The 57,671-nt window shown below is 71.7% G+C and carries 46 protein-coding genes, 1 pseudogene and 1 riboswitch; of the genes and pseudogenes, 25 read left to right on the forward strand and 22 right to left on the reverse strand.

The window, feature by feature from the left end:
* Positions 1 to 95: 95 nt before the first annotated feature.
* From aceE to ACGFRB_RS07205, 7 genes are all read right to left on the reverse strand, one after another.
* Entirely contained in the window at positions 96 to 2,816 is a 2,721-nt protein-coding gene (gene aceE, locus ACGFRB_RS07175; protein ID WP_363012328.1) for a pyruvate dehydrogenase (acetyl-transferring), homodimeric type, read from the reverse strand.
* 385 nt (positions 2,817 to 3,201) lie between these two features.
* On the reverse strand, positions 3,202 to 3,825 hold the full coding sequence (locus ACGFRB_RS07180) for a GntR family transcriptional regulator (protein WP_359875042.1): 624 nt from the start codon (positions 3,823 to 3,825) through the stop codon (positions 3,202 to 3,204).
* Between the two features lie 125 nt (positions 3,826 to 3,950).
* Entirely contained in the window at positions 3,951 to 5,732 is a 1,782-nt protein-coding gene (gene sucB / locus ACGFRB_RS07185) for a 2-oxoglutarate dehydrogenase, E2 component, dihydrolipoamide succinyltransferase (protein WP_393240112.1), read from the reverse strand.
* A 62-nt stretch (positions 5,733 to 5,794) separates the two neighbouring features.
* Positions 5,795 to 7,183, reverse strand: coding sequence for a dihydrolipoyl dehydrogenase (gene lpdA / locus ACGFRB_RS07190; protein WP_361238903.1), 1,389 nt, complete (start codon positions 7,181 to 7,183; stop codon positions 5,795 to 5,797).
* Between the two features lie 399 nt (positions 7,184 to 7,582).
* On the reverse strand, positions 7,583 to 9,100 hold the full coding sequence (locus ACGFRB_RS07195) for a leucyl aminopeptidase (RefSeq protein ID WP_393240116.1): 1,518 nt from the start codon (positions 9,098 to 9,100) through the stop codon (positions 7,583 to 7,585).
* 244 nt (positions 9,101 to 9,344) lie between these two features.
* Entirely contained in the window at positions 9,345 to 10,544 is a 1,200-nt protein-coding gene (locus tag ACGFRB_RS07200) for a hypothetical protein (RefSeq protein WP_393240118.1), read from the reverse strand.
* 101 nt (positions 10,545 to 10,645) lie between these two features.
* Positions 10,646 to 11,410 (reverse strand): adenosylcobinamide-GDP ribazoletransferase, encoded by a 765-nt coding sequence (locus ACGFRB_RS07205; protein ID WP_393240121.1) that lies wholly within the window; start codon positions 11,408 to 11,410, stop codon positions 10,646 to 10,648.
* Positions 11,411 to 11,499: 89 nt separating this feature from the next.
* Here ACGFRB_RS07205 and ACGFRB_RS07210 point away from each other — a divergent pair, with 89 nt between their 5' ends.
* On the forward strand, positions 11,500 to 12,264 hold the full coding sequence (locus tag ACGFRB_RS07210; protein WP_393240124.1) for a hypothetical protein: 765 nt from the start codon (positions 11,500 to 11,502) through the stop codon (positions 12,262 to 12,264).
* 155 nt (positions 12,265 to 12,419) lie between these two features.
* Here the strand turns inward: ACGFRB_RS07210 and ACGFRB_RS07215 are convergent.
* The 4 genes and pseudogenes from ACGFRB_RS07215 to ACGFRB_RS07230 form a co-directional block, all read right to left on the reverse strand.
* A pseudogene (locus ACGFRB_RS07215) lies at positions 12,420 to 13,085 on the reverse strand (hypothetical protein); the annotation flags it as partial.
* 11 nt (positions 13,086 to 13,096) lie between these two features.
* Positions 13,097 to 14,857 (reverse strand): phosphatidylglycerol lysyltransferase domain-containing protein, encoded by a 1,761-nt coding sequence (locus ACGFRB_RS07220; RefSeq protein ID WP_393240127.1) that lies wholly within the window; start codon positions 14,855 to 14,857, stop codon positions 13,097 to 13,099.
* A gap of 116 nt (positions 14,858 to 14,973) precedes the next feature.
* The gene (gene cobT / locus ACGFRB_RS07225; RefSeq protein ID WP_393240130.1) at positions 14,974 to 16,065 is read right to left on the reverse strand and encodes a nicotinate-nucleotide--dimethylbenzimidazole phosphoribosyltransferase; all 1,092 of its coding nucleotides are present in this window, start codon (positions 16,063 to 16,065) and stop codon (positions 14,974 to 14,976) included.
* 505 nt (positions 16,066 to 16,570) lie between these two features.
* Entirely contained in the window at positions 16,571 to 17,770 is a 1,200-nt protein-coding gene (locus ACGFRB_RS07230; protein ID WP_393240133.1) for a bifunctional adenosylcobinamide kinase/adenosylcobinamide-phosphate guanylyltransferase, read from the reverse strand.
* Between the two features lie 100 nt (positions 17,771 to 17,870).
* Here ACGFRB_RS07230 and ACGFRB_RS07235 point away from each other — a divergent pair, with 100 nt between their 5' ends.
* Positions 17,871 to 18,080 carry a hypothetical protein gene (locus ACGFRB_RS07235; RefSeq protein WP_363012317.1) on the forward strand — a complete coding sequence of 70 codons (210 nt, stop codon included), beginning with the start codon at positions 17,871 to 17,873 and terminating at the stop codon, positions 18,078 to 18,080.
* A gap of 103 nt (positions 18,081 to 18,183) precedes the next feature.
* On the opposite strand, the gene ACGFRB_RS07240 is transcribed toward ACGFRB_RS07235, so the two are convergent.
* The 3 genes from ACGFRB_RS07240 to ACGFRB_RS07250 all read right to left on the reverse strand — a co-directional run bounded on the left by ACGFRB_RS07240 (position 18,184) and on the right by ACGFRB_RS07250 (position 20,982).
* Positions 18,184 to 19,272, reverse strand: coding sequence for a S1C family serine protease (locus tag ACGFRB_RS07240; protein ID WP_393240136.1), 1,089 nt, complete (start codon positions 19,270 to 19,272; stop codon positions 18,184 to 18,186).
* Positions 19,273 to 19,576: 304 nt separating this feature from the next.
* A complete protein-coding gene (locus tag ACGFRB_RS07245) occupies positions 19,577 to 20,353 on the reverse strand; it encodes a methyltransferase domain-containing protein (protein WP_363012315.1) in 777 nt (258 codons plus the stop codon).
* 26 nt (positions 20,354 to 20,379) lie between these two features.
* The gene (locus tag ACGFRB_RS07250; protein WP_393240139.1) at positions 20,380 to 20,982 is read right to left on the reverse strand and encodes a DUF3043 domain-containing protein; all 603 of its coding nucleotides are present in this window, start codon (positions 20,980 to 20,982) and stop codon (positions 20,380 to 20,382) included.
* A gap of 249 nt (positions 20,983 to 21,231) precedes the next feature.
* Between ACGFRB_RS07250 and ACGFRB_RS07255 the strand changes: the two genes are divergently transcribed.
* The 5 genes from ACGFRB_RS07255 to ACGFRB_RS07275 all read left to right on the forward strand — a co-directional run bounded on the left by ACGFRB_RS07255 (position 21,232) and on the right by ACGFRB_RS07275 (position 27,996).
* Complete coding sequence (locus ACGFRB_RS07255; protein ID WP_363012313.1) at positions 21,232 to 22,032, forward strand: PspA/IM30 family protein; 801 nt, start codon at positions 21,232 to 21,234, stop codon at positions 22,030 to 22,032.
* Between the two features lie 9 nt (positions 22,033 to 22,041).
* On the forward strand, positions 22,042 to 22,320 hold the full coding sequence (locus ACGFRB_RS07260) for a hypothetical protein (RefSeq protein WP_361238421.1): 279 nt from the start codon (positions 22,042 to 22,044) through the stop codon (positions 22,318 to 22,320).
* A 190-nt stretch (positions 22,321 to 22,510) separates the two neighbouring features.
* On the forward strand, positions 22,511 to 23,770 hold the full coding sequence (locus tag ACGFRB_RS07265) for a histidine kinase (RefSeq protein WP_393240142.1): 1,260 nt from the start codon (positions 22,511 to 22,513) through the stop codon (positions 23,768 to 23,770).
* A complete protein-coding gene (locus tag ACGFRB_RS07270) occupies positions 23,767 to 24,579 on the forward strand; it encodes a response regulator (protein ID WP_393240145.1) in 813 nt (270 codons plus the stop codon). The genes ACGFRB_RS07265 and ACGFRB_RS07270 overlap by 4 nt, the downstream gene beginning before the upstream one ends.
* Positions 24,580 to 24,861: 282 nt before the next feature.
* The gene (locus tag ACGFRB_RS07275) at positions 24,862 to 27,996 is read left to right on the forward strand and encodes an efflux RND transporter permease subunit (RefSeq protein ID WP_393240148.1); all 3,135 of its coding nucleotides are present in this window, start codon (positions 24,862 to 24,864) and stop codon (positions 27,994 to 27,996) included.
* A 113-nt stretch (positions 27,997 to 28,109) separates the two neighbouring features.
* On the opposite strand, the gene nadA is transcribed toward ACGFRB_RS07275, so the two are convergent.
* Positions 28,110 to 29,288 carry a quinolinate synthase NadA gene (gene nadA / locus ACGFRB_RS07280; RefSeq protein ID WP_393240151.1) on the reverse strand — a complete coding sequence of 393 codons (1,179 nt, stop codon included), beginning with the start codon at positions 29,286 to 29,288 and terminating at the stop codon, positions 28,110 to 28,112.
* Positions 29,289 to 29,545: 257 nt separating this feature from the next.
* Here nadA and ACGFRB_RS07285 point away from each other — a divergent pair, with 257 nt between their 5' ends.
* A complete protein-coding gene (locus ACGFRB_RS07285; RefSeq protein ID WP_361238410.1) occupies positions 29,546 to 29,902 on the forward strand; it encodes an iron-sulfur cluster assembly accessory protein in 357 nt (118 codons plus the stop codon).
* A 129-nt stretch (positions 29,903 to 30,031) separates the two neighbouring features.
* Here ACGFRB_RS07285 and ACGFRB_RS07290 read toward each other — a convergent pair whose 3' ends face one another.
* Together ACGFRB_RS07290 and ACGFRB_RS07295 are read right to left on the reverse strand one after the other, a co-directional pair.
* Positions 30,032 to 31,456: a hypothetical protein gene (locus tag ACGFRB_RS07290; RefSeq protein WP_393240154.1), complete on the reverse strand. Its 1,425-nt coding sequence runs from the start codon at positions 31,454 to 31,456 to the stop codon at positions 30,032 to 30,034.
* A gap of 217 nt (positions 31,457 to 31,673) precedes the next feature.
* The gene (locus ACGFRB_RS07295; RefSeq protein WP_363011622.1) at positions 31,674 to 31,889 is read right to left on the reverse strand and encodes a hypothetical protein; all 216 of its coding nucleotides are present in this window, start codon (positions 31,887 to 31,889) and stop codon (positions 31,674 to 31,676) included.
* A gap of 131 nt (positions 31,890 to 32,020) precedes the next feature.
* Between ACGFRB_RS07295 and ACGFRB_RS07300 the strand changes: the two genes are divergently transcribed.
* Positions 32,021 to 32,995, forward strand: a complete 975-nt coding sequence (locus ACGFRB_RS07300; protein ID WP_363011620.1) for a carbohydrate kinase family protein — start codon at positions 32,021 to 32,023, stop codon at positions 32,993 to 32,995.
* Between the two features lie 98 nt (positions 32,996 to 33,093).
* On the opposite strand, the gene ACGFRB_RS07305 is transcribed toward ACGFRB_RS07300, so the two are convergent.
* The gene (locus ACGFRB_RS07305; RefSeq protein ID WP_393240158.1) at positions 33,094 to 34,482 is read right to left on the reverse strand and encodes a cysteine desulfurase/sulfurtransferase TusA family protein; all 1,389 of its coding nucleotides are present in this window, start codon (positions 34,480 to 34,482) and stop codon (positions 33,094 to 33,096) included.
* A gap of 569 nt (positions 34,483 to 35,051) precedes the next feature.
* Here ACGFRB_RS07305 and coxB point away from each other — a divergent pair.
* The 4 genes from coxB to ACGFRB_RS07325 all read left to right on the forward strand — a co-directional run bounded on the left by coxB (position 35,052) and on the right by ACGFRB_RS07325 (position 39,530).
* Positions 35,052 to 36,017, forward strand: coding sequence for a cytochrome c oxidase subunit II (gene coxB / locus ACGFRB_RS07310; protein WP_363011616.1), 966 nt, complete (start codon positions 35,052 to 35,054; stop codon positions 36,015 to 36,017).
* Positions 36,014 to 37,747 (forward strand): cytochrome c oxidase subunit I, encoded by a 1,734-nt coding sequence (gene ctaD, locus ACGFRB_RS07315; RefSeq protein ID WP_363011614.1) that lies wholly within the window; start codon positions 36,014 to 36,016, stop codon positions 37,745 to 37,747. The genes coxB and ctaD overlap by 4 nt, the downstream gene beginning before the upstream one ends.
* On the forward strand, positions 37,744 to 38,142 hold the full coding sequence (locus ACGFRB_RS07320) for a cytochrome c oxidase subunit 4 (protein WP_393240162.1): 399 nt from the start codon (positions 37,744 to 37,746) through the stop codon (positions 38,140 to 38,142). The genes ctaD and ACGFRB_RS07320 overlap by 4 nt, the downstream gene beginning before the upstream one ends.
* A 131-nt stretch (positions 38,143 to 38,273) precedes the next feature.
* On the forward strand, positions 38,274 to 39,530 hold the full coding sequence (locus ACGFRB_RS07325) for an Ig-like domain-containing protein (protein WP_393240165.1): 1,257 nt from the start codon (positions 38,274 to 38,276) through the stop codon (positions 39,528 to 39,530).
* Positions 39,531 to 40,262: 732 nt separating this feature from the next.
* Here ACGFRB_RS07325 and ACGFRB_RS07330 read toward each other — a convergent pair.
* Entirely contained in the window at positions 40,263 to 40,670 is a 408-nt protein-coding gene (locus ACGFRB_RS07330) for a hypothetical protein (protein WP_363011608.1), read from the reverse strand.
* 196 nt (positions 40,671 to 40,866) lie between these two features.
* Here ACGFRB_RS07330 and ACGFRB_RS07335 point away from each other — a divergent pair, with 196 nt between their 5' ends.
* From ACGFRB_RS07335 to ACGFRB_RS07360, 6 genes are all read left to right on the forward strand, one after another.
* Complete coding sequence (locus ACGFRB_RS07335; protein WP_363011606.1) at positions 40,867 to 41,478, forward strand: heme-copper oxidase subunit III; 612 nt, start codon at positions 40,867 to 40,869, stop codon at positions 41,476 to 41,478.
* Between the two features lie 74 nt (positions 41,479 to 41,552).
* Positions 41,553 to 42,362 carry a c-type cytochrome gene (locus ACGFRB_RS07340; protein ID WP_363011604.1) on the forward strand — a complete coding sequence of 270 codons (810 nt, stop codon included), beginning with the start codon at positions 41,553 to 41,555 and terminating at the stop codon, positions 42,360 to 42,362.
* Positions 42,359 to 43,411 carry a Rieske 2Fe-2S domain-containing protein gene (locus ACGFRB_RS07345; protein ID WP_361228173.1) on the forward strand — a complete coding sequence of 351 codons (1,053 nt, stop codon included), beginning with the start codon at positions 42,359 to 42,361 and terminating at the stop codon, positions 43,409 to 43,411. Before ACGFRB_RS07340 ends, ACGFRB_RS07345 begins: the two co-directional genes overlap by 4 nt.
* Entirely contained in the window at positions 43,408 to 45,036 is a 1,629-nt protein-coding gene (locus ACGFRB_RS07350; protein ID WP_361228176.1) for a cytochrome bc complex cytochrome b subunit, read from the forward strand. Before ACGFRB_RS07345 ends, ACGFRB_RS07350 begins: the two co-directional genes overlap by 4 nt.
* Before the next feature lie 166 nt (positions 45,037 to 45,202).
* Positions 45,203 to 46,267 (forward strand): anthranilate phosphoribosyltransferase, encoded by a 1,065-nt coding sequence (gene trpD / locus ACGFRB_RS07355; RefSeq protein ID WP_363011599.1) that lies wholly within the window; start codon positions 45,203 to 45,205, stop codon positions 46,265 to 46,267.
* 110 nt (positions 46,268 to 46,377) lie between these two features.
* Positions 46,378 to 46,494, forward strand: a riboswitch (SAM riboswitch).
* A gap of 244 nt (positions 46,495 to 46,738) precedes the next feature.
* The gene (locus ACGFRB_RS07360) at positions 46,739 to 48,130 is read left to right on the forward strand and encodes an aminotransferase class V-fold PLP-dependent enzyme (RefSeq protein WP_393240171.1); all 1,392 of its coding nucleotides are present in this window, start codon (positions 46,739 to 46,741) and stop codon (positions 48,128 to 48,130) included.
* 146 nt (positions 48,131 to 48,276) lie between these two features.
* On the opposite strand, the gene ACGFRB_RS07365 is transcribed toward ACGFRB_RS07360, so the two are convergent.
* Both ACGFRB_RS07365 and ACGFRB_RS07370 read right to left on the reverse strand, forming a co-directional pair.
* Complete coding sequence (locus tag ACGFRB_RS07365) at positions 48,277 to 48,558, reverse strand: Lrp/AsnC family transcriptional regulator (RefSeq protein ID WP_359875118.1); 282 nt, start codon at positions 48,556 to 48,558, stop codon at positions 48,277 to 48,279.
* Positions 48,555 to 49,358: a rhomboid family intramembrane serine protease gene (locus ACGFRB_RS07370; protein WP_393240174.1), complete on the reverse strand. Its 804-nt coding sequence runs from the start codon at positions 49,356 to 49,358 to the stop codon at positions 48,555 to 48,557. The genes ACGFRB_RS07365 and ACGFRB_RS07370 overlap by 4 nt, the downstream gene beginning before the upstream one ends.
* A gap of 151 nt (positions 49,359 to 49,509) precedes the next feature.
* On the opposite strand from ACGFRB_RS07370, the gene ACGFRB_RS07375 reads away from it, so the two are divergent.
* From ACGFRB_RS07375 to ACGFRB_RS07395, 5 genes are all read left to right on the forward strand, one after another.
* Positions 49,510 to 49,749, forward strand: a complete 240-nt coding sequence (locus tag ACGFRB_RS07375; RefSeq protein WP_361228191.1) for a hypothetical protein — start codon at positions 49,510 to 49,512, stop codon at positions 49,747 to 49,749.
* Between the two features lie 64 nt (positions 49,750 to 49,813).
* Positions 49,814 to 51,178 (forward strand): NYN domain-containing protein, encoded by a 1,365-nt coding sequence (locus ACGFRB_RS07380; RefSeq protein ID WP_393240177.1) that lies wholly within the window; start codon positions 49,814 to 49,816, stop codon positions 51,176 to 51,178.
* A gap of 257 nt (positions 51,179 to 51,435) precedes the next feature.
* Positions 51,436 to 52,470 carry an NlpC/P60 family protein gene (locus tag ACGFRB_RS07385; protein ID WP_363011591.1) on the forward strand — a complete coding sequence of 345 codons (1,035 nt, stop codon included), beginning with the start codon at positions 51,436 to 51,438 and terminating at the stop codon, positions 52,468 to 52,470.
* Between the two features lie 213 nt (positions 52,471 to 52,683).
* Positions 52,684 to 53,706 carry an NlpC/P60 family protein gene (locus ACGFRB_RS07390; protein ID WP_393240182.1) on the forward strand — a complete coding sequence of 341 codons (1,023 nt, stop codon included), beginning with the start codon at positions 52,684 to 52,686 and terminating at the stop codon, positions 53,704 to 53,706.
* Between the two features lie 25 nt (positions 53,707 to 53,731).
* Positions 53,732 to 54,955, forward strand: coding sequence for a hypothetical protein (locus ACGFRB_RS07395; RefSeq protein WP_393240591.1), 1,224 nt, complete (start codon positions 53,732 to 53,734; stop codon positions 54,953 to 54,955).
* Between the two features lie 84 nt (positions 54,956 to 55,039).
* On the opposite strand, the gene ACGFRB_RS07400 is transcribed toward ACGFRB_RS07395, so the two are convergent.
* Complete coding sequence (locus ACGFRB_RS07400; protein WP_393240185.1) at positions 55,040 to 56,401, reverse strand: glycosyltransferase 87 family protein; 1,362 nt, start codon at positions 56,399 to 56,401, stop codon at positions 55,040 to 55,042.
* Positions 56,402 to 56,507: 106 nt separating this feature from the next.
* On the opposite strand from ACGFRB_RS07400, the gene ACGFRB_RS07405 reads away from it, so the two are divergent.
* Positions 56,508 to 57,650 carry a glycosyltransferase family 4 protein gene (locus ACGFRB_RS07405; protein ID WP_393240188.1) on the forward strand — a complete coding sequence of 381 codons (1,143 nt, stop codon included), beginning with the start codon at positions 56,508 to 56,510 and terminating at the stop codon, positions 57,648 to 57,650.
* Positions 57,651 to 57,671: the final 21 nt, after the last annotated feature.

A 57,671-nucleotide genomic window follows, 5' to 3' on the forward strand; every position in this document is an offset into this window, starting at 1 on the left:
GCGGCCGCGCCCCCCCCCCCCCCGCCGCCGGCCCCCCCCCCCCCCCCCCCCCCCCCCCCCCCCCCCCCCCCCCCTCGGACCGGGAACGGCGGGCCTTACAGGCCGTAGCGCTCGCGCGCCTCCTTCACCGACGTGGCCTGGACCTCGCCGCGGCGGGCGAGCTGGGCCAGGGCGGCGACCACGATCGACTCGGCGTCGACGCCGAAGTGGCGACGGGCCGCGACACGGGTGTCCGAGATGCCGAAGCCGTCGGCGCCCAGCGAGGTGTAGTCCTGCTCGATCCACTGCGCGATCTGGTCCGGGACCTGGCGCATGTAGTCGGAGACGGCCAGCACCGGGGAGTCCACGCCCTCCAGGGCCTGGCGCAGGTACGGGACGCGCTCCTCGCCGCGCAGCAGGGCCGCGTCGGCCTCCAGCGCGTCGCGGCGCAGCTCGGTCCACGAGGTCGCGGACCACACGTCGGCGGCCACGCCCCACTCGGCGGCCAGCGTCTTCTGCGCCTCCAGGGCCCAGTGGATCGCCGTGCCGGAGGCGAGCAGCTGGACGCGGGCGGCGTTCGCGGGCAGCTCCAGGCCGGCCGACTCGGCCGTGTTGAAGCGGTACAGGCCCTTGACGATGCCCTCGTCGACACCGGCGTGACCCGGCTTGGCCGGCTGCGGCATCGGCTCGTTGTAGACGGTGAGGTAGTAGAAGACGTTCTGGTCCTCGCCCTCGGCCGCCTCGCCGTACATCCGGCGCAGACCCTCCTTGACGATGGCCGCGACCTCGTACGCGAACGCCGGGTCGTAGCTCAGCGCCGCCGGGTTCGTGGCCGCGATCACCGGGGAGTGGCCGTCGGCGTGCTGGAGGCCCTCACCGGTCAGCGTGGTGCGGCCGGCGGTCGCGCCGACGAGGAAGCCGCGGCCGAGCTGGTCGCCGAGCTGCCACATCTGGTCGGCCGTCCGCTGCCAGCCGAACATCGAGTAGAAGATGTAGAACGGGATCATCGCCTCGCCGTGCGTCGCGTACGACGTCGAAGCGGCGATGAAGTCGGCCATCGAGCCGGCCTCGGTGATGCCCTCGTTCAGGATCTGGCCGTTGACGGCCTCCTTGTAGTACATCAGCTGGTCGCGGTCGACCGGCTCGTACGTCTGCCCCTTCGGCGAGTAGATGCCGAGCGAGGGGAACAGCGACTCCATGCCGAAGGTACGGGCCTCGTCGGGCACGATCGGAACCCAGCGCTTGCCGGTCTCCTTGTCCCGGACCAGGTCCTTGACCAGGCGCACGAAGGCCATCGTGGTGGCGATGGACTGCGCGCCGGAGCCCTTGTCGAAGGCCGCGAACGCCTTGTCGGCCGGGGCCGGCAGCGGGGCGAGCGGGTGGACGCGGCGGGCCGGGGCGGGGCCGCCGAGGGCGGCGCGGCGCTCCTGGAGGTAGCGGACCTCGGCGGAGTCGGCGCCCGGGTGGCCGTAGGGCACCTGGCCGTCGGTGAACTGCGCGTCCGAGATCGGCAGGTCGAGCAGATCGCGCATCTGCTTGAACTCGTCCGACGACAGCTTCTTCATCTGGTGGTTCGCGTTCTTCGACGCGAAGCCCTCACCGAGGGTGAAGCCCTTGACGGTCTGCGCCAGGATGACGGTCGGCGCGCCCTTGAACTCCAGGGCGGCCTTGTACGCGGCGTACACCTTGCGCGGCTCGTGGCCACCGCGGGACAGGTGGAAGCACTCGAGGATCTTGTCGTCGCTCAGCAGCTGCGCCATCGCGACGAGCGCCGGGTCCTTGCCGAAGAAGTCCTGGCGGATGTAGGCGGCGTCGCGGGTCTGGTACGTCTGGACCTGGGCGTCCGGCACCTCGCGCAGTCGGCGGACCAGGGCGCCGGTGGTGTCGAGCGCGAACAGCTCGTCCCAGGCGTTGCCCCACAGGGTCTTGACGACGTTCCAGCCGGCGCCGCGGAACTGGGCCTCCAGCTCCTGCACGATCTTGAAGTTGGCGCGGACCGGGCCGTCGAGGCGCTGCAGGTTGCAGTTGATGACGAAGGTCAGGTTGTCCAGACCCTCGCGGGCCGCCAGCGCGAGCGCCGCCGTGGCCTCCGGCTCGTCCATCTCGCCGTCGCCGAGGAAGGCCCACACGTGGGAGGCGGAGACATCCTTGATGGAGCGGTTCGTCAGGTAGCGGTTGAAGCGCGCCTGGTAGATCGCGGAGAGCGGGCCAAGGCCCATGGAGACGGTCGGGAACTCCCACAGCCAGGGCAGCCGGCGCGGGTGCGGGTAGGACGGCAGACCGTTGCCGCCGGCCTCCTGGCGGAAGTTGTCCAGGTGGGACTCGTTCAGCCGGCCGTCGAGGAAGGCACGGGCGTAGATGCCGGGGGCGGCGTGGCCCTGGATGTAGAGCTGGTCGCCGGAGCCGGGAGCGTCCTTGGCTTCCTTGCCCTTGAAGAAGTGGTTGAAGCCGGTCTCGTAGAGCCAGGCCGCGGAGGCGAAGGTGGCGATGTGGCCGCCGACCCCGTGCTTGGCGCCGCGGGTGACCATCGCGGCCGCGTTCCAGCGGTTCCACGCGGTGATCCGGCGCTCCATCTCCTCGTCGCCGCCGGCCGCGCCGATGGACGGCTCGGCGGAGGTGGGGATGGTGTTGAGGTAGTCCGTCTCCAGCAGCTTGGGCAGGGCGAGGCCCGCACCCTCCGCGTGCTGGAGCGTGCGGCGCATCAGGTAGGCGGCCCGGTGAGGGCCGGCGGCCTTGGTGACGGCGTCGAGGGAGGCCGCCCACTCGGCGGTCTCCTCGGTGTCACGGTCCGGGAGCTGGTCGAGCTCGCTCGGAATCTTGCCTACGGGATCGGTCATGATCGCCGCCTTCCGGACAGGAGGGGGGTGGAGATAAAGGGGCCATGTCTGGCAGGACAGGGCGGCGGGCCGGGTGACGGCCCGCGGAAACTGTAATCCTCCGATCGATGATCGATCAAAGTGTTGAACCGAAAAACCTCTCGATTTCAAGAAAGTAGGCACAGGGTGCCAAGTAAACGGGCACCCGGTGCCTTGTTTTCGAAGGAATAGCGGGGGATCGGCGCCGTTGGAGCGGCCGGGTGAGAGGCCGTGCGCACGAATGAGCGGGCCCGTGGTACGCGACGGACCCGCTCGGAGACATGGGGGGCATGTGGCCGGATTCACGACCCGGAGGGCAAAAAAGGTCACGCTCCGGGGCGAAGGAGCACCCCCGGTGGCCGACGGGTCACGCCCGCGGCGCGCACCCCAGCACATGCGCCTTCACCAGCGCGCCGATGTCCGGGTCGCCCCGGCGGAACGCCTCCACCAGCTCCTGGTGCTCCTCCGCGTACGACTTCTGCACCGTGCCCAGCCAGCGGATCGACAGCGCCGTGAACACCTCGATGCCCAGACCCTCCCAGGTGTGCAGCAGCACGCTGTTCCCGGCCGCCTTCACCAGCTCCCGGTGGAACGCCACCGTGTGCCGCACCTGCGCCGTGCCGTCCCCGGCCGCGTCCGCCTCGTACAGGGCCGCCACATGCGGCTCCAGGGTCGAGCAGTCCGCCGCGAGCCGGCCGGCCGCCAGCTCCGCCGCGATCTGCTCCAGACCCGCCCGTACGGGATAGCTCTCCTCCAGGTCCGCGGCGGTGAGATTGCGCACCCGGACGCCCTTGTTCGGCGCCGACTCGATCAGCCGCAGCGACTCCAGCTCGCGCAGCGCCTCGCGCACGGGCGTCTGGGAGACCTCCAGCTCGGTGGCGATCCGCCGCTCCACGATCCTTTCGCCCGGCTTCCAGCGGCCGCTGACGATGCCCTCCACGATGTGCTCGCGGATCTGCTCGCGCAGCGAATGGACGACGGGCATGGTCATGAGAACTCGCTCCTCAGGAGACACGGTCTCCTAGACAATACGGCGGCGCCCCCACCCGGAAACACATCCGGGTGGGGGCGCCGCTGGTGAGGCTCGTTACGTTGCCCGGAGGCGACGCGGCTGCCTTACAGGCCCAGGTCGACCTCGAACTCGCCGGCCTCCAGGATCGCCTTGACGGCGTTCAGGTAGCGGGCGGCGTCGGCACCGTCGACCAGGCGGTGGTCGTACGACAGGGCCAGGACGACCATGTCACGGATGCCGATGACCGTGCCCTCGGGCGTCTCGACGACGGCCGGGCGCTTCACGGTGGCACCGATGCCCAGGATGGCGACCTGGCTCGGCGGCACGATGACGGTGTCCCACAGCGCACCGCGCGAGCCGGTGTTGCTGATGGTGAAGGTGCCACCGGACAGCTCGTCCGGCGTGATCTTGCTGCCCCGGACCTTGGCCGCGAGGTCGGCCGTGGCCTTGGAGATGCCGGCGATGTTCAGGTTGCCCGCACCCTTGATGACCGGGGTCATCAGGCCCTTCTCGGAGTCCACCGCGATCGCGATGTTCTCGGTGTCGAAGTAGGTGATCGTGCCCTCGTCCTCGTTGATACGAGCGTTGATCACCGGGTGCGCCTTGAGCGCCTGGGCCGCCGCCTTCACGAAGAACGGCATCGGGGACAGCTTGACGCCCTCACGGGCGGCGAAGGCGTCCTTGGCCTGGTTGCGCAGCTTCATCAGCTTCGTGATGTCGACCTCGACGGCCGTGGTCAGCTGCGCCTGGGTGTGCAGGGCCTTGAACATGTTGTCGCCGATGACCTTGCGCATGCGGGTCATCTTGACGGTCTGGCCACGCAGCGGGGAGACCTCCAGGGCCGGAGCCTTGGCGGCGGCCGGAGCGGCGGCGGCCGGGGCGGCGGCGACGGGGGCCGGAGCGGCCTTCTTGGCCTCGGCGGCCGCGAGGACGTCCTGCTTGCGGATGCGGCCGCCGACGCCCGAACCCTTGACGGTGCCCAGGTCGACACCGTTCTCGGTGGCGAGCTTGCGGACCAGCGGGGTCACGTACGCGCCGTCCTCGGCCGGCTCCGCGACAGCGGCCGGAGCCGGAGCGGCGGCGGGGGCCGGAGTGGCAGCCGGGGCCGGGGCGGCCGGAGCCGGGGCAGCGGCGACCGGGGCCGGGGCGGGGGCCGGAGCGGGCGCCGGGGCGGCCGGGGCCACCGGGGCGGGAGCCGGAGCCTCGGCCACGGGGGCCGGGGCGGCGGCCGGGGCCGGGGCGGCCGGAGCGGCACCCGCGACACCGATGACGGCCAGCTTGGCGCCGACCTCGGCGGTCTCGTCCTCGGCGACGGTGATCTCGAGCAGCACACCGGAGGCCGGGGCCGGGATCTCGGTGTCGACCTTGTCCGTGGAGACCTCGAGCAGCGGCTCGTCGGCCGTGACGGTGTCGCCGACCGACTTGAGCCAGCGGGTGACGGTGCCCTCGGTGACGGACTCGCCGAGCGCCGGGAGAACGACGTCGGTGCCCTCGGCGGCACCGGCCGGAGCGGCGGCCGGAGCCTCGGCCACGGGGGCCGGGGCGGCCGGGGCGGCGGGGGCCTCGGCGACCGGAGCCGGGGCAGCGGCCGGAGCCGGAGCCGGAGCGGCCTCGGCGGCGGGGGCCGGGGCGGCGGCCGGGGCGCCGGAGCCGTCGTCGATGATGGCCAGCTCGGCGCCGACCTCGACCGTCTCGTCCTCGGCGACCTTGATGGAGGCCAGGATGCCCGAGGCGGGGGCGGGGATCTCGGTGTCGACCTTGTCGGTCGAGACCTCGAGCAGCGGCTCGTCGGCCTCGACACGCTCGCCCTCGGCCTTGAGCCAGCGGGTGACGGTGCCCTCGGTGACGCTCTCGCCGAGCGCCGGCAGGGTTACGGAAACCGACATGGTTTCAGTTGCTCCTAACGAATTGCGGAAAGTGGTCGTCGCGCCCTTGGATGACGTGAGCGTCAGTCATGGGAGTGCAGAGGCTTGCCGGCCAGGGCCAGGTGGGCCTCGCCGAGCGCCTCGTTCTGCGTCGGGTGGGCGTGGATGAGCTGCGCGACCTCGGCCGGCAGCGCCTCCCAGTTGTAGATCAGCTGCGCCTCGCCGACCTGCTCGCCCATGCGGTCACCGACCATGTGGACGCCGACCACGGCACCGTCCTTGACCTGGACGAGCTTGATCTCGCCCGCGGTCTTCAGGATCTTGCTCTTGCCGTTGCCCGCGAGGTTGTACTTCAGGGCCACGACCTTGTCCGCGCCGTAGATCTCCTTGGCCTTGGCCTCGGTGATGCCGACGGAGGCGACCTCCGGGTGGCAGTAGGTCACCCGCGGCACGCCGTCGTAGTCGACCGGAACCGGCTTCAGACCGGCGAGCCGCTCCGCTACCAGGATGCCCTCGGCGAAGCCGACGTGCGCGAGCTGGAGGGTCGGGACGAGGTCGCCGACCGCGGAGATGGTGGGCACGTTGGTACGCATGTACTCGTCGACCAGGACGTAGCCGCGGTCCATCGCGACGCCCTGCTCCTCGTAGCCGAGACCGGCGGAGACCGGGCCGCGGCCGATGGCGACCAGCAGCACCTCGGCCTCGAAGGTCTTGCCGTCGGCCAGGGTGACCTTCACACCGTTCTCGGTGTACTCGGCCGACTGGAAGAAGGTGCCGAGGTTGAACTTGATGCCACGCTTGCGGAAGGCGCGCTCCAGCAGCTTGGAGCTGTTCTCGTCCTCGACCGGGACGAGGTGCTTCATGCCCTCGATGACCGTGACGTCGGTGCCGAAGGACTTCCACGCCGAGGCGAACTCGACGCCGATGACGCCGCCGCCGAGGATGATCGCGGACTCCGGCACCCGGTCCAGGGTGAGCGCGTGGTCCGAGGTGATGATCCGGTTGCCGTCGATCTCCAGACCGGGCAGCGACTTCGGCACGGAACCGGTGGCGAGCAGGACGTGACGGCCCTCGACGCGGCGGCCGTCGACGTCGACGGAGGTCGGGGACGACAGGTGGCCGGTGCCCTCGATGTACGTCACCTTGCGGGAGGCGACGAGACCCTGCAGACCCTTGTACAGGCCGGCGATCACGTCGTCCTTGTACTTGTGCACGGCCTTGATGTCGATGCCCTCGAAGGAGGTCTTGACACCGAACTGCTCCGCCTCGCGCGCCGTGTCGGCGACCTCGCCGGCGTGGAGCAGGGCCTTCGTCGGGATGCAGCCGTTGTGCAGGCAGGTGCCGCCGAGCTTGTTCTTCTCGATCAGTGCGACGTCCAGGCCCAGCTGCGCTCCGCGCAGCGCCGCGGCGTAGCCGCCGCTACCGCCGCCGAGGATCACTAGGTCGAAAACGGTGCTGGCGTCGTTCGCCACGTCACGTCCTCCATGCATATGCGCTCGTCGCCGGTCGTGCTGACCGGCGGCGGCTCAGTGTCCGGCCGCCGCTTTTCGTCGGCCCTGTGGTGGGGGCCCTGTCCTGCCGAGAACCCATCTTCGCACTTGTTGGCGGGTGGCGGGACGCGGGGCCGTGCTCCGGGACGGCGGATCGTCCGTACGGAGGGCTGCGTCACATGGGTGAACATGCGGATTTCGTCGCGGGCGAACACGCCGGGAACGCCGACCGGCCCCCGGGCGGGAAGCTCGGGGGCCGGTCGGGAACGGCTGAGGAAGGGCCCGGAAGGGACCCGACAGGGAGGGGAAGCCGGACCGGAGGGCGGGTCCGGATACCGGCCCCGCCCCCGAGTCCGTCAGCTTCCCGCTTTTCCCGTCGGCTCAGATCTCGCCGTCGGCGGTGCGCTCGGCGAGACGCACCAGGGTGCGCACCGAGGAGCCGGTGCCGCCCTTGTGGGTGTAGCCGTACGGAGCGCTCTCGTGGAAGGCCGGACCCGCGATGTCCAGGTGGGCCCAGGTGATGCCCTTGCCCACGAACTCCTGCAGGAACAGACCGGCCACCAGGCCGCCGCCCATCCGCTCGCCCATGTTGGCGATGTCGGCGGTCGGGGAGTTCATGCCCTTGCGCAGGTCGGCGGGGAGCGGCATCGGCCAGGACGGCTCGCCGACCTCGGTCGCGGTCTCGTGGATCGCGGTACGGAAGTCGTCGTCGTTGGCCATGACGCCGAAGGTGCGGTCGCCGAGCGCGAGGACCATGGCACCGGTCAGGGTGGCCACGTCGACGATCGCGTCCGGCTCCTCCTCGGAGGCGCGGGTCAGCGCGTCCGCGAGGACGAGACGGCCCTCGGCGTCGGTGTTGAGGACCTCGACGGTCTTGCCGCTGTACATGCGCAGCACGTCACCCGGGCGGGTGGCGGTGCCGGACGGCATGTTCTCGGCGAGCGCCAGCCAGCCCGTGACGTTGACGGCGAGGCCGAGGCGGGCGGCGGAGACGACGGCGGCGAAGACGGCGGCGGCGCCGGCCATGTCGCACTTCATCGTCTCGTTGTGACCGGCCGGCTTCAGGGAGATGCCGCCCGAGTCGTAGGTGATGCCCTTGCCGACCAGGGCGAGGGTCTTCTCCGCCTTCGGGTGCGTGTACGCGACCTTGACCAGGCGGGGCGGGTTCGCCGAACCGGCGCCGACGCCCAGGATGCCGCCGTAGCCGCCCTTGGCGAGCGCCTTCTCGTCGAGCACCTGGACCTTCAGGCCGTGCTCCTTGCCGGCGGCCTGCGCGACGGCGGCGAACGAGGCCGGGGTCAGGTCGTTCGGCGGCGCGTTGACCAGGTCGCGGGCGCGGTTGATCTCCTCGGCGACCGCCAGGGCGCGCTCGGCGGCGGCCTTGTAGGCCTTGTCGCGGGGCTTGGCGCCGAGCAGGGCGACCTCGGCCAGCGGCTTCTTGGCGCCCTCGGCGTCCTCCTTCCACGCGGTGTAGGAGTACGCGCCGAGCAGCGCGCCCTCACCGATCGCGGCGGCGTCCTCGGGGGAACCGATCGGCAGCGCGAACGCGGCCTTCTTCGCACCGGCGAGGATCCGGGCGGCGGTGCCGGCCGCGCGGCGCAGCGCCTCGGTGCTGAAGCCCGAGCCGTCCTTGTCGTCCTCGGCCAGGGTGCCGAGACCGATGGCGAGGACGAGCGGGGCCTTCAGACCGGCCGGGGCGGGCACCTTGGTCGCCTCACCCTCGGCGCCGGTGGCGCCCAGAGTCTCCAGGACGGCGGCGAGAGCGCCGTCGAAAGCCTGGTCGACGGCCTCGGCGCCCGGGGCCACGACCAGCGTCTTGCCGGACTTGGCGACGCCGACCACGACGGCGTCGGCGCGCAGCGTGGCCGCGCCGGCGGTGCTGAGAGTGAGAGCAGTCACGGTGGTGAAATCTCGCTTCCGTTGAGTTCGTTGGCGGTCGTGGGATGGGCCGACCGTGCCCGCCGTATCGTATTTCGGCCCGACGAGCGCCGGACAGGAGCCTACGCTCGCCTGCCGGGTTCGCCCACGGCGGCGTGGTTCTCCCGGCCTGGCGGCCCTGCGGTGCGGACCGGCGGGCGGGCCCGCGTGCCGCCGTACCGGGGTGGATTCCGAATGGAAGCTCCCTACCCCGGAGGTGAGTTGATCAGGCATTGTCCCGATCGTTCGTCAGGTAGCAGGTCACCCGCCCCTTTCCGGCGCCGCCTTGGGGTTCGGGCGTCCACCAGGCCCAGGTTTCGGCCTTCGCGGGCATCCAGGAGGGCCGGGAGGCGTCGAGCGCGAACGAGCAGGCGGTGTCCGCGCGGAACTGGGTGTCCTCGGCCGAACCGCCCGGTCCCAGCGGGAGCTGGTGGACGACACGGACGTCGTACGGCCCGGAGCAGGGCACGCCGACGACGAGGTGGGCCAGCCGCTGGCCGGTGTCGAAGTCGGCGCAGCCGTCCTCCCGTACGTCCCGCAGGGGCAGGACGTCCTTGGCCGCCGTGCGGACGGTGCCGGCGGGAGAGTCCTTCGGCGCGGACGTGCCGTAGCCGCCGAGCGTGAGATCCATCGTCACTTTGGTGAAGCCGGAGAGCGCGTCGCCGTGCTTCCTCAGGAGGGGGGTCAGATCGGCGTGGGCGTCGAGGATCCGGCCTTGCTCGTCCAGGGTGACGGTGACCGGCAGGACGTCGGTGTTGTCCCGGGTCGTGTGCCGTCGCAGGCCGGCCGGGAACAGGCCGTCGACCGTGTCGACCGGCATGCCGCCCCGATACACGCGGCGGCCGCCGGGGCCGTCGGTCCGCTGGGTCGCCTCAGCCCCGGAGAGGCCCTCCAGGAGAGTGCCGCCGACCGGCGCCTCGGTGCCGTGGAGGTGCTCCAGGACGTCGTTCTCCTGGGATGCCTGGGTGTCCGCGGAGGTGTAGCGGATCCAGTACGGGGCGCCGTCGGCCCGGTAGTCGATCCGGTCGCCGCCGACCAGATAGGTGCCGGTCAGCGCGCCGGACCGGCTGCCGGCCGTCGTGCCCGTCAGGACGTCCCGAGCCTCCTGGGGCAGTGACGTGGGGGCCTTCCAGACGACCTTGGCCCGCCCCCGTCCGCCGGTGAAGTCCATGCGCCCGCTCATCGTCTGGACCGCGTCGCCTTTGCCCGAGGCGAAGGTCAGGCGGTGGGTGAAGGACGCGGTGCCCGCCTGTTTCGTCCGGCGCACCGCCAGGAGCAGTTGCCGGTCGAGCTTCTGGTCGAAGACGGGGTGCCGGGTGGGCGTGGGCTTGGCGGCCGGGGCGGTGTCGCCGGCGCCGGAGCAGGCGGTCAGGAGCAGGGCGGCGGCGGCCAGTGCGGCAGCCGCGCGGACGGAAGGGGTGAGCATGATCATGGCGAAGTGACCCGCGGGGCGCCGCGAGGGTTGCGTCCGGATCAGGACAGTCGGAAAGGGGGGATACGGCCACCGGAGCGGTCCTCACCCGTGCCTCAGCCCAGGGTCAGCGCCACCAGCGTGACCGTGCCCGCGACCTCCGCCACCCCGCCGAAGACGTCGCCGGTCACCCCGCCGAAGCGGCGGACGCAGCGGCGCAGCAGCACCTCGGCCGCGCCGAGCGCGACGAGTGCGGCCAGGACGTGGCGCAGGGCGTCGTACGGGGAGAAGACCGCGCCGGCCGCCCCGACCAGCGCGAGGACCACCGCGGTGGCGAGGGCGGCGGAGCGGCGGGGGACGGTGGCGGCGACGATCGCGCCGAGCCCCTCGGGCCGGGCGGCCGGGACCCCGTGCCGGGAGGCGAGGGTGAGGGCGAGCCGGGCGACGGCCGAGGCGACGGCGACGGCGACCGTGCCGTCTGCCCAGCCCTCCCCGTACAGCTCGGCGAGCGCGGCGACCTGCGCGAACAGGACGAAGACGAGGGCGAGTACGCCGAACGGCCCGATGTCGGACCGCTTCATCACCCGCAGTGCCTCCTCGGCGGGCTTGGCGCTGCCGAGGCCGTCGGCGGTGTCGGCGAGACCGTCGAGGTGCAGCCCGCGCGTGAGCAGGGCCGGGACCACGGCGGTGAGGACGGCGGCGACCAGCGGGCTCGCGCCGAGCAGCAGCGACACCCCGCCGGCCGCGGCGGCGAACAGGCCGACGACGAGGCCCGCGAGCGGGGCACAGAGCATCCCGGACCGGGCCGCGTCACGGTCCCAGCGGGTGATGCGGGCGGGCAGCACGGTGAGAGTGCCGAAAGCGAATCGCAGGCCGTCCATCCGCGGAAGGGTAGTGCCCCGGTAAGGTCGTCAAATCATCGATAACAGAATGAAACCGTACGAAAACTGATCATTCGACAGAGGGTGGCATGGGTCACTGGTTCTCGCGCAATATCGTCGAACCCGGGAAGCTCCCGATGCTGCTCGCCCTGACCGCCTTCGTGCTGACCTTCCTGATCACCCGCACCATCACCCGGCTGATCCGGGCCGGCAAGGGCCCGTTCCGCGACCTCTCCTCGGGCGGGACGCACATCCATCACGTGGTGCCGGGCGTGGTCCTCACCGTGCTCGGCGGGTTCGGGGCGGTGGCCAGCGGGCGGTACGGCCTGGGGGCGGCCGTCTTCGCGGTGCTCTTCGGGACCGGCGCGGGTCTGGTGCTCGACGAGTTCGCGCTGATCCTCCACCTCGACGACGTCTACTGGACGGACGAGGGCCGCAAGAGCGTGGAGGTGGTGGTCTTCACCGCCGCCCTTGTCCTGCTCGGACTCGTCGGCTTCGCGCCGTTCGGGGTGAACGACGTGACCGCCGACGAGCGCCAGAACCGGGCCGCCTTCCTTCTCTCCCTGGCCGTCAACTTCCTCTTCGTCCTCGTCACCCTGGTCAAGGGCAAGTTCCGGACCGCCGTGATCGGCGCCCTGATCCCCTTCGTCGCCCTCGTCGGCGCGCTCCGGCTGGCCCGCCCCGGATCCTGGTGGGCCCGCCGCTTCTACCGGCGCCGCCCCCGCGCCCGGGCCCGCTCCCGGATCCGCGGCTACCGGGGCGACAAACGCTGGACCCGGGTGCGCCGCAGGGTTCAGGACCTGATCGGCGGCTTTCAGGAACGGACGCCGGGCCGAGGCTCCACGTCGGACTGAAGCAGGGGGGAACGGACGGCCGGCCGTGGCGCGGAGACGGACGCGGACACGGAGCCGAGACGGGGCCCTGACCCCCCGGACCCGGAGCCGCCCTCCGGCCCGGACCCCGGTCCCGCGCCGGGGTCCACCGGCCCTGACGCCGACCCCGATACCGGTGAGCCGTCCCCGGTCCGCGGCCGGCGCCGCCGGTCCCGCCACTCCTGGACGGCGACGACGACCCCCACCGCCACGAGCGCCGCGATGTGCTCCTTGCCGGCCAGGTTGTTCTTGACCAGCACCTCCACCACCATCGCGACGACCACGAGGATCGCGGTCCAGCGCGCACGGCGGCGCCAGCACACGTACACGGCGAGCGCGACGACCGCCGCCGACGGACCGGTGTCCACCACCTGCGCGTCGGCCGCGGGCAGCCCCAGCGGGTTGTCCGGCCCGAGCGCCAGAGCCACGCGCGCGTAGAGAGTGCCGGCCAGCGTCGCCGCGTACGCGAGGAACAGCGTCCGTCCCCGGCCCAGACAGATCTCGGCGATCCCGAACACCACCAGGACCTGCGCGAGCGCGCCCCACACCGGCAGGTCGAGCGCCGGTACGAAGAGGGACAGCGGAGTCCGAAGCAGCGCGAGCCCGAGGGGGTCCGCGGCCCGCACCGAGCCGAGGTCCTGGACCGGCTGATAGCCCCAGTCCTGGTTCTGGACGATCTGGAGGACCGAGGTGAGGAGAACCGCGGTCAGGGTCAGCGGGATCGCCCGCCATCGCCGTACGACCAGGGCCTCCCGCACGGTCCCGTACAGCGGCCCCCACTCGCGGCGCGCGAACGCCCGCACGGACCCGCGGCTCACCGTCTGCCTTCCAGGTGCCTGCGGTGCAGCCACTTGGGCAGCCCCGGGGCTTCCAGGAAGCCCTCGGCGCGGCCGGCGGCGAGGCCGATGCGCAGCAGGTCGGCGCTCTTCTCGAACAGCATGAAACGGGGCTCCCAGATCGGTCGGTACTTGGCGTTGGCGCGGTACAGCGACTCGATCTGCCACCAGCGGGAGAAGAAGCTCAGCAGTGAACGCCACAGCCGCAGCACCGGCCCCGCCCCGAGCCTCGAGCCACGTTCGAAGACGGATCTGAACATCGCGAAGTTGAGCGAGACATGAAGGATTCCGATCTTCCCCGCCCGCTGGAGGAGCTCGATGACCATGAACTCCATCAGACCGTTCTCGGAATCCCGGTCGCGGCGCATCAGATCGAGGGACAGGCCCTCGGGCCCCCACGGTACGAAGGACAGCAAAGCCCGCAGGTCACCTTGGTCGTCGGTGCATTCCAGCATCACGCAGCGGCCGTCTCGCGGATCGCCGAGCCGGCCGAGCGCCATCGAGAAACCGCGCTCGGTCGCGCCGTCGCGCCAGTCGTCCGCCTTGCGGACGAGGGTCGCCATCTCGTCGGCCGGGATCTCGTCGTGACGGCGGATCCGGACCTGGTAGCCCGCCCGCTTCACCCGGTTGAACGCCTGGCGCACCGTGCGCATGGCCCGCCCGTCGAGGGTGAACTCCTTGGTCTCCACGATCGCCTCGTCGCCCAGCTCCAGGGCGTCCAGGCCATGCCGCGCGTAGATCGTGCCGGCCTCCTCGCTCGCGCCCATCACCGCCGGGATCCAGCCGTGCTCACGCGCCTCGGCCAGCCACGGCTCGATGGCGCCGGGCCAGGCCTCCGGGTCGCCGATCGGGTCGCCGGAGGCCAGCGACACCCCGCCGACCACCCGGTAGGCGATGGCCGCCTTCGCGCTGGGCGACCAGACGACGCTCTTCTCGCGGCGGGTCGCGAAGTAGCCGAGGGAGTCCCGCTCGCCGTACCCGGCCAGCAGCGTCCGCAGCCGCTCCTCGTCCTCCTCGGTGAGCGGATCGACCGCGCGGCGAGACCGGAAGGCCGCGTAGAGCACCGCGATGAGCAGCAGTGTGGACATCACGTTGATGACCACGTCCACCCAGCCGGGAGTGCTGATACCGGGCAGCCGGTCCGCGTCGGTGGCCAGCGTGACCAGCCGCATCGTGCCGTACCGCCAGCGCTCCGGGAAGGTCGAGGCGCCGGGCGTCCGGTTGGTGACGGTGACCAGGAGCGCGGCGAGCAGCGACGCGGTCAGCAGTCCGCCCACCGCCACGACCGCGGCGAGCGGCGGATTGGAACGGTCGCCCTTCGCGTAGAACTCCCGGCGGCCGGTGAGCAGCGCGCCGAAGAAGGCCGCCGTCAACACGAGCGACACCCAGTTCTGGGCATGCTCGCGGATCTCCGGGAAGAACATGACGAGCGCGAAGAGCAGCAGGAACAGCCCGCACAGCACGAAGTTCAGGATCCACGCGGCCCGCTTGCGGCGGCGCATGGTGATCGCCAGGAAGAGGGTGAAGACCCCGGAGGCGAAGCCGGCGGTGAGCATGTACGGGGTGAAGAAGTCGTGCTGGTTGTGCCGGCGCAGATCCTGGCCGAACGAAACCCAGACGGCACTCAGGAAATTGACGAAGGTGACGGCGCGCAGATACCAGACGGCGAACGCGGCCCCGCGCCGGGAACGGGCCGTGCTCCGGGCCGCTCCGGTGACGGGCAGGCGGACTTCTCCCATGAAAGGTGATCATATGGGGCATCGCATGGTGTGACAGGTCGAGCACCCACGGCGACCACCTTCGAGTGGTGTCACCCCGGATGCCCGGCCCCGTCGTCCGGCCGTGTGAGAACGCGTCAGAGAGCGTCGGCGGCGGCCTCGGCGTCCGCCGCGTCCTTGGCCTCGGCCGGCTCCGCCTTCTCCGGCAGCTCCGCCGCCAGTGCGGCCGCGGCCCGGACCAGCGGCAGCGCGAGCAGCGCCCCGGTCCCCTCGCCCACCATGACCCCGTGGTCGAGCAGCGGGTCGAGCGCCATCCGGTCCAGCGCCTTCGCCTGCGCCGGCTCCCCGCTCACCTGGCCCGCCAGCCACCAGTCCGGCGCCCGGAACGCCGACCGCTGCGCCACCAGCGCGCACGCCGCGCCCACCACACCGTCGAGCACCACCGGCATCCGGCGCACCGACGCCTGGAGCAGGAAGCCCGTCATCGCCGCGAGATCCGCGCCGCCGACCGTCGAAAGAAGGGCCAGCTGGTCGCCGAGCACCGGCCGGGCCCGGCGCAGCGCGTCACGGATCGCCGCGCACTTGCGCATCCACGCCAGATCGTCGATCCCGGCGCCGCCGCGACCGGTCACCACCGAGGCGTCCGTCCCGCACAGCGCCGCGATCAGCGTCGACGCCGGGGTGGTGCCGCCCACGCTCAGATCGCCGAGCACGACCAGGTCGGTACCGGAGTCGGCCTCCTCGTCGGCGACCGCGATCCCCAGTTCGAGGGCCGCTTGCGCCTCCTCGGCGGTCAGCGCGTCCTCGATGTCGATCCGCCCGCTGCCGCGCCGCACCCGGCGCCGGGTCACCTCGGCCGGCAGCAGCTCCGGGTCGCAGTCCAGCCCCGCGTCCACCACCCGCACCGGCACCTGCTGCGCCCGCGCGAGGACCGCCACCGGGCTCCCGCCGTCGAGCACCGCGCGCACCAGTTCGTACGCGCTGCCCGCGGGCCGCCCGGACACCTCCAGCGAGGCCACCCCGTGGTCGCCCGCGAACAGCACCACCTTCGGCTGCTCCACCGGCGCGACCGGTACCCGGCCCTGGGCCGCCGACAGCCACTCGCCGAGCTCGTCGAGGCGTCCGAGCGCCCCGGGGCGGACGTCCAGCCGCTCCCTGCGCTCCTCTGCGTCATGCCGGATCCCCCCGTCGGGGCGCTGGATCAGATCGGAGAAGTCGTCGAGGTTCAAGGTGTGTTCCGCCTAGTGACGTCAATCGGTCGGTAAGCCGGTCGGGATTCGTTCGTGGGCTCGTACATCAATCGTCCGAACCCTACCCGGGGCCCTAGTCGCCGCGGGCACGACAGCGCGCCGGGGAGCCCACCCACCGACTCCGGCACTCACCCACTTTCCCTTCCCCTCCACCCACCTCCCTCCACCCACGTGCTGCACCCACCCCCCATCCCTTCAAGCGGGAGGGGTGCGGGGTGGTGCGCGCGAGACGGCGACGGGAGCGGGGGTCGGGGAGGGGGTCGTGTTCGAAACGTAAAGCGTGATTTGTGGCGCGGGACCAGCAACGCCTTGCGCACAAGTCAGGTGCCCGCGCCGTAAATCATGCAGTGCAGAACACGACCCCCGCACCGGCCCACGCGCACCCCCCACCAACCCAGCGCACCACCCCGCAACCCCGACCGCGCCCCCACGCCCCGCCACCACCACGCCGCACCCGCCCGCACAGCGCAGCGTCACCGCAGCGTCACCGCAGCACCACCCCCTGCCCCGCTACCACCAACACCACCTGCTCGCACTCCCCGGCGACCGCCGCGTTCAGCCGCCCCAACTCGTCCCGGAACCGCCGCCCCGACGCCGTCGCCGGAACCACCCCCGAGCCGACTTCGTTCGTCACCGCGACCACAGTCCGCGACGTCGCCCGCACCGCCGCCACGAGTTCCTCCATCCGCTCGGCGAGCGCCCGCCGCCCGCCGTTGTCCCATGCGGTGTCGTCCCAGGCGCCCACCTGGTCCATGGCGTCCGTGAGCCAGAGCGACAGGCAGTCGATGAGCAGGGCCGGGCCGTCCTCCGCGAGCAGCGGGACGAGGTCGGTCGTCTCCTCGGTGCGCCAGGTGGCGGGCCGCCGCTCGCGGTGCAGACCGACCCGCTGTGCCCAGTCCGCGTCGCCGGCGCGGGTGCCGCCGGTGGCCACGTACACGACTTCGGGGAAGGTTTCGAGGCGCCGTTCGGCTTCCACCGATTTGCCGGACCGGGCTCCGCCCGTGACGAGCGTGCGGCGCGGCACGTCGGGTACGGCGTGGTACTCGCCGACGTACAGCGTCGTCCCGTCCGGGACCGTCCGGGCCCCGGCCGCCCCGAGCCGCCGGTCCAGTTCGGGGCCGGTCGGCGCGTCGTGGTCGAGGTGTACGGCGATCACGTCGGTGCTCGCCGCGACGGCGCCGGCCGCCCGCAGCCGGGCGAGCGCGTCGGGGCGGCCGGTCACATCCGCCAGCACCATGTCGTACGGCACCCGGTGGTCGTCGGGGAGTCCGGCGGGCGCTCCGCCGCGCGGCAGGTACAGCAGCCGTTCGCCGTCGGCCGACACCACCTCGTATCCGGTGCCCGGGGCGTCCATCGGTACGGCCCGTACCCGGTGGCCGCTGATGAGAGTCAGTTCCCGTCCGTCCGGTACGCGGCCCGCCGCCGGCAGTCCGGCGGGCATTTCCACGGCCGGCCCGTCGTGCGGCCGGGTCAACAGCACTTGCCGTACGCCCACGAGGGAGTGACCGGCGCGGGCGGCGGCCAGCGCGGCCCCGGGGGTGAGGTCGAGCAGCAGTGCCCCGTCCACCAGGAGCGAGGTCGCGGCCCGGGCTCGCGGGCCCCGGGACAGCGCGCACACCGCGCAGGGGCAGTCGGGGCGGGGGAGGCCGAGGGGCGCGCCGGTGCCGAGCAGAGTCAGTTCCACCCTCGGATTTTCCCGCGCTGCCGCGAGCGGTGCGCGCCCGGCTACGCTGCGGGCAGCAAACCGATCATCCGGTGAGTGCCGGCATCCCCAGGAGGCGGACATGGCATGGACGTGGCGGTTCGAGAAGTCCGACGGCAGCGAGGTCGCCCCGTCGGTGACCCCGGAGGAGGAGTTCACCACCCAGGGCGACGCGGAGACCTGGCTCGGTGAGAACTGGCGTGATCTGCTCGACGGCGGGGCGGACCAGGTGACGCTCTCGGAGGACGGCACGACGATCTACGGCCCGATGCCGCTGAACGCCGAGGGCTGAGCCGGACCCGCTCCGGCGGGTCAGGGGCCGGACCCGGAAGGCCCACGTCGGCCTCCGGCCCGGCCCTGCCCGGCCCTGCCCGTCGGACCCCGGCGGGCAGGGCTCACATCTCGCCCAGCGTGACCTCCGCCTTCTCCTCCTTCGCCCCCCGGGTGAACACCACGGTCACCTTGTCGCCCGGCCGGTGCGCCGCCAGCGCCTCGGCGAGCGAGGTGATCGTGGTGATCGGGGCGCCACCGACCCTGGTGATCACGTCCCCGGTCCGCAGCCCCGCGTCGGCGGCGGCCCCGCCCGTCGTGACGTGCACGATCGCGACCCCGCCCGGCTCGTAGGTGTCCCCGAGGACCGTGCGGCCGGTGATGTTCAGCGCGGCCCGGCCCGAGTCGGTCACCCTGCCGTGCTGGATGATCTGGCCGGCCACCGTCCGCACCATCGACGCGGGGATCGCGAACCCGATGCCCGGCGCCGAGCCGCCGCCCAGCGCCGGGTCGACCGCCGCGAGCGTCGGGATGCCGATGACCTCGCTGTTCAGATTCACCAGGGCGCCCCCGCTGTTGCCCGGGTTGATCGCGGCGGAGGTCTGCACCATGTTGGCGATGGTGGCTCCGGTGCCACCGCCCTCGCCGCCCTCGCTGACCGTGCGCCCGGTCGCCGAGACGATGCCCTGGGTGACGCTGCCGGACAGGCCGAGGGGCGAGCCCATCGCCAGCACGATCTGGCCCATGTCGACCTTCGACGAGTCGCCGAACGTCGCCGCCCGCAGCCCCTGCGGCACGGTGTCCAGTTTGATCACGGCGAGATCCTGCTCGGGGTACGAGGAGACCAGCCGCGCCGTCACCGTCTGGCCGCCGGTCGCCGCCGACACCTTGAAGCTCCGGTCCTGGCCGATGACGTGCGCGTTCGTGACGACATGCCCTTGGACGTCGTAGACGACCCCGGATCCGAGGCTCTGTGAGGACTCGATCTGGACGACGGACGGCAGGACGTTCCTGATCACCTGCTGGTAGTCGTCCTGGAGCTGGTTCGACACCAGCGGCGAGGCGGCGAGCGGCGAGGCGGCCCGGGGGGAGGTGGCGGGCGGGGAGACGGCCGGGGCGGGGTGCGCGGCGCGGGGGGCGAGTCCGTTCGCGCAGCCACTCGTCAGAGCGACGGCACCGGCCATGGCGACGAGGGAGCGCAGGAGACGTCTCATGCCCCGAGTCTCCGCGCCGCCACGCCGTCATGCCTCGGTGAAGTCGCCCGATCGGGTGCATGTCGCGGTGAGGCGGCGGCCCGGCGCGCGGGCCGGGAAGGCCGAAGACCAGGAGTGGCCCGGAAGCCGAAAAGCAAAGGCCCGGGGCACGAAGACCCCGGGCGGAAAGACCACAGGCGGGAAGGCAGCGGGCAGGAAGACCACAGGCACGAAGATCCGAGCGGACCCCGAGCGGACCCGCACCGTATTCCGTGCCGGACCCCGAGCGGACCCTGACCGGATTCCGCCACGGACCCCGAGCGGATCAGCCCCGGACGCCGCAGAGGTGGAGCAGTCCCGCGATCCGGCGGTACGGCTCGATCCGCCCGGCCCGGTCCTCGGCGGCGAGCAGCCGCTCCAGTTCGTCCGCCGCCGGCAGCCCCAGGTCACCCGGGATGTTGTCGGAGAAGACCCGCACCCCGTACCAGGCGTGCAGCGGCGCCGCGATCCCGGCCAGGGTCGCGGTGAGGGTGTCGAGCCGGTCGGCCCGCCCTTTGACCCCGTTGCGGTCGGTGTAGACGTCCGAGTCGAAGGCGGCCAGCGCCCCGGCCCACTCCCCGGCGAGGCCCGGCCGCATGGCCAGCGCCTCGGCGTTCCGTACCACCAGGGAGAGCAGCCCGCCGGGGGCCAGCATCCGGGCCAGACCGGCGAGCAGGGCGTCGGGCTCCTCGGCGTACATCAGCACGCCGTGGCACAGCACGACGTCGAAGCTGCCGGGCAGGAAGTGCACCCCGGTCTCGCGGCCGTCGCCGTGGATCAGCCGTACCCGCTCACGGATGCCGGCCGGTTCGGTCGCCAGCGACTCGCGGGCGGCCTGGAGCAGCTCGGGATCGGACTCCAGGCCGGTCACGGTGTGACCGGCCCGGGCGAGCCGCAGGGCCTGGGAGCCCTCGCCCATGCCCGCGTCGAGGATCCGCAGCCGCTGCCCCACGGGGTAGCGGGCGGCTATCTGCTCGTCGATCTGCCGTGCGACCAGTTCCTGGCGGATGGTGTCGCGCAGCCCGCCGGGAACGGTCGGCCAGTGGCCGACGACGGGCAGCACCTCACCCGGGCCCGAGGGCTCCGTGCTCAGGGCCGTTCTCCGCGCTTGACCTGCGGCTTCGGCAGACGCAGCCGGCGGATCTGGAGCGAGCGCATCAGCGCGTACGGGATGGCGCCGCGCTTCGGCTCGTTCGGGAAGCGCGTGCTCAGCTGCTTGCGCAGCCGGATCCACGTGACGACCGAGTCGATCACGATCAGCACGATCAGCGCGGCCCACAGCAGCAGCGCGATGTCCTGGAGACGGCGGTTGTGGTTGCCGAAGAACGACAGCACCAGGATGACGACGGCCATCGGCAGGAAGAACTCGGCCACGGCGAACCGCGAGTCGATGTAGTCACGGGCGAAGCGCCGCACCGGGCCCTTGTCGCGGACCGGCAGATAGCGCTCGTCGCCGCTGTTCAGCGCCTCGCGCTGGCGGGTGAGGTCCACGCGGCGGGCCTCGCGCTGGCGCTTGGCGGCCTCCTTGCGGTCCATCGGCGCGGACTGCGCGCGGCGCCGCTGGGACTGCGCCTCGCTCCGCTTCGGAGTCGGGCGGCCCTTGGGGGCCTCGGGGTCACGGGGATTCTTGGAGAGGTCCGCCGTCACCTGCTGGGCGGAGGCCTTCTCATCCTTCGAGCGGCTACGGAACACAACGCCAAGGGTACGTGGTGCCCGGTGCGCGACCCAGCGCGGGCGGGAACGATCCGCTAACGGAGCGCGTCCTCGCCTGTGAGACCAAGGGTCCCACTACTCCTTGGGCGGGAGGGCGCGCGGCGCCCAGTCGTCCTTGGGGAGGAGCACATCGGGTCCCGGACAGTGCGGTAATGGAGACATGAACCGTAGTGTGGTTCATGTTGGAGTGCTGGAGCCCAGTCCGTCAGAAGGGGGCGCGCGAAGCCCATGAGCGGTGTCATGAAGCGTATGGGGATGATCTTCCGCGCGAAGGCAAACAAGGCCCTCGACCGGGCCGAGGATCCGCGCGAGACCCTTGATTACTCGTATCAGAAGCAGCTGGAGCTGCTGCAGAAGGTGCGCCGCGGCGTCGCCGACGTGGCGACCTCCCGCAAGCGCCTGGAGCTGCAGCTGAACCAGCTCCAGGGACAGTCCGCCAAGCTGGAGGACCAGGGCCGCAAGGCGCTGGCGCTCGGCCGCGAGGACCTGGCGCGTGAGGCGCTGTCCCGCAGGTCCGCGCTGCAGCAGCAGGTCAGCGACCTGGAAGTGCAGCACCAGACCCTGCAGGGCGAGGAGGAGAAGCTGACGCTCGCGGCGCAGCGCCTCCAGGCCAAGGTCGACGCCTTCCGCACGAAGAAGGAGACGATCAAGGCCACGTACACGGCGGCCCAGGCGCAGACCCGGATCGCCGAGTCGTTCTCCGGTATCTCGGAGGAGATGAGCGACGTCGGTCTCGCGATCCAGCGGGCCGAGGACAAGACCGCGCAGCTCCAGGCCCGCGCCGGCGCGATCGACGAGCTGCTCGCCTCGGGCGCGCTCGACGACCAGTCGGGGCTCGCCAAGGACGACATCCAGGCCGAGCTGGACCGGCTCTCCGGCGGCAGCGACGTCGAGCTGGAGCTCCAGCGGATGAAGGCGGAGCTGGCCGGCGGTCCCTCGGCGCAGCAGCAGGCCATCGAAGGCGGTTCCGGCACCGGCCAGAACCAGCAGAACCAGCAGCACCAGTCCCACCCGCGCTACGAGAAGTAGGACGTCGTCATGATCGTACGGATCATGGGGGAGGGTCAGTGGAAGCTGGCCGACAGTCATTTCGCCGAGCTGAACGCGCTCGACGACGAGCTTCTGGCCGAGATGGAGGACGGTGACGAGGCCGGTTTCCGCCGGACTCTCGGTGGCCTCCTCGACGCGGTCCGCCGGCTCGGCGAACCGCTCCCGGACGATGCCCTGGAGCCCTCCGAGCTGATCCTTCCGGCGCCGGAAGCGAGCCTCGACGAGGTCCGCGCCATGCTCTCGGACGGTGGGCTCATCCCGGGCTGAAGCGTCAGACGGCCCCGGGGTCCCGGCCCGGCCGACCGCCGGCTTGCCCGGGGGCCGGCTCCCGAGTCCCCTAGGGGACTCGCCAGGATTTCTTCGCGCGCTCCACTCCACGACCCCCGTGCCCCCGCTCCGCTCAGGAGCCGGGGCACGGGGGTCGTTCGGGTCCGGGCCGACCCCTTACGGTGTCCGGATGACCGACGGCAGCTTGTTCCCCTGGGTCCGGACACGGCTGCGGGCGCATCCGCTCGCCCTGGACACGGGGCTCGCCGCGCTCGTCTTCGTGAGCATGTTCGTCGCCTCCTTCGCCGACCGGCACGGCGCCCCCGATGGCGGGGCCACCTTCGGGCGGCACACCCCCACCACGGCCGGAGTGGTGCTGATGCTGGCCGGGTCCGCCGCGCTGGTGCTGCGGCGCGGCCGGCCCATCGAGGTGCTGGCCGTCACGACCGCCGTCTCGCTGGTCGACGTGATCGGCGAGCCCCGCCCCGCGCCCGTCATCTTCGGCGCCGTCATCGCGCTGTACACCGTCGCCTCCCGCACCGACCGGCCCACCACCTGGAAGCTCGGGCTCGTCACCATGACCGCGCTGACCGGCGGCGCCATGTTCTTCGGGCCCAACCCCTGGTACGCGCAGGAGAACCTCGGCGTCTTCGCCTGGACCGGCATGGCGGCGGCGGCCGGTGACGCGGTGCGCAGCCGCCGGGCGTTCATCGACGCCATCCAGGAGCGGGCCGAGCGCGCCGAACGCACCCGCGAGGAGGAGGCCCGGCGGCGGGTCGCCGAGGAGCGGCTGCGGATCGCCCGCGATCTGCACGATGTCGTCGCGCACCACATCGCGCTGGTCAACGTCCAGGCCGGGGTCGCCGCGCACGTCATGGACAAGCGCCCCGACCAGGCCAAGGAGGCCCTCGCGCATGTGCGCACGGCCTCTCGTTCGGCACTTGACGAACTGCGCGCCACGGTCGGGCTGCTGCGCCAGTCCGGCGACCCGGAGGCGCCGACCGAGCCGGTGTCCGGTCTCGCCGTCCTCGACGATCTGCTGGCCACCTTCCGCAACGCCGGTCTGCCGGTCGACGTCACCCGCACGGACATCGACGCCGCCGGGGGCGCCCCGCTGCCGGCGGCCGTCGACCTCGCCGCGTACCGGATCATCCAGGAGGCGCTGACCAACGTCCGCAAGCACGCCGGATCGGAGGCCCGCGCCGAGGTCAGCGTGCTCCGGGTCGGCCGTACGGTGGAGGTCACCGTCCTCGACGACGGCGCCGGGCGGCAGGCCACGGCGGAGCCCGCGGACGACGGCGGCGGGCACGGTCTGATCGGGATGCGCGAGCGGGTGACCGCCCTCGGCGGCGCGCTCACGGCCGCACCCCGCTACGGGGGCGGTTTCCGGGTGCAGGCGATACTTCCGGTGTCCGGCGAGCGCCGTACGGGGGAGGACGACCGCACATGACCGGGACCCGGCACGACACCCAGCGGGAAAGCCGACGCGAAGACCGCCACGGCACCAGCCCGCACCCCGACCACGGCGCCCTGCCGGAGGCCGAGGCCGAGGCCGGGCCCGGCCCCGCGCGCCCCATCCGGGTGCTGCTCGCCGACGACCAGGCCCTCCTGCGCAGCGCCTTCCGGGTCCTGGTCGACTCCGAGCCGGACATGGAGGTCGTCGCCGAGGCGGCCGACGGCGCCCAGGCCGTCGAGCGGGCCCGCGCCACCCGCCCCGACGTGGTCCTCATGGACATCCGGATGCCCGGCACGGACGGGCTCACCGCCACCCGCCTGATCACCGGCGACCCCGCGCTGTGCGCCGTACGGATCGTCATGCTCACCACGTTCGAGGTCGACGAGTACGTGGTGCGCTCGCTGCGCGCCGGTGCCTCCGGCTTCCTCGGCAAGGGCGCCGAACCGGACGAACTGCTCGACGCCATCCGGATCGCGCACGCGGGCGAGGCTCTGCTCTCCCCGGCCGCCACCAAGGGCCTGATCACCCGTTTCCTCGCCCAGGGCGGCGGCGCGGAGCTGGAGGACGGCCGGGCGCCCGGCTACGCGGAACGGCTGGCCGCGCTGACCGCCCGCGAGCGCGAGGTGCTGATCCTGGTGGCGGGCGGCCGCTCCAACGACGAGATCGCCGGGCTGCTCGACGTCAGCCCGCTCACCGTCAAGACCCATGTGAACCGGACCATGGCCAAGCTGGGCGCCCGCGACCGGGCCCAGCTGGTGGTGACCGCCTACGAGTCGGGACTCGTCCGCCCCCGGACGGAGTGAGGCGCGGGGAGCGGGAGCCCTCGGCGGAGCGGGGTACGGGAAGGGGCGCACCACCGCCGAACCACCGCCGTACCTCCAAAACGACGCCCCGGCGTACCGCGCACGCGGCACCGGCCCGTACTCCAGACGCGGTATACGCGGCCCGGGGATCCGGCACCGGGGGGCGAGGAATTCACCCGTTCGGATGGCTGATGGTATAGACGCGCACCCGTCGGCCCGTCCCGGCCGGGACGGGTGGCCAGCACGCCGAGTACGCCAGTACGCCACCAGAAGAGAGTCCCCATGTCCTGGCTGTCGAGATTCAGCCTCGCGCAACGGGCCCTGATAGGGCTGATGTCCCTCGTCGCGCTCCTCTTCGGAGCGATAGCGATCCCGCAGCTGAAGCAGCAGCTGCTCCCCACCATCGAGCTCCCGATGGTCTCGATCCTCGCCCCGTACCCGGGGGCCTCTCCCGACGTGGTCGAGAAGCAGGTCGTCGAGCCGCTGGAGAACAGCCTCAAGGCCGTCTCCGGCATCAAGAGCGTCACCTCCACCGCCTCCGAGGGCAGCGCCGTCGTCATGGCCGGCTTCGACTACGGGGACGAGGGCACCAAGCAGCTCGTCGCCGACGTCCAGCAGGCCGTCAACCGGGCCCGGGCCAAGATGCCGTCGACGGTCGACCCGCAGGTGATCGCCGGTTCCACCGACGACATGCCGACGGTCGTTCTCGCCGTCACCTCCGACAAGGACCAGCAGGCGCTCGCCGACCAGCTGGACAAGACGGTCGTCCCCGCCCTCCAGGACATCGACGGTGTCGCCCAGGTCAGCGTGAGCGGTGTCCAGGACCTCCAGGTCTCCGTCACCCCCGACGACCGCAAGCTGGCCGCGGCCGGTCTGACGCCGATGAAGCTCACCGAGGCGATCAAGAACGGCGGCGGCACCATGCCCGCCGGCGCCTTCGCCGAGGACGGCATGAGCCGTACGGTCCAGGTCGGCGGCGGCTACACCGCGCTCCGGCAGATCGAGGACCTGCGGATCAAGCCCGAGAAGGGCCGGGCGGTCCGGCTCGGCGACGTGGCCACCGTCAAGCAGGAGGAGGCCAACCGGGTCTCGCTGACCCGTACCAACGGCCGGCCCAGCCTCGCCGTCATGGCCACCATGGACAAGGACGGCAGTGCCGTCGCCATCTCCGACGCCGTCCGGGACAAGCTGCCCGACCTGCGCCGCGACCTCGGCGCGGGTGCCGAGCTGACCGTGGTCTCCGACCAGGGCCCGGCCGTCGCCAAGTCCATCTCCGGTCTCACCACCGAGGGCGCGCTCGGCCTGGTCATGGCCGTGCTGGTCATCCTGGTCTTCCTCGCCTCGCTGCGCTCGACCCTGGTCACCGCGGTCTCCATCCCGCTCTCCGTGGTCCTCGCGCTCATCGTGCTGTGGACCCGCGACCTGTCGCTCAACATGCTGACCCTCGGCGCGCTCACCATCGCCATCGGCCGGGTCGTCGACGACTCCATCGTGGTCCTGGAGAACATCAAGCGGCACCTCGGCTACGGCGAGGAGCGCCACTCCGCGATCGTCACCGCGGTCAAGGAGGTCGCCGGCGCGGTCACCTCCTCGACCCTCACCACGGTCGCCGTCTTCCTGCCGATCGGCCTGGTCGGCGGCATGATCGGCGAGCTGTTCGGCTCCTTCAGCCTCACCGTCACCGCCGCGCTGCTCGCCTCGCTGCTGGTGTCGCTGACGGTCGTGCCGGTCCTGTCGTACTGGTTCCTGCGCGCCCCCAAGGGCACCTCGGCCGACCCGGAGCGGGCCCGCCGCGAGGCCGAGGAGAAGGAGGCGAAGAGCCGCCTCCAGCGCGCGTACGTGCGGGTGCTCGGGTTCGCCACCCGGCGCCGTCTCACCAGCCTCGCCATCGCCCTGGTGGTCCTGGTGGTCACCTTCGGCATGGGCGGTCTGCTGAAGACCAACTTCTTCGACCAGGGCGAGCAGGAAGTCCTGTCGATCAAGCAGAAGCTGCCGCCGGACACCAGCCTCGCCGCCTCCGACGAGGCCGCGAAGAAGGTCGAGAAGGTCCTCGCCGAGACCAAGGGCGTCAAGGACTACCAGGTCACCGTCGGCTCCTCCGGCTTCATGGCGGCCTTCGGCGGCGGCACCGGCTCCAACCAGGCCTCGTACCAGGTGACCCTGGAGGACTCCGCCTCGTCCCAGAAGACCAGCGACGCCCTGCACCAGGCGCTCGCCAAGCTCGACGGCATCGGCGAGACCAAGGTCTCCGCGGGCAGCGGCTTCGGCAGCCAGAATCTGAGCGTGGTCGTCAAGGCCTCCGACCCCGAGCTGCTGAAGAAGGCGTCCGAGCAGGTCAAGAAGGCCGTCGGAGGACTCAAGAACGTCACCGACGTGCAGAGCGACCTCTCCCAGTCGGTGCCCCGGATCTCGGTGAAGGCCACCCCGAAGGCCGCCGACGCCGGGTTCGACAACGCGACCCTCGGCATGATCGTCGCCCAGGCCGTGCACGGCACCCCGGCCGCCAAGGCCGTCCTCGACGACACCGAGCGGGACGTCGTCATCACCTCGGCGCGTCCGGCCACCACCCTCGCCGAGCTGAAGGCGCTGCCGCTCGGCCCGGTGAAGCTGGGTGACATCGCGGACGTACGCCTGGTGCCCGGCCCGGTCTCGCTGGCCCGGATCGACGGTGCCCGCACCGCCACCGTCACGGCCCAGCCGACCACGGACGACACCGGTTCGGTCAGCCTCGACCTCCAGAAGAAGCTCGACGCGCTGGATCTGCCCGAGGGCGCGACCGTCTCCATCGGCGGTGTCTCGCAGGACCAGTCCGAGGCCCTGGTCAACATGCTCCTGGCGATGCTCGCCGCCGTGGCGATCGTCTTCATGCTGCTGGTCGCGACCTTCCGCTCGCTGATCCAGCCGCTGATCCTGCTGGTCTCCATCCCGTTCGCCGCCACCGGCGCCATCGGCCTGCTGGTCGTGACCGGCACCCCGATGGGCGTCCCGGCGATGATCGGCATGCTGATGCTGATCGGCATCGTGGTCACCAACGCGATCGTCCTGATCGACCTGATCAACCAGTACCGGGCCCAGGGCCTCGGCGTCATCGAGGCCGTGATCGAGGGCGGCCGGCACCGGCTGCGCCCGATCCTCATGACGGCACTGGCGACGATCTTCGCGCTGATCCCGATGGCGCTCGGCGTCACCGGCGAGGGCGGCTTCATCGCCCAGCCGCTGGCCGTGGTGGTGATCGGCGGTCTGGTCACCTCGACGCTGCTGACGCTGCTGCTCGTGCCGACGCTCTACGCGATGGTGGAACTCCGCAAGGAGCGCCGCGCGAAGAAGAAGGCCGACAAGCGGGCGGCGAAGGCCGGGGACGGCGACGGTGACGCCTCCGTCCCGCCGTCGGCGAAGGAGGAGCCGGCCGCGGTCTGATCCGTACGGCCCGATCCGTACGGCCCGATCCGTACGGATCGGCCCCACGGCACAGCCGAAGGGGTGCCCCGCGTTCGCGCGGGGCACCCCTTCGGCTGTCGTACGAGGAATCGTTACGGCAGCGCCAGCATCCGCTCCAGGGCGAGCTTGGCGAAGTGCTCGGTCTCCTGGTCGACCTGGATCCGGTTGACCAGGTTGCCCTCGGCCAGCGACTCCAGGGCCCAGACCAGGTGCGGCAGGTCGATGCGGTTCATGGTCGAGCAGAAGCAGACCGTCTTGTCGAGGAAGACGATCTCCTTGCCCTCGGGAGCGAAACGGTTCGCCAGTCGGCGGACCAGGTTCAGCTCGGTGCCGATCGCCCACTTCGAGCCGGCCGGGGCCGCCTCCAGGGCCTTGATGATGTACTCCGTCGAGCCCACGTGGTCGGCCGCGGCGACGACCTCGTGCCGGCACTCGGGGTGGACCAGGACGTTGACGCCCGGTATCCGCTCGCGGACCTCGTTCACCGAGTCCAGGCTGAAGCGGCCGTGCACCGAGCAGTGCCCGCGCCACAGGATCATCTTCGCGGCCCGCAGCTCCTCGGCGGTCAGCCCGCCGTTCGGCTTGTGCGGGTTGTAGACCACGCAGTCGTCCAGGGACATGCCCATGTCGCGCACGGCGGTGTTGCGGCCCAGGTGCTGGTCCGGCAGGAACAGCACCTTCTCGCCCTGCTCGAAGGCCCACTCCAGGGCCTTCTTGGCGTTGGAGGAGGTGCAGATGGTGCCGCCGTGCCGGCCGGTGAAGGCCTTGATGTCGGCGGAGGAGTTCATGTACGAGACGGGTACGACGCTCGTCTCGATCCCCGCGTCGGTCAGCACGTCCCAGCACTCGGCGACCTGCTCGGCGGTGGCCATGTCGGCCATCGAGCAGCCGGCCGCCAGGTCCGGCAGGACGACCTTCTGGTCGTCGCCGGTCAGGATGTCCGCCGACTCGGCCATGAAGTGCACACCGCAGAAGACGATGTACTCGGCCTCCGGGCGGGCCGCCGCGTCCCGCGCGAGCTTGAACGAGTCACCGGTGACGTCGGCGAACTGGATGACCTCGTCACGCTGGTAATGGTGGCCGAGCACGAAGACCTTGTCTCCGAGCTTCTCCTTGGCCGCGCGGGCGCGCGCCACCAGGTCCGGGTCGGAGGGCGAGGGCAGGTCGCCGGGGCACTCCACGCCGCGCTCGCTCTTCGGGTCGGCCTCCCGGCCGAGCAGGAGGAGGGCGAGCGGCGTCGGCTGGACGTCCAGGGGCTGGGCGGTGGTCACGTCACGCACCCTTTCTACGGGTTGCCTGTCACACTTTTCGTCTAAATGACGCTATCTATCATATCCGGTTCGTGTCAGTTTGACGATGGCCATAGTGTCGATGTGACGTATTCGCCCTCCGGGCGCACGGCGGGACCGCCGCCGGATCTCGTGTGCGAGCATGAAAGGGAAAGACGTGCCCGGCCCGGAATGAATCCGCGGCCCCGCCGGTTGCACCGTCGGCAAGCAGTCTCCGTACCAACCCGGGAGAGAAGCAGATGTCCGTATCGGACGATCAGACCACTGTCAGCGACGGCATCCTCCTGTCCGACGCCGCCGCGGCCAAGGTCAAGGCCCTGCTCGACCAGGAAGGCCGCGACGACCTGGCCCTGCGTGTCGCCGTCCAGCCCGGTGGCTGCTCCGGCCTGCGTTACCAGCTGTTCTTCGACGAGCGTTCGCTCGACGGTGACGTCGTCAAGGACTTCGACGGCGTCAAGGTCGTCACCGACCGCATGAGCGCCCCGTACCTGGGCGGCGCCTCGATCGACTTCGTCGACACCATCGAGAAGCAGGGCTTCACGATCGACAACCCCAACGCCACGGGCTCCTGCGCCTGCGGCGACAGCTTCAGCTAAGCCCTGAGGTTCGGCATGAGAAGGGCGGCACCCGGTTCTCCGGGTGCCGCCCTTCTCGCCTTCCCGTACGTACGGGGACGGCCTAAGGGACGCGCGACCGCGCCCTGACCGCGCCGGCGGGCCGACCCGTCAGCCGCGCGGCACCGGCTCGCCGCTCGCCCCGTCCACGACCGTCCGGTCGCCCAGCGGCTGCCGCAGCGTCACCGTCTTCGTGGTCTCCACCGCCGACATCACGCACACCCGGCCGGGCTCCTGAGGCCGCTCCGTGACCCGTACCGTCACCCGGCCGGGCGCCGACTCGTCGGCGGTCGCGGTGTACGTGCCGCAGACCCCGCCCCAGAAGGTCACCGAGAGCCGGGTGCCCGCCGCGTCCGTCCGGTACGCGGAGAGCTGCCGGCCGCCGGGGGAGGCGGGCGCCGCCGACGGCGCGGATCCGGTCGTACGGCGGTTGTCCACCGCCGGGCGCACCAGGGTGTGCGGGGCGGCGCCGGGGGTGTCCCGTACCTGGAACAGCCAGGCCGGGGCCAGCGCGTCACCGTCGCCGCTCTGAGGGGCGAGCCCGAGCACCGCGCTCGTCACCCCGACCACGCGGGGCGAGGGCGCGGCCGACGGCGCCGCGGAGACGGTGGGGGAGGCCGGGGAGGCAGGGGAGACGGCGCTCCCCGCCGGACCGGCGGTGCCCCGGGTGATCCCGTTCAGTTCGTCCAGTGCCCGCTGCGCGCTGAGCACCGGCAGGATCTCGGCCTTCACCGGCTCCTTCAGCCGTCCGCTGCCGTTCAGCAGCGTGCCGTCCGGGCCCACCTGGACGGTGGTCGACCAGCCGTACGTCGGGAGCCCGCCCACCACCGGATCGACGGTGACGGTCCGCACCGCGCCCCGCGCGCTCTGATGCTCGGCGGACTTCGCATCGTCCTGACCGGCGGCCGCGAGTACGGGTGCCACGGCCGCCCGGGCCGCCGTCTCGCTCGCCGGGGCCCCGCCCGCCGGGGGCAGCGCGTCGCCCGCGGGCGGGCACGCCTTGCCCTTCAGACAGTTGTCGCCGCCCGCCACCCCTTCGTACCGGTGGAAGGTCCAGCTGCCCGGCGCCTGCTCGGCGACGCTGAGCCGGGGTCCCGAGCCGTCCTTGTCCGGGCCTACCCGCCACACCCCGCCCGCGAGCCGGGGCGTGCCGCCGAGGTCCAGGGCCCGGGCCAGCCGGGTCACCTCCGCCGAGGTGACCCGGCCTTCCGGCCGGTGGACGGCGGCCGTCGAGGGCCCCTGGGGGAGGGTTCCCTCGGCCCGGTAGACGGTGCCGGCGGCACCGCCCGGGGCGGGTTCGCCCGGGGCGATTCCCGGCCCGCCGGTCTGTCCCGGCGGGCCCTGCGCCGCCGGATCGCTCATACCGCTCGCGCTGGTCGCTCTGCTCGTACCGCCCGCGTCGCTCGCGCCGCCGCCGTCGCCCGAGGCCGTGGCGGCGTAGTACACGCCTCCGCCGCCCACGAGCAGTACTCCCGCCGCCACCGAGGCGACGAGCAGCGAACCGCGCCTGCCCGGCCGGGTCTCCGTTCCGCTCATCACGACTCTCCCTTCCCGAGGACGCCTCTGGGACGGGCGGGGCGGACGAACGGTTCCGCCGGGGCTGGGTGCGTCAGGCCGTACGGCTCCACTCGGGCGTACGGCTGGACTCGGGCGTACGGCTCCGCCAAGGCGTCCGGCTCGGGCCCGGTGCACGGCGCCACCCGGGCCGGCGGCCGTCCGGCCGCCGGCTGCGCGCGGGCGCCGCGGTCCGGGCTCAGTTCCCGTACTCGGAGGTCGCGGCGATCAGCCGGGCCGAGGCGGCCGGCACCTTCACGCCGTGGATCAGCGAGGGGGAGACCGGGTCGGCCGCCGGAGCCGCGGGGGACGCCCAGTGGGGGGCCATCCGCACGCCGTCACCGCGCAGTTCGGCGAGGCTGAAGTCGGACTCACGGGGCTCGCGGGGCTCACGAGGAGCGGGGTACTGGGTCATGGCCGCACCGTACGCAGGCCAAGCCCTCGGGGAAAAGGCCTACTCTGGGGTAGTTTCCACTGTTCGGAAACGCGTGCCGCACCCGGTAGCGTGAACTGTCCTCACCGTCGTCACCACTGGAGCGCCCAGCCGTGCGTATCGCAGTCACCGGCTCCATCGCCACCGACCACCTCATGACCTTCCCGGGCCGGTTCGCCGACCAGCTCGTGGCGGACCAGCTTCACACGGTCTCGCTCTCCTTCCTCGTCGACAACCTCGACGTCCGGCGGGGCGGTGTCGCCGCGAACATCTGCTTCGGCATGGGACAGCTCGGCGGGGGCCCGATCCTCGTGGGCGCGGCCGGCTTCGACTTCGACGAGTACCGCGCCTGGCTCGACCGCCACGGCGTGGACACCGGCTCCGTCCGCATCTCCGAGGTCCTGCACACCGCCCGCTTCGTGTGCACCACCGACCAGGACCACAACCAGATCGGCTCCTTCTACACCGGCGCCATGAGCGAGGCCCGGCTGATCGAGCTCAAGGCCGTCGCCGACCGCGTGGGCGGCCTCGACCTGGTCCTCATCGGCGCCGACGACCCCGAGGCGATGCTGCGCCACACGGAGGAGTGCCGGAGCCGCGACCTCCCGTTCGCCGCCGACTTCTCGCAGCAGATCGCCCGCATGGACGGTACCGAGATCCGCACCCTCATGGACGGCGCCGCCTACCTCTTCTCGAACGAGTACGAGAAGGGCCTCATCGAGTCGAAGACCGGCTGGAGCGAGCAGGAGATCCTGGAGCGGGTCGGCCACCGCGTCACCACCCTCGGTTCGCGCGGCGTGCGCATCGAGCGGGTCGGCGAGGACCCGATCGAGGTCGCCTGCCCGGAGGAGGAGGCCAAGGTCGACCCGACCGGCGTCGGCGACGCCTTCCGCGCCGGCTTCCTCACCGGTCTGTCGTGGGGTGTCGGCCTGGAGCGCGCCGCGCAGGTCGGCTGCATGCTCGCCACGCTGGTGATCGAGACCCTGGGCACCCAGGAGTACACCCTGCGCCGCGCGAACTTCATGGAGCGCTTCACCAAGGCGTACGGCGACGAGGCCGCCGCCGAGGTCCAGGCCTACCTGGTCTGATCCCGGCCCCGCCCGCCCGTCGCGAGCCCCCTCACCCGGACTTGGGTGAGGGGGCTCGCGCGTGTCCGGGCGCGTGCCCCTGGGTGGATGCGCCGGGGTCACGCCACCCGGCGCACCACATAGGCCGTGCCGCCCTTCGGGGACGGCTCCTCGCCCACGTACTCCTGTCCCCGCATCTCGCACCACGCCGGGATGTCGAGCCGGGCCGCCCCGTCGTCGGACAGCACCGTGACCGTGTCGCCCACCGGTACCTCGCCGATCACCCGGGCCAGCTCGATCACCGGGATCGGGCAGCGCCGGCCGAGCGCGTCGACCACCAGCGAACGGGCCGGCTTCGCCGCCGGGGCCGCCTCGGGCCGCGGGGCGCCCAGCCGGTCGCGTACGGCGGCCACGACCCCCGGCAGCACCGTCAGGAAGCGGTCCACGTCCTCCTCGGTCGTACCGGCGGGCAGCGACACCCGTACGTTGCCCTCGCTCAGCACCCCCATCGCGCGCAGCACATGGCTGGGCGTCAGCGTCGCGCTCGTACAGGACGAACCCGACGAAACGGAGAAGCCTTCCCGGTCCAGCTCGGACAGCAGCGTCTCGCCGTCGACGTACAGACACGAGAACGTGACCAGATGCGGCAGCCGCCGCACCGGATCGCCCACCACCTCCACATCCGGCACCAGCTCCGGCACCCGCGCCCGGATCCGGTCCACGAGCGCCCGCAGCCGCGCCCCCTCGGCCGCCGCCTCCGCCCGTACCGCGCGCAGCGAGGCCGCCGCCGCCACGATCGCGGGCAGATTCTCGAACCCGGGCGCCCGGCCCGACTCCCGCTCGTCCGCCGGGCCTTGCGGGGCGAACCGGACCCCCTTGCGCACCGCGAGCAGCCCGACCCCGGCCGGACCGCCCCACTTGTGCGCGCTCGCGGTCAGCAGCGACCAGCCCTCCGGCACCGGCCCCCAGCCCAGCGACTGGGCCGCGTCCACCAGGAGCGGCACCCCCGCCGCCCGGCAGGCCGCCACGGCCTCGGCCACCGGCTGCTCGGTGCCCACCTCGTGATTGGCCGACTGGAGGGCGGCCAGCGCGGTACGGGAGTCCAGTGCCGCCGCGAACACCTCCGGGTCCACCGCGCCCGACCGCCCCACCGGCACCTCGGTGACGGTCCCGCCCGCCGCCGCGTGCGCCTCGCCCGCGTACAGCACGGAGGAGTGCTCGACCGCCGACACCACGAGCCGGTCCCCGGCCCGGCGACGGCCCGCCAGCGCCCCGGCGACACCCGTGTGGACGGCGCGCGTCCCCGAAGGAGTGAAAACGAGTTCGTCGGGGCGAGCGCCGACCGCCTCGGCGGCGGCCTCGCGCGCCGCGTCGAGCAGCAGCCGGGCCCGCCGCCCCTCGCGGTACAGCCGGGCCGGGTCGGCCCAGCCCTCGTCCAGGGAGGCCAGCAGGGCCTGGCGGGCGACGGGGTGCAGCGGAGCCGCCGATGCGGCGTCGAAGTACGGCATCCGCCCACGCTATCCCCGGCCTCGCGGGCTCCGGTCGTCCGGCGGGGGTGGGGCGGCGGGGGGCCTGCGCGAAGCCGGGGACGGGCCGGAGGCGGGCCGGAGTACACCGCCACGGCAGCCTGAAGCCGTGAGGAATCCGTATAAAATCCATGAAATCCCGCATGGATCCCACCAGGGCTTCACGGAGCCCGGCCGCCACTTGGCCAAGACTTCGCCAAACCTCGCGGGAGCCGCGCCGCCCCCCGCCGGACCCCCGGCCGGGATCGTGGCGGAATCAATCCGTCCGTTCCCTCCCCCGAGTGAGCGACACCTCGTCAAAAGCCCCTTCCGGCCCGGTGCCAGAGGGCCGTCCGGCCCAGGCCGGACGGGCCCCGACACGCCAGGGGCCACCCCTTCGGGGGCTCGGGCGGCGCGTTGGGCACCCTCCCCGCGCGACCCCAAATAGCGTCCAGTAGGGTTTGGTCCGCATAAACATCCAAACCCCTGCCCGCGGCCGGGGCGGCGACCGACCAGCGAGACGGACGGCCGTAGCCGACCAGCGCGGGCCGAGACTCTCGGGAAGGCGCTACGTGAGTCCCAACGGCTCCGACCGCTCGTCGCGGCGCCCGATGCGGCGGAAGCTGCCGCAGGTGCTGACTGCGGGCCTGGTCCTGGCGACAGCCACTGGCTGCTCGTACAACTGGGAAGACTTCCCCCGACTTGGTATGCCCACCCCGGTGACCGAGGAGGCCCCCCGGATCCTGTCCCTGTGGCAGGGATCCTGGGCCGCCGCGCTCACCGTCGGTGTGCTGGTGTGGGGCCTGATCATCTGGGCCGCCATCTTCTACCGGCGCAGCCGCACCAAGGTCGAGGTTCCTCCGCAGACCCGTTACAACATGCCCATCGAGGCGCTGTACACGATCACTCCGCTGATCATCGTGTCGGTGCTCTTCTACTTCACCGCGCGTGATCAGTCGAAGCTCCTCACGCTCTCCCCGAAGCCGGCCCACACGGTCAACGTGGTCGGCTACCAGTGGAGCTGGGGCTTCAACTACATCGAGAACGTGCCCGGTGTGACCGGTGACGCCAAGACGGCTCCGAACCTCTCGGCGATCCCGGACAAGTTCCAGGAGGAGTTCCCGGCGAACGCGGGCGGCGTCTACGACGCCGGCATCCCCGGCACCCGGAACCCGCAGACCGGAAACCCTGGCCCGACCCTGTGGCTGCCCAAGGGTGAGAAGGTCCGCTTCATCCTCACCTCGCGTGACGTCATCCACTCCTTCTGGGTGGTTCCGTTCCTGATGAAGCAGGACGTCATTCCGGGTCACACCAACGCCTTCGAGGTCACCCCGACCCAGGAAGGCACCTTCCTCGGCAAGTGCGCCGAGCTGTGCGGTGTCGACCACTCCCGGATGCTCTTCAACGTCAAGGTGGTCTCCCCGGAGCGCTACCAGCAGCACCTGAAGGAGCTGGCGGAGAAGGGGCAGACCGGCTACATCCCGTCGGGCATTGAGCAGACGGACCCGGCCAGGAATGCGGAGAAGAACCTACTGTGAGCATCCTCAACGAACCCCAGGGTGCGGCCGCGGCGGAGGACTCGTACGAGAACGAGACCCCCGTCCGGCGCAAGCAGCCCGGCAGTGTGGTGGTGAAGTGGCTGACCACCACTGACCACAAGACGATCGGTAGCCTCTACCTCGTCACGTCGTTCGTGTTCTTCTGTATCGGCGGACTCATGGCGCTCTTCATGCGCGCCGAGCTGGCCCGTCCGGGTACGCAGATCATGTCGAACGAGCAGTTCAACCAGGCGTTCACGATGCACGGCACGATCATGCTGCTGATGTTCGCGACGCCGCTGTTCGCCGGTTTCGCGAACTGGATCATGCCGCTTCAGATCGGTGCGCCCGACGTGGCGTTCCCGCGGCTGAACATGTTCGCCTACTGGCTGTACCTCTTCGGCTCGATCATCGCCGTGGCCGGCTTCCTCACCCCGCAGGGTGCCGCCGACTTCGGCTGGTTCGCCTACTCCCCGCTGTCGGACGCCGTCCGCTCGCCGGGTGTCGGTGCCGACATGTGGATCATGGGTCTGGCCTTCTCCGGCTTCGGCACGATCCTCGGTTCGGTCAACTTCATCACCACGATCATCTGCATGCGCGCTCCGGGCATGACGATGTTCCGTATGCCGATCTTCACCTGGAACGTGCTGCTGACCGGTGTTCTGGTCCTGCTCGCCTTCCCGGTCCTGGCGGCTGCGCTCTTCGCCCTTGAGGCGGACCGCAAGTTCGGTGCCCACGTCTTCGACGCGGCCAACGGCGGTTCCCTGCTCTGGCAGCATCTCTTCTGGTTCTTCGGACACCCAGAGGTGTACATCATCGCCTTGCCGTTCTTCGGCATCGTCTCCGAGATCATCCCGGTCTTCAGCCGTAAGCCGATGTTCGGCTACATCGGTCTGGTCGCCGCGACGATCGCCATCGCCGGTCTCTCCGTGACCGTGTGGGCCCACCACATGTACGCGACCGGCGGCGTGCTCCTGCCGTTCTTCTCCTTCATGACGTTCCTCATCGCCGTTCCGACCGGCGTGAAGTTCTTCAACTGGATCGGCACGATGTGGAAGGGCTCGCTGTCCTTCGAGACCCCGATGCTCTGGGTCGTCGGCTTCCTGGTCACCTTCACCTTCGGTGGTCTGACCGGCGTCATCCTGGCCGCGCCCCCGCTGGACTTCCACGTCACCGACTCGTACTTCGTGGTCGCGCACTTCCACTACGTGATCTTCGGTACGGTCGTCTTCGCGATGTTCGCCGGCTTCCACTTCTGGTGGCCGAAGTTCACCGGCAAGATGCTGGACGAGCGCCTGGGCAAGATCACCTTCTGGACGCTGTTCGTGGGCTTCCACGGCACGTTCCTGGTGCAGCACTGGCTGGGTGCCGAGGGCATGCCGCGCCGTTACGCGGACTACCTCGACGCCGACGGCTTCACCGCGTTGAACACGGTCTCGACGATCGCGTCCTTCCTGCTCGGTCTGTCGATGCTGCCGTTCCTCTACAACGTGTGGAAGACCGCCAAGTACGGCAAGAAGATCGAGGTCGACGACCCGTGGGGCTACGGCCGCTCGCTCGAGTGGGCGACGTCCTGCCCGCCGCCGCGGCACAACTTCCTCACCCTGCCGCGGATCCGTTCCGAATCCCCGGCCTTCGACCTGCACCACCCTGAGATCGCGGCTGTGGACCAGCTCGAGAACCACACCGAGGTGGCGGCCCTCACCGGTGGCAAGGAGGCCGGCAAGTGAAGATCCAGGGCAAGATGTTCATCTGGCTGAGCGTCTTCATCCTCGCCGTGGCCGTCGTCTACGGCGTCTGGGCGAAGGAGGCGGTCGGCACCACGGCGCTGTTCCTGGCGTTCGGTCTGTGCATCATGGTCGGCTACTACCTGGCCTTCACGGCCAAGCGGGTCGACGAGATGGCGCAGGACGACAAGGAGGCCGACGTCGCGGACGAGGCCGGCGAGCAGGGCTTCTTCGCCCCGCACAGCTGGCAGCCGCTGTCGCTGGCCGCCGGTGGCGCGCTCGCCTTCCTGGGTGTCGCGATGGGCTGGTGGCTGATGTACTTCTCGGCGCCGCTGATCCTGGTCGGCATCTTCGGCTGGGTCTTCGAGTTCTACCGCGGTGAGAACCAGAACCAGTAGCACGGCCGGCAGTACCCCGTGACACCCGCAACACCCCGAGGGGCCCCCTCGCTTCGTCCGACGGAGCGAGGGGGCCCCTCGTTTGCGTCATCCGGCGCGCCACCCCGGGGGATTGTTCCTACCGTGAGCCCATGAACGACATGCCGCGCGCCCGGACTGCCCGGAGCTGCACCCTGCTGGTCCTCGCCGTCACCGCGGCCGCCACCGCGTGTGCCGGCTCCGCGGACCGCCCGTCGGCGGCACGGCCCTACGACGCGGCCGCCCAGATCTCCTACAACGCGCCGACGGGCAAGAGGAAGGCCGACCCGGACAAACCCCTGGAGATCAGCTCCAAGGGCGACGAGGGCCGCATCACCGACGTCAGCGCCGTCGACGAGACCGGGCACCACCTGGCCGGCGAACTCACCGCGGACGGCCGCAAATGGCGTTCCACGGGCTCCCTGTCGGCCGGAGCCCGCTACACCGTCAAGGTGGCCACCGAGGACGAGGAAGGCGCTCCAGGGGCCCGTACGCTGACGTACGAGACGGCGGCGGCCAAACGGGCCCTCACCGCCACGTTCGGCCCGGAGGAGGGCAAGTACGGCGTCGGACAGCCGATCACCGCCGAACTGAGCCTCCCGGTGAAGGACAAGGCGTCCCGCGCGATCGTCGAACAGGCCCTCAAGGTCCGCTCCGTGCCCGCCGTGACCGGCTCCTGGTACTGGATCGACGACAAGGAACTCCACTACCGCCCCAAGGAGTACTGGCCGAACGACGCGACCATCACCGTCACCGGCAACCTCGACGGCCTGAAGATCGGCGACAAGCTCTACGGCGGCGCCTCGCACCCTCTGAAGATCACCACCGGCGACCGCGTCGAGGCCATCACGGACGCGAGCGACCACTCCCTGACGTTCAAAGTCAACGGAGAAGTGATCAACACCATTCCGGTGACCACCGGAAAACCGGGCTACTCCACCCGAAACGGGATCAAGGTGGTCCTCGGCAAGGAGTACTTCGTCCGCATGCGCGGCACCAGCATCGGCATCTCCGAAGGCACCTCCGACTCCTACGACCTGCCCGTCTACTGGGCCACCCGAGTGACCTGGAGCGGCGAATACGTCCACGCCGCCCCCTGGTCCGTCGGCTCCCAGGGCGCCGCCAACGTCAGCCACGGCTGCGTCGGCATGTCCACCGGCAACGCCGCCTGGTTCTACGAGAACATCACCCCCGGCGACCTCGTCACCGTCGTCAACAGCTACGGCGACACCATGGACACCTTCGGCAACGGCTACGGGGACTGGAACATGGAGTGGGACGAGTGGCGCAAGGGCAGCGCCCTCGTGAAGGACGGCACGGACCCGAACGCGACGGCGGACGCGAAGGCCCGCTTGCGCCCCTCCATCTGATTTTCCCTGCCGCCTCGCACTCGTGCGGGCCCGCCCCGGAGGCACCGCGAGTGCGGGCCGCGCACCTGACGAGGTCAGAGCTACCGGGCCGGCCTATGGCCGAGTGAGCCGAAGGGGTGCGTCGGGGGAACAGTGCCGAACGCGCACAGGCCCGCGAGGAACGAGTGGGCCGAGCACGATCGGTGCTGTGAGTCCGACTCCAGCACCCCGGAGGCGAACCGAGGCACAAAAAAGGCCAACGCTGCGCAAACAACATGCGCTCACCCGTAGCCGCCTCGCGCACGTGCGGGCCAGGCACCTGCCGTCACGCCTACATGCGGGTCTCTGTCCCTGTGAGTGCGGGCCGCTTCCCTGCCGTCACGCCTGACCGCAGGTCGCCGCGTACGGCCGAGTGAGCCGAAGGGGTGCGTCGGGGGAACAGTGCCGAACGCGCACAGGCCCGCGAGGAACGAGTGGGCCGAGCACGATCGGTGCTGTGAGTCCGACTCCAGCACCCCGGAGGCGAACCGAGGCACAAAAAAGGCCAACGCTGCGCAAACAACATGCGCTCACCCGTAGCCGCCTCGCGCCCGTACGGGCCGCGCACCAGCCGTCTCGCCTACGGGCGGGCCCAGCCCCAGCGCCGCACCCACCCGGGCGGCCCGCACTCGCGGTGCCGGATGAGCCCGCATGAGTGCGAGGTGGCGGGGCGGGCTCGCACTCAGGTGCGATGACCCGCCCCGCGGCGCCCGGTCAGTACGCCGCCACCGCCGCCAGGCGGGTGCGCAGGAGGGCCGCCAGGGACTGGGCGAGCTCGACCGGCTCCACCGGATGGGTGATTGCCGCGTCCGCGCGGCTCCACGTGGCCAGCCAGGCGTCCTGCGGGCGTCCGATGAGGACCAGGACCGGCGGGCAGCGGTAGACCTCGTCCTTGATCTGGCGGCACACGCCCATCCCGCCGGCCGGCACCGCCTCGCCGTCCAGGACGCACACGTCGATGCCGCCCGCGTCGAGCGCCGCCAGGACGGCGGGCAGCGTCGCGCACTCCACGAACTCGACCGGGGGAACATCGGCGGCGGGCCTGCGCCCGGCCGCGAGGCGCACCTGGGCGCGGGTGTTCGCGTCGTCGCTGTAGACCAGAACCGTGGTGCTCGACTGCATCGTTCCTCCGTGAAGGTGGTCGGTCGTTGCGCGGGATGCTACTCCGGACCACCCCGCGTCAACAGCCGTTCAACACCCGTTCGAAGGGTGGTGGAGGCCCGCTCCGATGGGCCGTTCGGGCTGGACACAGGCCTCGGACACTCCGAACGGCACCCCCCGGAGTGAGGGCGGGATAAGGGACCGACATAATGTCGGCGTGGCGACAGTAACGACAGTAGATACCGGGCACGCGCACCCGTCGGTCAATCGACCGAACCTCACCAGCGTCGGAACCATCATCTGGCTGAGTTCCGAGCTGATGTTCTTCGCGGCCCTCTTCGCGATGTACTTCACCCTGCGATCCGTGATGGGTCCCGAGTTCTGGGCGGAAAAGGCGCATGCGCTGAACCTCCCGTTCTCCGGGACGAACACCGCGATCCTGGTGCTCTCCTCTCTCACCTGTCAGCTCGGCGTCTTCGCTGCCGAGCGCGGTGATGTGAAGAAGCTCCGGGCGTGGTTCATCCTCACGTTCGTGATGGGCGCGATCTTCATTGGCGGTCAGGTCTTCGAGTACACCGACCTGGTGAAGAAGGATGGGCTCTCGCTCTCCTCCGACCCGTACGGCACGGTGTTCTACCTGACCACCGGCTTCCACGGCCTGCACGTGACGGGCGGTCTCATCGCCTTCCTGCTGGTCCTCGGCCGGACGTACGCCGCCAAGAGGTTCACTCACGAGCAGGCAACCGCCGCCATCGTCGTGTCCTACTACTGGCACTTCGTCGATGTCGTCTGGATCGGCCTCTTCGCCACGATCTACTTGATCAAGTAATCGGGCTCCACCCCAAGGTGGAGCGAATCATCCAGCAAGCATCGACGCAGAAGATCCTGACACCGGGGTAATCCGTGAAAAAGCTCTCCGCACGACGACGCCATCCGCTGGCGGCGGTCGTCGTCCTACTTCTCGCGCTGGCGGCAACTGGGGGGCTGTACGCCGCGTTCGCGCCCGCGGGCACGGCCAAGGCCGATGAAACCGCCCAGTCCCTCGCCATCGAGGAGGGCAAGAAGCTCTACGCCGTCGGCTGTGCCAGCTGCCACGGAACCGGCGGTCAGGGCACCTCTGACGGTCCGCAGCTCGTGGGCGTGGGCTCGGCGGCGGTGGACTTCCAGGTCGGCACCGGCCGTATGCCCGCGCAGCAGCCGGGCGCCCAGGTTCCGAGGAAGAAGGTCATCTACACGCAGGCTGAGATCGATCAGCTCGCGGCGTACGTGGCGTCTCTCGGCGCCGGCCCGATCACGCCGACCAAGGGGCAGTACAGCCCCGAGGGTGCGGACGTCGCCCGCGGTGGCGAGCTGTTCCGTACCAACTGTGCCCAGTGCCACAACTTCACCGGTGAGGGTGGCGCGCTGACGCACGGCAAGTACGCCCCCACCCTCGACGGCGTGGACCCGAAGCACCTCTACGAGGCCATGCAGACCGGCCCGCAGAACATGCCCTCCTTCCCCGACACCACCATGCCGGAGCAGCAGAAGAGGGACATCATCTCCTACGTCCAGGCTGTCAACAGTGACGAAGCCGACAACCCGGGTGGTCTCAAGCTCGGTGGCCTCGGCCCCGTCAGCGAGGGTCTGTTCGCTTGGATCTTCGGCCTGGGCGCACTGATCGCAGTTGCCATCTGGGTCGCGGCCCACACCGCTAAGGCCAAGAAGTCATGAGTACCCAAGAGAATCCTGAAGAGAACCTGCCGACCGCGCAGGACACCGCGCACGGCGCGGTGAAGGTCGCCGACGACCCGTTCGCCGACCCGGGCCTTCCGCCCCACAAGCCGCGTATCCAGGACATCGACGAGCGGGCCGCCAAGCGGTCCGAGCGTGCGGTCGCCTTCCTGTTCACGCTGTCGATGCTGGCCACGATCGGGTTCATCGCGTCCTACGTGATCTTCCCGGTCGACCAGATCGTCTACATCTGGCCGTTCGGCCGGGTGTCCGCGCTCAACTTCGCCCTGGGTCTGACCCTCGGCGCGGCGCTCTTCTTCATCGGCGCGGGCGCGGTCCACTGGGCCCGCACCCTGATGTCCGACGTCGAGGTCGCCGACGAGCGTCACCCGATCGAGGCGACTCCGGACGTCAAGGCCAAGGTCATGGCGGACTTCGCGGCCGGTGCCGCCGAGTCCGGCTTCGGCCGTCGCAAGCTCATCCGCAACACGCTCTTCGGAGCGCTCGCGATGGTGCCGCTGTCCGGCATCGTCCTGCTGCGCGACATGGGTCCGCTGCCCGAGAAGAAGCTCCGCAGCACGCTGTGGGCCAAGGGCAAGCAGCTCATCAACATGAACACCAACGAGCCGCTGCGTCCCGAGGACGTCGCCGTCGGTTCGCTGACGTTCGCGATGCCCGAGGGCCTGACGGTCCACGACGAGCACTTCCAGACCGAGATCGCCAAGGCCGCCCTGATGATCGTCCGGATCCAGCCGGAGGACATCAAGGACAAGAACGAGCTCGAGTGGTCGCACGAGGGCATCGTCGCGTTCTCCAAGATCTGCACCCACGTCGGCTGCCCGATCTCCCTGTACGAGCAGCAGACGCACCACGTGCTCTGCCCGTGCCACCAGTCCACCTTCGACCTGTCCGACGGCGCGCGCGTCATCTTCGGCCCGGCCGGCCACGCCCTGCCGCAGCTGCGGATCGGCGTGAACGACAAGGGTTACCTCGAAGCGCTCGGCGACTTCGAAGAGCCCGTCGGTCCTGCATTCTGGGAGCGCGGATGAGTACCGTGACTGATACGCAGAAGAAGCCGGCCTCCCGTGGTGAGCGGGTCGCCGACTGGGCCGACGGCCGCCTGGGGATCTACTCGCTGGCCAAGGCCAACCTGCGGAAGATCTTCCCGGACCACTGGTCCTTCATGCTGGGCGAGGTCTGCCTCTACAGCTTCCTCATCATCATCCTGACGGGCGTCTATCTGACGATGTTCTTCCACCCGTCGATGAACGAGGTGGAGTACACCGGACCGTACGTCCCGCTTCAGGGACAGCTGATGTCCGAGGCGTTCAACTCGACCATGCACATCTCGTTCGAGGTGCGCGGTGGTCTGCTGATCCGGCAGATCCACCACTGGGCGGCGCTGATCTTCCTCGCCGGCATGTTCGTGCACATGATGCGCGTGTTCTTCACGGGTGCTTTCCGCAAGCCGCGTGAGATCAACTGGCTGTTCGGCTTCCTGCTGTTCTTCCTGGGCATGTTCACCGGTTTCACCGGTTACTCGCTCCCGGACGACCTGCTCTCCGGCACCGGTGTCCGCTTCATGCAGGGCGCCATCCTGTCGGTGCCGATCGTCGGTACGTACCTGTCGATGTTCCTGTTCGGCGGCGAGTTCCCCGGCGGCGACTTCGTCGCCCGGTTCTACTCGGCGCACGTGCTGCTGCTCCCGGGCATCATGCTCGGCCTGGTGGTCGCTCACCTCATCCTGGTGTTCGTCCACAAGCACACGCACTTCGAGGGCCCCGGCCGGACGAACAAGAACGTCGTCGGCATGCCGCTGATGCCGGTCTACATGGCCAAGGCCGGAGGATTCTTCTTCCTGGTCTTCGGTGTGATCGCGGTCGTCGCGGCCGTCGCCTCGATCAACCCGATCTGGGGCATCGGCCCGTACCGCCCGGACCAGGTGTCCACCGGCGCCCAGCCCGACTGGTACATGGGCTTCGCCGAGGGTCTGATCCGTGTCATGCCGGGCTGGGAGATCAACCTGTGGGGCCACACGCTGGTCCTCGGTGTGATGATCCCGCTGGCGATCTTCCCGGTCGTCCTCGGTGTGATCGGTGTCTACCCGTTCATCGAGTCCTGGATCACCGGCGACAAGCGCGAGCACCACATCTCGCAGCGCCCGCGCAACGCGCCGACGCGCACCGCCTTCGGTGTCGCGTGGATCACCGCGTACATGGTCATGCTGGTCGGTGGTGGAAACGACCTCTGGGCCACCCACTTCCACCTGTCGATCAACGCGATCACCTGGTTCGTCCGGATCTTCTTCTTCCTCGGACCGGTCATCGCCTTCGTTATCACCAAGCGGATCTGCCTCGGCCTGCAGCGCCGGGACAAGGACAAGGTGCTGCACGGACGCGAGTCCGGCATCATCAAGCGCCTGCCGCACGGTGAGTTCGTCGAGGTGCACCAGCCGCTCAGCCAGGGCGAGCGCTACAAGCTCACCGCCCACGAGCAGTACGACGCCGCCGCGCTGCCGCCGGCCGTCGACGAGAACGGTGTGGAGCGCAAGGTCGGCCGCATGGAGAAGCTCCGGGTCAAGCTCAACCGGGGTTACTACGGTGGGGACAACCAGATCGCCAAGCCCACCGCCGAGGAGTTCAAGGAGATCGAGAGCGGCCACGGCCACCACTGATCCCGTAGGACTCCCGACCCCCGGGGCGTAAAGCTCCGGACCCGAGGTCGCCACGGTGAGAGCCCCGTCCATTCGATGGACGGGGCTCTTTGCCGTACCCGGGGATCGATAGGGTGGAGACCGGCCGGGCCACCGGTCCCATTCGTACGTACACACAGGAGCGACCATGAGCGCTGTGCAACCCGCTGGAGGCGACATCGCGGCGGGCCGCTCCTGGCCCGTCCTCCTGAACGGCCTGCTCGACGGCCACGACCTGTCCGCCGACGACACGGCCTGGGCGATGGACCTCATCATGCGCGGCGAGGCGACCGACGCGCAGATCGCCGGATTTATGGTGGCGCTGCGGGCCAAGGGCGAGACGGTCGCGGAGATCAGCGGTCTCGTCCGCACGATGTACGCGCACGCCAACGTCATCGAGGTGCCCGGCCCGGCCGTCGACATCGTCGGCACCGGCGGCGACGGCGCCAAGACGGTCAACATCTCCACCATGTCGTCGATCGTCGTGGCCGGCACCGGGGTCAAGGTCGTCAAGCACGGCAACCGGGCCGCGTCCTCCGCCTCCGGCTCCTCCGACGTCCTGGAGAAGCTCGGCGTCAATCTGAACCTGACGCCGCGCCGGGTCGCCGAGGTCGCCGAGGAAGCCGGCATCACCATGTGCTTCGCGGTGAAGTTCCACCCCTCGCTGCGCCATGTCGCCGCCGCCCGAGGCCAGCTCGGCATCCGCACCACCTTCAACGTGCTGGGCCCGCTGACCAACCCGGCCCAGGTACGCGCCCAGGCGGTCGGCGTCGCCGACCCCCGGATGGCGCCCATCGTGGCCGGGGTGCTCGCCGAACGCGGCAACTCCGCGCTGGTCTTCCGGGGCGACGACGGACTGGACGAACTGACCACCACCGCCACCTCCCGGGTGTGGGTGGTGGCCGGGGGCACGGTCACCGAGGAGCGCTTCGACCCGCGCGACGTCGGCATCGACCTGGTGCCGCTGGAGGCGCTGCGCGGCGCGGACGCCACGTACAACGCCGAGGTCGCCCGCCGGGTCCTGGCCGGCGAGACCGGTCCGGTGCGGGACACGGTCCTGCTCAACTCGGCGGCCGCCCTGGTCGCCGTGGAGCCGGGCGAGGGCACCCTGACGGAGCGGCTGCGGGCCGGCATGGACCGGGCCGCCGAGTCCATCGACTCGGGGGCCGCCCGGCGCGCCCTGGAGCGGTGGGTCGCCGCCAGCCACGCCTGAGCGTTCCCGAGCGTCCCCGAGCCGCTCCGAACAGAACACCTGCGCGACCCCGTTCCGGATTCCGGGACGGGGTTGCGTCGTCCCGAGCCGACGGCATAGGTTTTCCGGCAGGTCATGAGTGACAGCGACAAAGCCCCGGCTGGCTGTCCGGCAACCCTCCGTCCGTGGCGGGGTGCCCCGGGTGAAGACCAGGCCGTACGTGCAGCAGCCGACGGCAAGCGCGGACCCCTGAGCACCACCCGGGGTCCTTGGTCCTCCAGGGAGCGGTGTCTCGTGAGCCAGCGAATGCGTTAGGGCCGGGCGGTTTCCCGCCTTCTCGGCCCCTCCCCCTCCGTCAGCACCCGTGCGCGGCGCCCCTTTCGCGCGCCCTCGCCACACGAGCCGTCGCACGGGCCTTCGCTTGGGCCCTCGTACGTCCGCGCATGTCCGCGTACGCCTTCGCGCGCCCTTTTCCTCCCGGGAGACACCGTCATGTCCGCGTACCCGAACGCCGCCGTCCTCGACTCCACCGCCCCCGCCCCGGCCGCCGACTCCACCGCCTGCGCCCCGGCCGATTCCTCCGCCGACCCCTGCCGCGGCGGCGACGCCCCGCTGCCCGTCCTCGGCCGCGACGTCACCGTCCCGCTCGCCGACGGCGGCGAGATCACCTATGCCGCGCTCGACTACGCGGCCAGCGCCCCGGCCCTCCAGCGGGTGTGGGACGACGTCGCCGCGTACGCCCCGTACTACGGCAGCGTCCACCGGGGCGCCGGACATCTCTCCCAGCTGTCCACCGACCTCTTCGAGAACAGCCGTGCCGAGATCGCCCGCTTCCTCGACTGCCGCCCCGGCGACCAGGTCGTCTTCACCCGCTCCACCACCGACTCGCTGGCCCTGCTGGCCCGCGCGCTGCCTGCCGGCTGCGAGGTCTTCGTCTTCGAGACCGAGCACCACGCGGCGCTGCTGCCCTGGGGCGATGCCCGCCGCACCGTCCTCGACGCGCCCCGCGATCCCGCCGAGGCCGTCACCACCCTGGAGCGGGCACTGGCCGACCGGGAGCCGCACGGGCCGGCGCTGGTCTGTGTGACCGGGGCGTCCAATGTGACCGGCGAGCTGTGGCCGGTGCGCGAACTGGCCGCCGCCGCCCACGCGCACGGCGCCCGTATCGTCCTCGACGCCGCCCAGCTCGCCCCCCATCACCCCGTCTCCGTACGGGACCTGGGCGTCGACTGGGTCGCCTTCTCCGGGCACAAGCTGTACGCGCCCTTCGGCTCCGGCGTGCTCGCGGGCCGGGCCGACTGGCTCCAGGAGGCCGAGCCCTATCTGGCGGGCGGCGGCGCCTCCCGTACGGTGGCCCGCCGGGCCGACGGGGGAGTGGACGTCCAGTGGCACACCACCGCCGCCCGGCACGAGGCCGGTTCGCCCAATGTCATCGGCGCCTACGCCATCGCGTCCGCCTGCCGGGCGCTGACCGAGGCCGGCTTCGACCGGCTCGTCGCCCGTGAGCGCCGGCTGATCGCCACGCTCCGCGCGGGCCTCGCCGAGGTGCCCGAGGTGCGGGTGCTCTCCCTCTTCGGTGACGACCACCCGAGGGTCGGGGTGCTCTCCTTCGTCGTCGAGGGCTGGGACAGCTCCCGGTTCGCCGCCGCGCTCTCCGCCGGGTACGGCATCGGGGTGCGCGACGGACTGTTCTGCGCCCACCCGCTGGTGCGCGTCCTGCTCGGCGGCGACCCGGCCGAGCCGGGGGAGTGCGGCGCCCCCGGATCCGCCTCCGCGCTCGCCGCGGTCCGGGTGAGTTTCGGGGCGGGCACCCCGGACGAGCATGTGGAGCGGTTCCTCGGCGCGGTACGGGAACTGGTCCGCCGCGGCCCGGACCGGGACTGACGCTCCGGCCGAAACCGGGGAGCCCGACCACCCGTCGGATCCCCTGGACGGGTGAAGCCGGCCTCCCACGGGGGTGAGGCCGGCTTCATGCCGCGTATGAAGGAACCGGGTCGCAAAAGGCCTGGGCCGGGTCGGAACAGCCCGGGTCAGGACTCCAGACCGATGGCGAAGGCCGCGTCCAGGTCGTGCTGCGAGTAGGCGCGGAAGGCGACATGGGTGTCGGTGCCCTCGACGCCCTGGATCTTGGAGATCCGGCCGGGGATCACATCGGCCAGATCGTCGTGCCGCCCCACCCGGACCATGGCGATCAGGTCGTACGTCCCGGTGACGGAGAAGACCTCGGTGACGCAGTCGACCGACGCGATCTCCTCGGCGATCTCCGGGATGCGGTCCACGCTGGTCTTGATGAGCACGATCGCGGTGATCACGGCTGGCTTTCTCCCTCGGTGGCCGCGGCTGGTGGTGTCACTCTAGCCCGCCTGTCCCCGCCGCCCTTCTTCGAGGCGAGCGCCGCGCGAACCCTTCCTTTTCCGCCGAAGCGGACCCACGCGTAGAGGAAGCCCAGCGCGAAGCCGATGACATGGGCCAGATACGCGACCCCCGGCCCCGCCTCCGCCGTCCGCGCCGCCAGCCACTGGATGGCGAACCAGAAGACGAGCACGACCCACGCCGGGAAACGCAGCGGCAGAAAGAAGAGGAACGGGAAGAGACTGGTCACCCGGGAGCGCGGAAACAGATGGAGGAAGGCCCCGAGCACCCCCGAGATCGCCCCCGACGCCCCCACCAGGGTCTGCCCGCTGTCCGCGTGCGCCAGCGCGTAGCCGTACAGCGCCAGATATCCGCAGACCAGGTAGAACAGGCCGAATTCGAGCGGCCCCATCCGCTTCTCCGCCATCGCGCCGAACACGTACAGGAACAGCATGTTCCCGAGCAGATGCAGCCAGCTGCCGTGGACGAACAGCGCGGTGAGCGGGGTGAGCAGGGCCCCGGGACGCAGCCGGCCGAGGTGGGCGAGGTCGTCCGGGATCACGCCCCAGTGCCGGAAGTACGCGCCCTGCGCGGCGAGCAGGGTGTCGCCCGTGCCGTACGAGGGGTTCAGACCGCCGGCCGGGCTCAGCGCGAAGAGCAGCACGCAGGCGGCGATGAGCCCGTAGGTGACGGTCGGACCGTCGCGCAGCGTCCGCGCGGTCCGTCGTACCCCCGAGGCCGTACCCCGCCAGTCGATCATGGGCAGATCATGGCGTACCGGGGCTCATCGGGACAGAGTGCCTCGCCGTGACGCGGGGTACCCGTGAGGCCGTAGTGTTACGGGCAGCACTCCCGCAGTCCGACGGCGCACCGCGGGCCCGTTAAGCCTCGTACGGAAAGAGGACAGCACGATGACGGTTCCCCAGCCGACTGCCGACACCCGCTGGCGCTGCACGTTGTGCGGCAATCTGACCCGCTTCGACGTGACCCGCTCGTCGAAGGTCGTCGAGTACGTCCATCTGGACCTCGCAGGTGAGCCGAAGGTGGAGGAGCGCGAGGTGGTCAGTGAGACCATCGAATCGGTCCGCTGCCGCTGGTGCAACGCGGTGGACCAGATCGAGTTGGTGGACAGGCCGGGCGCCGCTTCCTGAGAAGCGGCCCGACGAGGGCGAGGCGCCCCGGCGAGGGCGACGACAGGGAGTGGGTGACGGGATCGTGGAGCAGCCCGCGCACGGTGACGCGCCGGCGGGATCGGCAGGCGAGGCCGCCGAGGTGCTCGACCGCCCGCTGCCCGAGTCCGTACGGCGCAAGGTGATCGCGCTGGTCGCGGACTCCTTCGGCAGTCTGACGCTCGGCGAGCTGCCCGCCCCGCTGCGCCAGTACGCCCGTTTCACCGCCCCCCGGCGGGCCAAGTTCGCCGGGAACGCGATGGCCACCGCCCTGGCCGGCGATCCGGTGTTCCGTCAGCGGATCGCCGAGCGGGTCCGGGAGGCGCTGCCCGAGCTGGCGGGCGCCCTGGAGGTCGGCTCCCCGCCCGCCGCCGCGGACCCGGTCGACGTGGCCGCGGCCGCCTATGTGCTGCGCCCGGCCGGCTGGAGCAAGCTGGTGGCCGCGGCCGGCGAGGAGGCCGAACGGGCCGACGCCGAACGGGCCGACGAGGCCGGCCGGCGTGAACTGGAGCGGCTGCGCGAGGAGGTCGCGGCCGCGAAGGAGCGGGCCCGCACCGAGACCGAGCAGCTGCGCCACGACCTGGAGGCCTCCCGCCGGGAGACGGAAACGCTGCGCCGGAAGCTGCGCGGCGCGCAGAGCGACGTCAAGCGCGGCGAGGCCGCGCTGCGCCGCGTCCAGGCCGAGATCGACACCGCGCGCACCGAGGCCGCCGCCCAGGTGTCCGCGGCCGAGAGCGAGTCCCGGCGCCTCAAGGCCCGGCTCGGGGAGGTCGAGGCCGCCCTGGAGGCGAGCCGCCGGGCCACTCGCGAGGGGCGCTCGACGGAGGACATGCGGCTGCGGCTACTCCTGGACACGGTGCTGGACGCCGCCCAGGGGCTGCGCCGCGAACTGGCCCTGCCGCCGGTGTCGACGCGTCCGGCGGACACCGTGGACGCGGTGGAGCCGGGCCGGATGTCGCCGAAGGACATCGCGGCCCGCGCGCTGTCCGAGACCGATCCCGCGCTCCTGGACCAGCTGCTCGAACTGCCGCAGGCACACCTGGTGGTGGACGGCTACAACGTCACCAAGACCGGCTATCCGACGATGCCGCTGGAGAAGCAGCGGCTGCGGCTGCTCGGCGGGCTCTCCGCGCTCGCGGCCCGCTCGGGGGCGGAGGTCACTTGTGTCTTCGACGGGGCGGAGCTGGCCGCGCCGGTGCTGCTCGCGCCGCCGCGCGGGGTGCGGGTGCTGTTCTCCAAGCCCGGGGTGACGGCCGACGAGCTGATCCGTCAGCTGGTACGGGCGGAGCCGCCCGGCCGTCCGGTGGTCGTGGTGTCCACCGACCGCGAAGTGGCCGACGGGGTCGCCAAGTCGGGCGCGCGGCCGGTCGCGTCCGCCTTGTTGCTGAAGCGGCTTTCGCGCCTCTCATGACGGCGTGTCATTTTCTGACCGGTACGACCGTTTTCTGATGGGCACAGGGTCAACCATCCCTTACGGCCTGTGCGGTGTCGATAAATAAGTTGTCGCAAGAGCGAGATTTTGTCCGTTGGGATTTGAACTGATCACAAGATGGTCACTAGGGTCGGCTTCGAACCTACGCACGGTTGATCACTCATCGGGAGTGACGGCGTCGGTCCCCGCCTGCCGCTGACCCGTCGGGCGGCTCGAGGAAGAAGGAGCTCGCCCCCGTGGCGTCCCACCGTCGTCCCAAACAGCCGAGCCGCGCCCGCGTGACCGTGCTCACCGCGACCGCCGCGGCGGCCGTCGCGCTCACCGCCCAGACCGGAGCCCAGGCGGCCCCGAAGCCGAAGATCGACGAGGTCAAGTCGAAGGTCGACAAGCTGCACCACGAGGCCGAGGAGGCCACGGAGCAGTACAACGCCGCCGACGAGCGCCGCGGGAAGCTCCAGAAGGAGATCACCGCACTCCAGGACAAGGTCGCCCGCGGCCAGGAGGAGCTCAACACCCTGCGCGACAGCATCGGCGCCGTCGCCAGCGCCCAGTACCGCTCCGGCGGCATCGACCCGGCGCTCCAGCTCTTCCTCTCCTCCGACCCGGACACCTATCTCGACCAGGCGTCCGCGATCGAGCAGGTGGGCGCCAAGCAGGCCGACGTCCTGCAGACGATCCAGGCCAAGCAGCGCACCCTCGCCCAGCAGCGCGCCGAGGCGGCCGGCAAGCTCGCCGACCTCGAGGACGTCCGCAAGTCCCTCGGTGACAAGAAGAAGAAGTTCCAGGGCAAGCTCGCCGAGGCGCGGCAGCTGCTCAACACGCTGACCGCGGCCGAGCGCGCCAAGATGCAGCAGGAAGAGACGCAGCGCGCCAGCCGCGGCGCCAGCGAGCAGCGCGTCAGCCTCGGCAACGAGGTGCCGGCCTCGCAGCGCGGCGCCGCCGCCCTCAGCGCCGCCGCCACCCAGATCGGCAAGCCGTACGTCTCCGGCGCCGAGGGCCCCAACTCGTACGACTGCTCGGGTCTGACCCAGTGGTCCTACCGTCAGGCCGGCGTCACCCTCAGCCGGGTCACCTACACCCAGCAGAACGACGGCGTGAAGATCGGCCGCAGCCAGCTCAAGCCCGGCGACCTGGTCTTCTTCAACGGCCTTTCGCACGTCGGCCTGTACGCGGGCAACAACACCGTGCTGCACGCCCCGCACCCGGGCGCGTCGGTCCGCTACGAGTCGATGAACTACCTCGGCACGTTCCAGTTCGGCGTGCGCATCTGACGTACCCCCGCCGCCTCCCGCTGCCCCTTCGGACGGGGTGACATGCCCTCCGAACGAGTGGATTAGGGAAACGCGAAGCGACCTGACGCCCCGCCGGTGACCTGTGATCTCCGGCGGGGCGTCACTGTGTGTGCCCGAAAGGCTCGTTGGACGCACGGTGAGCAACGGCTACTCTCTGCGGCGCCAGTTGCCGAGCCGATCGGAGCGCGATCCGTGGCGTCCCACCGACGACCCACCAAGGTCACCGTCCTCACCGCAGCAGCGGCCACCGCGGCCGCGGCCTTCGGCGCGGTTCCCGCGCACGCCGACCCGGACGCCGGCGCATCCCACGCCACCCGCTCGCCGCGGGCCGCCGTCGACCGGCTCTACGAGGAGGCCGAGCAGGCCACCGAGGACTACAACCGGGCCGGGGAGCGCGCCGACCGGCTGCGCCGTACGGTCTCCGAGGCCCAGGACCGGCTCGCCCGCGGCCAGGAGCGCGTCAACCTGATGCGCGGCGCGCTCGGCGCCGTCGCCGACGCCCAGTACCGCTCCGGCGGTCTCGACCCGGCCCTGGCCCTGCTGCTCTCCGCCGACCCGGACAGCTATCTCCAGCGGGCCGCCGTCCTCGACCGGGTCGGCGCCCGCCAGGCCACCGTCCTTGGCGAACTGCGCGGCGAGCTGCGCCGGATGGCCCAGGAACGCACCGAGGCCGGCCGCGCCCTCGACGAACTGGTCCGCAGCCGCGCCGAGGCGACCCGGCACAAGCGCGTGGTCGAGCACAAGCTCGCCGAGGCTCGCCGGCTGCTCGGCTCGCTGTCCGCCGCCGACCGGGCCGGCTACGACCGCTCCTCCCGCTCCGGGCGCGACGCCTTCGGCGAGTCGCTGCCCCCGCTCGGCGACCTCGGCTCCTCGCGCGCCGCCGCCGCGGTCGTCGCCGCCCGCAGTGCCATCGGCCGGCCGTACGTGTGGGGCGCGACCGGCCCCTCGTCCTTCGACTGCTCCGGCCTGATGGTCTGGGCGTTCCGGCAGGCCGGCATCTCGCTGCCCCGCACCGCCGCCGCCCAGCGCGCCGCCGGCCGGCGGGTCCCGCTCTCCCAGGCCCAGCCCGGGGACCTCGTCACCTACCGCGGCGACGCCAGCCATGTCGCGGTCTACGCCGGAAACGGCCGGGTCATCCACGCGCCCCACCCCGGCGCCAGGGTCCGCTACGACCCGGTGGACATGATCTCGCCGCTCGTCGTCACGCGCGTCTGAGGCCGCGGTCCTGCGACCCCTTACGATCGACGGCGTGACATTCCGGACCCGGCCCAGGGCGCGCGGCGCGGCCGCGGCGCTGCTCGCCGTGCTGCTCCCGCTCGCCGGATGCGCCGCCCCCAAGCCCCCCGCCCCGGACCGTCCCGCCATCCAGCGGCTGCTCGACCAGCGCGCCCGCGCGCTCCTCGCGCGCGACGAGCCGGGCTATCTGGCCGCCGTCGACCCGGCCCTCGTCCCCGCCGCGCGCACCGAGTTCGAACGGCTCGCGGCCGTCCCGCTCGCCGCCTGGAGCTACCGGCTCACCGACGTGGAGCGCACCGGCCCGGGCCGGGTCACCGCCCGCGCCGAACTCGGCTACCGCGTCGAGGGGTACGACTCCGGTCCCGTCACCGGCACCCGGATCCTCGACCTCGCCGACCAGGGCGGCCGCTGGTACGTGACCGCCGACCGCGCCGCCGACGGCGCCCCGCAGCAGCTCTGGCAGCAGGGCGTGGTCCGCGCCCGGGCGGGGAAACGCAGCCTGGTCCTCGGCGTGGGCCAGAGCCGGGAGCGGCTCGCCGAGATCGCCGCCGCGGCCGACGCCGCCGTGCCCGCCGCCTCCGGCGCCTGGCCCTCGCCCTGGGCCGGCCGGGTCGTGGTGATCGTCCCGGCGTCCACGAACGCCATGGGCCGGCTGCTCGGCGCGCCCGCGTCCGCGTACCGGGGGATCGCGGCCGTCACCACCGGCGAGGCCGGCGGCGGCCCGAAGGCGCCCGCGGACCGGATCATCGTCAACCCGGAGGCGTACGCGGGACTCGGCGAGTTCGGCCGGCGTTTCGTCCTCACCCACGAGACCACCCATGTCGCCACCCGCGCCCGTACCACCGCCGCCACCCCGCTCTGGCTCTCCGAGGGCTTCGCCGACTGGGCCGCCTACCGGGGCTCCGGCCGTACCCCGGCGGCGGCCGCCCCCGAACTGGCCCGCGAGGTGCTGGCCGGCCGGGTGCCCGCCGCCCTGCCGGACGACAAGGACTTCGCCTTCGGCGGCGGCGCGGGCGCGCTGGCCCGCGCCTACGAGGGCGGCTGGCTGGCCTGCGCGATGATCGCCGACAAGTGGGGCGAGACGGAACTGACCGCGTTCTACGGGGCGGTGGGCAGCCGCAAGGAGCGCGCGGGCGCGGTGGAGAAGGCCATGAACGACGTGCTCGGCGTCACCCCGGAGGAGTTCACGGCGCGCTGGCGGGCGTACCTCGGCGAACGGCTCGGCTGAGCCCCGGGGGTGGGCCTTCCGCCCGGGGGCCCGGGTCGAGCCACCAGGTGGGCCCCGGCTGATCCCAGCCGAGCCCCCGGCACTTCACCGCGCGGAGGCCGGGACCCGGGCGTCCTCGCGCTCCGGCGCCCGCTCCGGCGCGCGGTCCGTCACCCGGACCGGCTGGACCGGGACCCGCGCCCCCGTGCCGGCCAGGAGACGCGGCTCGGTGACCGTCTGGCGCCACAGGATCCGGCACGCCGACACCGAGGCCGCCACCAGCAGCCCGTTGCGGACGAGCAGCAGCGCGATGCCCAGGATGTCGCTGTGCGAGACATGCGAGAACCACACCGGGAACTCGAACTGGGTCACCGCCGTCGCCCACAGCACCAGATACGCGGGCCGGCGCATCCGGCTCGCCCGGTACGCCAGGCACACGGCCGCGAGCCCCACCAGCCAGATCATGTACTGGGGGCTGATCACCCGGCTCGTGGTGACGAACAGCAGCACCGCCGTGAAGGCCGCGTCCGCCGTCGTCGTCACCGCGAGGTGCCGGGCCCGCAGCCGCCACAGCAGCAGCCAGCCGAACGCGGCGATCGTCAGCACCATCGCCGCCGTGGACACGACGGGCACCCCGGGGCCGAGGAACTCCATGGAGCCGTAGTTCATCCGCGCCTCGCCCGGCCAGCCGAAGTTGCGGGCCACATGGAAGACCAGCGCGCCCAGCGACTCGACCTCCGTGCCCCGGTCCCGCTGGAAACCGAGGAAGGCCAGCGACCCGGGCGCCGCGAGCGCGCACAGCCCGACCACTCCGGCCGCCGCGCCCGCCGCCGTCGCCCACGAGCGCAGGGTGGCCCGGCCGCGCGGGGTGCCGCTGAGCAGCAGCGCCGGCCAGACCTTCAGCGCCGCCCCGAACCCGGCGAGCGCGCCGAGCACGGCCGGGCTGCGCAGGGCCGCGAGCAGCGCGGCGACCGCGACCGCCGTGACCATCAGGTCGTACCTGCTGTACGCGGTCGGCCCGAGCAGCGGCACCCCGGCCAGCCACAGCCAGGCGCCGCGCGAGGAGCGCCCCGGCCGGCGGCCGGTGTACAGCAGCAGCCCGAAGACCAGGGCGTCGCACAGCAGCGAGAGGACGAAGAAGGCGGCGGAGTAGCCGAGGAAGGGCAGCAGCGCGGGGGAGACGATCGCGAGGGCGGCGGCCGGCGGGTACTGCCAGGTGATGTCGTCCAGGGGATACGTACCGGTCCGCAGGACCTCGTACCAGCCCTGGTAGATCTGCTCGACGTCGCTGGTCACATCGGGGCCGGGGACCACGACGACACGGAAGACGCACAGCAGGAGCAGCAGCCGGGTCAGGCTCCACAGGCCGACGGCCCGCAGCGGCCCGCCGGAGCGTGCCCACGTGACCGCGCGGTTCCACGCTCCTGTCGTCGCACCCGTGCCCGTGCCTATCGCGCCGGCCGTCATCGCTGTTCTGTTCCTGTCCTGTCGGTCCGCGGGCGCGGTGGGGCGGGACTTTCCGGACGCGGCCTGGTGCCGGGCCCGGCGTATGCGCGCGGTACTGTCGGCCACGATGCACAAGACCCTGATCGTAACCAACGACTTTCCGCCACGGCCTGGCGGAATCCAGGCATTCCTGCACAACATGGCGCTGCGTCTCGACCCCGAGCGGGTCGTGGTCTACGCCTCCACGTGGAAGCGGAGCGACGAGGGGAAGGAGGCGACCGCCGCGTTCGACCTCGAACAGCCTTTCACGGTGATCCGCGATCGCACCACCATGCTGCTGCCGACCCCCCGCGTCACGGCCCGGGCGACGGCGCTGCTGCGCGAGCACGGCTGTACGTCGGTGTGGTTCGGCGCCGCCGCCCCGCTCGGCCTGATGGCCCCGGCGCTGCGGCGCGCGGGCGCCCGCCGGATCGTCGCCACCACACACGGGCACGAGGCGGGCTGGGCCCAGCTGCCGGCCGCCCGGCAGCTGCTGCGGCGGATCGGCGAGGGTACGGACACGATCACCTACCTCGGCGAGTACACCCGGTCCCGGATCGCCTCGGCGCTCACCCCGGCCGCCGCGGCGCGCATGACGCAGCTCCCGCCGGGTGTCGACGAGAAGACCTTCCATCCCGGCTCCGGCGGCGCCGAGATCCGCGAGCGGCTCGGGCTCACCGACCGGCCGGTGGTCGTGTGCGTCTCGCGGCTCGTCCCGCGCAAGGGCCAGGACACCCTGATCCTCGCCATGCCCGAGATCCTGCGCCGGGTCCCGGGCGCGGTCCTGCTGATCGTCGGCGGCGGCCCCTACGAGCAGGACCTGCGCCGGCTCGCGGACCGCACCGGCGTGGCCGGCTCCGTACGGTTCACCGGCGCCGTGCCGTGGGAGGAACTGCCCGCGCACTACGGGGCGGGCGACGTCTTCGCCATGCCGTGCCGTACCCGGCGCGGCGGCCTGGACGTCGAGGGCCTCGGCATCGTCTACCTGGAGGCGTCCGCGACCGGTCTGCCGGTCGTCGCGGGCGACTCGGGCGGCGCGCCGGACGCCGTCCTCGACGGCGAGACCGGCTGGGTGGTGCGCGGCGGCAGCGCCGAGGAGACCGCCGACCGGGTCGCCACGCTGCTGCTCGACCCGGAGCTGCGCGCGCGGATGGGCGCGCGCGGCCGGGAGTGGGTCGAGGACCGCTGGCGCTGGGACCTGCTGGCGGAGCGGCTGCGCGAGCTGCTTTAGCGTCTTCAGTGGTGGGCCTTG

This window comes from Streptomyces sp. NPDC048718, from assembly GCF_043198875.1.
Taxonomy (GTDB): Bacteria; Actinomycetota; Actinomycetes; order Streptomycetales; family Streptomycetaceae; genus Streptomyces.

Coding starts and splice junctions, on each gene's coding strand:
- ACGFRB_RS07285 (WP_361238410.1), top strand. CDS start 29,546: ATGTCCGTATCGGACGATCAGACCACTGTCAGCGACGGCATCCTCCTG.
- ACGFRB_RS07405 (WP_393240188.1), top strand. CDS start 56,508: ATGCACAAGACCCTGATCGTAACCAACGACTTTCCGCCACGGCCTGGC.
- ACGFRB_RS07375 (WP_361228191.1), top strand. CDS start 49,510: ATGACGGTTCCCCAGCCGACTGCCGACACCCGCTGGCGCTGCACGTTG.
- ACGFRB_RS07345 (WP_361228173.1), top strand. CDS start 42,359: ATGAGTACCCAAGAGAATCCTGAAGAGAACCTGCCGACCGCGCAGGAC.
- ACGFRB_RS07260 (WP_361238421.1), top strand. CDS start 22,042: ATGATCGTACGGATCATGGGGGAGGGTCAGTGGAAGCTGGCCGACAGT.
- ACGFRB_RS07330 (WP_363011608.1), bottom strand. CDS start 40,670: ATGCAGTCGAGCACCACGGTTCTGGTCTACAGCGACGACGCGAACACC.
- ACGFRB_RS07370 (WP_393240174.1), bottom strand. CDS start 49,358: ATGATCGACTGGCGGGGTACGGCCTCGGGGGTACGACGGACCGCGCGG.
- ACGFRB_RS07350 (WP_361228176.1), top strand. CDS start 43,408: ATGAGTACCGTGACTGATACGCAGAAGAAGCCGGCCTCCCGTGGTGAG.
- ACGFRB_RS07205 (WP_393240121.1), bottom strand. CDS start 11,410: ATGGACGGCCTGCGATTCGCTTTCGGCACTCTCACCGTGCTGCCCGCC.
- ACGFRB_RS07325 (WP_393240165.1), top strand. CDS start 38,274: ATGAACGACATGCCGCGCGCCCGGACTGCCCGGAGCTGCACCCTGCTG.
- ACGFRB_RS07265 (WP_393240142.1), top strand. CDS start 22,511: ATGACCGACGGCAGCTTGTTCCCCTGGGTCCGGACACGGCTGCGGGCG.
- ACGFRB_RS07295 (WP_363011622.1), bottom strand. CDS start 31,889: ATGACCCAGTACCCCGCTCCTCGTGAGCCCCGCGAGCCCCGTGAGTCC.
- ACGFRB_RS07240 (WP_393240136.1), bottom strand. CDS start 19,272: ATGAGACGTCTCCTGCGCTCCCTCGTCGCCATGGCCGGTGCCGTCGCT.
- ACGFRB_RS07210 (WP_393240124.1), top strand. CDS start 11,500: ATGGGTCACTGGTTCTCGCGCAATATCGTCGAACCCGGGAAGCTCCCG.
- ACGFRB_RS07200 (WP_393240118.1), bottom strand. CDS start 10,544: ATGCTCACCCCTTCCGTCCGCGCGGCTGCCGCACTGGCCGCCGCCGCC.
- ACGFRB_RS07305 (WP_393240158.1), bottom strand. CDS start 34,482: ATGCCGTACTTCGACGCCGCATCGGCGGCTCCGCTGCACCCCGTCGCC.
- aceE (WP_363012328.1), bottom strand. CDS start 2,816: ATGACCGATCCCGTAGGCAAGATTCCGAGCGAGCTCGACCAGCTCCCG.
- ACGFRB_RS07180 (WP_359875042.1), bottom strand. CDS start 3,825: ATGACCATGCCCGTCGTCCATTCGCTGCGCGAGCAGATCCGCGAGCAC.
- ACGFRB_RS07235 (WP_363012317.1), top strand. CDS start 17,871: ATGGCATGGACGTGGCGGTTCGAGAAGTCCGACGGCAGCGAGGTCGCC.
- ACGFRB_RS07275 (WP_393240148.1), top strand. CDS start 24,862: ATGTCCTGGCTGTCGAGATTCAGCCTCGCGCAACGGGCCCTGATAGGG.
- ACGFRB_RS07220 (WP_393240127.1), bottom strand. CDS start 14,857: ATGGGAGAAGTCCGCCTGCCCGTCACCGGAGCGGCCCGGAGCACGGCC.
- ACGFRB_RS07290 (WP_393240154.1), bottom strand. CDS start 31,456: ATGAGCGGAACGGAGACCCGGCCGGGCAGGCGCGGTTCGCTGCTCGTC.
- trpD (WP_363011599.1), top strand. CDS start 45,203: ATGAGCGCTGTGCAACCCGCTGGAGGCGACATCGCGGCGGGCCGCTCC.
- ACGFRB_RS07255 (WP_363012313.1), top strand. CDS start 21,232: ATGAGCGGTGTCATGAAGCGTATGGGGATGATCTTCCGCGCGAAGGCA.
- sucB (WP_393240112.1), bottom strand. CDS start 5,732: ATGTCGGTTTCCGTAACCCTGCCGGCGCTCGGCGAGAGCGTCACCGAG.
- ACGFRB_RS07360 (WP_393240171.1), top strand. CDS start 46,739: ATGTCCGCGTACCCGAACGCCGCCGTCCTCGACTCCACCGCCCCCGCC.
- ACGFRB_RS07270 (WP_393240145.1), top strand. CDS start 23,767: ATGACCGGGACCCGGCACGACACCCAGCGGGAAAGCCGACGCGAAGAC.
- ACGFRB_RS07400 (WP_393240185.1), bottom strand. CDS start 56,401: ATGACGGCCGGCGCGATAGGCACGGGCACGGGTGCGACGACAGGAGCG.